Origin of the sequence: Caballeronia cordobensis, assembly GCF_001544575.2 — a bacterium.
Classification (GTDB): domain Bacteria; phylum Pseudomonadota; class Gammaproteobacteria; order Burkholderiales; family Burkholderiaceae; genus Caballeronia; species Caballeronia cordobensis.
Genome location: NZ_FCNY02000035.1, coordinates 1 through 52,539, shown reverse-complemented (window position 1 = coordinate 52,539; position 52,539 = coordinate 1). Strand labels below are relative to the sequence as shown.

The following is a 52,539-nucleotide window of genomic DNA, read 5'->3' as shown; positions in this document are numbered from 1 at the left end:
ATGTCGCCGGGCGACACGATCTGGTATTTCTGGCCGTCGTTCGGAGTGACCGTGAGATTGCGGCCCTGAACGGTGACATTCTTGACTTTGCCGTTCTTCGCGTCGTCCATGAACTGCGAATAGGACCCCCCTTCCTGGACGCGGGGCTTATCGAACTGCTTGAACACCGTAAACATCACCAGTGCGATCACGAGCCACACAGCCGCCTTGGCGAACACATTTTTGTTCAAAGCACCACTCCTCACTTGTAGACGGGCGCCTAATGAAGCCGCGTCTTAAATGTATTCTAGTCCGGACGCTCATAGCGTGGGAGAGGCTGTTCGGCCCCGATAGCGACAGGCGGAATGGCACGATCTGGGTGAGATGATGGGCCGTTGTTGTCCTCTTGTCGAACCGACGCACAGATGTTCCGAACGGCCGGGGTTGCGCATGGCGAGTCAGCGAATGATCGAAGCTTTAAGGTTGCCCTCAACTCCGGAAATCACGTGATCAGCCGCATTCCCTCAGTCTTCGTCGCAGCTTGGTCGAAAATGGCCATGTGTGTTCGCTCCATCTCATGGTGGGAGCTCGGGGCGGCGGTGCTGATGTGCTGGCATTCGACTCCGCTGCTGGGGCAATCTATGTGGCGGGTTCTCGCAGGTCTTCTCCACGAGATATCGCTAATGCTAGAAGCTGGCGCCAACCTGCAAGACGCATCGGAACATCTAAGGTAGGAGCGCTCGCCGGCCACACTACCGGCTTCTTTGGTACCTCCTCCTGACATCATCAGCCTGATAAGTGACGACTCTCCGGCTGCAGCAGGATCTTCTCGATGACGTAATGAACTGGCACGCCGCTCGGCGGAAGGCACGTGATGACTTGTCCGCAACGCGCACCCAACAGTGCGATGCCCGTCGGCGAGAGAACCGACAGTCGCCCACGCTGATAGTCGGCCTCGCGCGGGTAGACCAGCGTCCATTCATGCGTAACGGTGCCGTCGCTGGTCGTACATTCGACCGTTGTATTCATCGTGACGACGTCCGGTGGCATCGCAGCGGAATCGACAAACAGGGCTGTCGCTTCCACGGCGTCCAGAAATGCGCGCTCTGGCGACGACACGGTCAGCAGACGCGCACATTCCCGAAGTCGTTCCATGTCGGATTCGGACACGACCGGCTGGCCTTCCAAGTGGCCGGTCATGACCGCGACTGAATTGTTCTTGGCAGACAACATGTGTGCCTCCGGCTGGAATACAGATTACAGATATCCGCGCAATCGCGGTCATTCCATACGTCGAGCCACGAACCGTCCAGGAAAATGAGTCGATCGATGGTTCCGAACTGCCGTATTTCGAGCAACGCGCTGCGGTTGACGAACGCACCGGGTCGATCGTCGGGAAAGACCACCTGCATCAGGGGACCCAAGCGCTCGACTATCTCGGTGACGCTCGCATCACCGGACGGCTCGGTCACGCCAAGCCAGTAGACAAGCGCTGCTGTTGGGCTTCCTGCCTTCCGAGCAACAAAACGGAGTGTCTTTTCGCCCGAGAATTCATTCATGGTTACCAACCCAGTCAGCACGTTCCCCTTTCAAAGGTGGTTCGGCGCAGCTTGCCGAGCTTGCCGACCCGCCGCGCTCCGCGGCGACCTTCGTAGGCCTGTGGTCAACCCATATCCGTCCCCATCGGATGGCGTAGCGCAAAGCCTGTGCTGGGTCGTAGAAATAGTCCAGCGCGTGGAAGCAGCGCGGTGTCCGGCAGCCAGGCCCTTCGATCACAAGATGGGCCGCGTACAACGCACTCTTGACGGGTTCTGCACGAGCCGTCAAACGATAGCCCTGATCTTCGGCCTGATCGCTCAAAGCGGCGATGCGCCTGCCTTGCGAAACGTTCCACTGCGAGGCCAAGTCGTTCTCGCCACTGATTGTGACGATGCATTCCTGCCTGACCTTCGGCATCTCGTTCTGACGTTTTGTTTGCGTTCTCATGGCTTCTCGATCCCTCGAAGACGATCCCATCCCGCCGCTGTGCTGTCGCGCGGCTAAAACGCTGCGCTGGGCAGCGCAACGGATGGCGAGTTCGTTCGGCACGCGAGCAGACGCCCATCACGCAAGTCGTGATGGAGTACAGTCGGTGGTCGACAGAAAGATGGTGAGCCCGGCTCTCGCTTTACTGACTCTAGGCTTATGCGAAGAACCGGGCAGAAGAAAGTGCTGCCTTATCCGCGCGGCTGGCGCGGTTTAGCGTGCGCTTCAAGGCATCGGCTTTTCGATGCCCGCGGGTACCCGCCCCCGCTTGTGCAGGAATGCTGAAAAAGGCAAGGCGGGAACTCTTGACGAAAAACACTACGATGACCTCGCGTCAGTGACCAATGGGTGATCTAAGGAAGGCATGCCCATTAGAGCGCATCTGTTAGCATTTTGCAAGGTTGGCGGGTGCCGTTGCCGCGCTTCAAACGATGACCTCGTTTTCATAACGCAAATCAAGCCACGCTGCGAGCTTCGTCCAATCTGGATGCTGGGTACCCGTGCGCGCAGACCAATTGGAAGACCGCTCGAGAATTCGACCGTTCCCGCGATCGCGAACAAGCACGCTTCCCAACCCGCTCGAACTGTTTGTCTGTGACTCAATCAGATAACGTGGCAGGATCCTGAGCTCGGCATTCTTGGCCCATCCGAACAAGCCGCGGACTACGCCGGACGGATCTCGCAACTCGCTGGGGCCACTTACTGGGCGAATCGCCGTCCAGCCTTCCGGAAACTCGGGGACAACCTCGTCTTTGCCCTCCCTCACCCACTTCACGCGCAGAGCCCGCGTCATCGCTTCGCGCATACGCGACACCGAGTCATAGCCTTTGGGCAACTCGATTGCCACCGGGAGCGTGATCAGGTTGTCTTTCCAGAGCGCGGATTCGTCTTCGACGCGCTTGACGACGTCGGACACTTCTGGCCCGAAAGGATTCTCGGGACGGCTAGATACCCTCGCGGTTGGTCCCGCAGGCAGGCCCTCGAAAAGGCGCTCAGCGTCTTGACGGGTTAGTTTCGTCTTTGCCTTACTCATCGTCTCGTACGGTCTTTAGCTGAAAACGAACGCGGCTGGAACGCAGCGAAGCCACCCTTTAATGCGACGTACTTCGAGATGCACCAGGAACCACTGCGCCCGTGGAAACGTCGTAGCTGCCTATTTTGCGTGAGAACGATTTGTGAAGTCGCGCGATCCGCTCGCCCGGCTGTTCGACCGAACGGCCGGACCCGTATCTTCGCCGATCGTCGAGATCGAGTGCTTGAAGATCATCTGGGATCCCGTGGTCGAATTGAGATAAAGCATGTACGCATCAAATGACTGGATGTGTCCAACCAATCTGATTCCGTTGACTAGATATATCGCCACGCGCTTTCGTTCCTTCCTCATCGCATTGAGAAAGTCGCCTTGTATACCGGGTTGGTTCTGCGCCATTTCAGTTTTGTCTTTAAGATTTGATGGGATCAAGCGCATTCGATCGTGTCCGAGCTGCAAGCCACGGAAGCGAAAGATGGCACAGATGTGGGTTGATAGCCTGAATGGCATGGTAGGACGCAATGACCTGCGGTTGCTGACCCTTCTGCCTTGGAAGCCCTACCTTGGCCGCTTCTCCCGCCTGACAGGTGAGGGCCGACAATGGTGTCCGCTTTGCCTTGAAGAGGATCTTCAGTCGCGGACACCGGTCTACGAGCGCCTCATCTGGTCAATGCGCTGGGTCGGACACTGCCCGCGCCATCGTTGCAGGCTCGCAGAGCGCTGCCCTGAATGTGACTATCAGCAAGCGGGTGAGCTATCACCACTGCAGTCATGCGGCTTCTGCTCCAGGTGCCAGGGATGGCTTGGCACGGAGCATCCGGATCCAGTGTTCGATCGCCAGACTGCTGACGGGGATTACGAAGTGTGGGCGGCACAAAGCCTTGCGGATCTTGTCGCACATCCACCCGCGTCGACCTTGCCTCGAACAGGCAATCCTGCTTCCAGGGTCATCGATCGGGGTATCGCCCGCTTCTTCGACGGAAATGCAGCCGCTTTCTGTGAGCACATCGGCATATCGAAGACATGTCCAACCTACTGGCGATGTGCGGGGGCACCCAACGCGGCAGTGCTCATGGCCATCTCATATTGCCTGCAGATTTCTGTGCGTGATCTTCTGACGGGAAAAGACGTCTTCAGCGGCAGTTGTCTCCCTCCCCTGCCCCCAATCCTTTTACGTACTAATCTGCGCCCTGTTGCCCGCAGAAGGAACTGGAACGACGTTCGGCAGTTCCTGACGGAGGTTGCGAACGGCACCCGCTACTACGGTAGCCTTACATCCGCCGCAGAATCAATACATCTGTCGCCCAGTCAGGCGTATGCCCGGTTTGCAGACCTGTGTCGCCAGATAGCGGAAGCACTGCGGGAAACACGCCGGGAAGTTGTCAGGACCGCCCGCGAGCAGCGGAAAGACCGGCTTGATAAAGCGATCCGGATCGAAGCGGCCCGCATGATCTCGACGGGCCAGTACCCAAGCGTCGACCGGCTGATCACGTACGCGAAACAGCATGGTCTGGGCGCGGACAAACCTGCGGACCGCTCGTGCATCCGGCATGCACAGCTCGGCGCACTTGCGGGCGCACCCGGCAGCGGCCGCAGACGCAGGAACAACGCTGCGCCGGACGGATGAGTCGCGGCAGCCTCACTGACCAATGCAACAGAACCATGAACCATCGCAACTGCGTCCAGTCGGCGCGACGACTAGAAACTGACGACGCGCGAATACCGTGCGACTCGAACTGGCGTCGCCCGACCATCTCCGTCACTGCATAGCGCATTGTGGTCTGAAGGGCTTTGGCGTCTGTCATGTGTTACATCCTGCGGCACGGAAAACACCATATCGCTTCCAAACGGAAGTCTTATGGTTTCTCCCACAAGAACGTACGCTTCTTCAACTGCGCCCATCATGGCGGAAGGCAGCCAGAGTCGAACTGACCAGAGAGTGTCTGACACCCCCTACCGGGTTTGAAGCCCGGCCGCACCACCGGATACGGATGCCTTCCTTCGTCATGCCTCATGCCCGTCCCGAACGCGAAAAACGCGCGGGCGTCCGATTATAACGACGCATCCTCAACCGCCGCCATCGCGCGAATGTGAACCCGAACGCGCGCGCGGCTCGCGCCGACGCGTCAATCGATAAGCGCAATACAGCAAAGCCAGCGCCGCAAGCAGATCGACCACCGTCGCGCCATGCGATTCCAGCGCCATCACCGCCAGATGCAGTTGCCGCTCGAACAGCGCGCCGCCCAGCGTCCAGAACGACGCCCACGCGACGATGCCCGCCGTATCCCAAAGGAAGAACGCCACCACGGCGATCCGCGTCGTGCCCATCAGCGGCGGCGTGACGAGGCCGAGCCCCGGCACGAACTTGGACAACGCGACGATCGGCGCGCCGTGCCGCTCGAAGAGTTCGCCCGCCGTGCGCATGCCGGAATCGACCGCGTACGATCTGCGCGACAGCGCCGCGACGAGCCGCCGGCCGTACAGACGCCCCGCCGCGAACCACACGCCGTCGCCGAGCAGCGCACCGCACAACGCCGCGAACAGGACGTGCGCGAAGGACAGCCGTCCGGTCGCCACGACCGAGCCCGCGAACACGAGCAGCGGCGCGGACGGAAGCGGCACGCCCAGGCGCGTCAGCAGCACGTTCGCGAACACGGCCGCGCCGCCCCACTGCACGATCGCCGACGGTGGAATCTGGATCAAGCGGCACCTCTCGTTCGCTGGCTTCGATACGTCATTCGGCCCTCGATTCGACGAGTATCACCGGCACGTCGCCACATCCCGCGCTGCTCGCAATTTCGATGCCGCGCCACGGCGAACGCTCGCCACGGTCGATGACCATCGGATCGACGCGCCGGTCCGGCCGCAACACGTTGAAGGGCCACGACGGCCGCCGCAAGCGCTCGTGCACGACCGAGCCGAGCCAGATCGGCGCAGGCGGCGCGCCCGCGCGTTCGCGCACCGCGTAATGCGTCGGCCAGAAGCGCAGCACGTCGCGCTCGTCCGCGCCGTGAACCGAGCGCGCGAACACCAGCGTCGACGGCTCGCCGTTGTTCAGGCGCGGCAGCGCGGGCAGCTCGATGGCGGGCGCATTCGGCGAGACCACCGACATCACGCTTTTCAGGCTCACGCGCGAAACCTCGGTCCAGCCGCGCGCGCTCAGTTGCGCGCGAATCTGCGCGGGCGTCGCGGCCCATTGCACGGTGATCGGCTCGCGCCGGTCGCCCTCCATGCTCGCGCGGTAGCAGGAAAACGTGCGCCATACCGAATCCGTCCACTGGATCGGCGAGATGACGGTGGTCGACGGCACCGCGCTATGCGCCTCCGTTTCATCGCTCAGTTGCAGCGCGACGCTCGCGCCGATCACGGCAAGCACGGCAATCGGCATCAAAGGCCGCGGCTTCGGCTTGACCGGATTACGCCAGACGGCAGTGAGCGCGATCAGGAAGACCCATACGGCGGCGAGCGCGGCGCTGCCGAGCGCGTCGGAGATGGTGAAGCGCCCGAAATACAGTCCCGCGATGCCGACCGCCGCGACGATCGCCGATGTCGCCGTCGCGACGAACACGCCCGTCAGCATGCCCACGCGCCGCAGCAGGATGAAGGCGAGAAAGCCGTAGATCACGACCGTCGCCGCGACGTGGCTGCTCGGGAACTCGTGCTCGGTCGGCGCGAAGGAGACGAGGAGCGGCTTGTGCGCCGTGAAGCGGATCGCCAGCACGAGCAGTTGCGAGAACGCGATCGCCGCGAGCCAGTACGCGACCGTGCGCCAGCGCCGCTCGAAGCTCATCCACACGATCACCATGACGCCGAGCGCGAGCAGCGTCTGCGTGCTGCCGAGCGTCGCGGCGGCATCGAGAATCGAATCGGTCCAGGTCGAGCGGAACGATTGCAGAAGCCGGTAGATCGATACGTCGACCTGCACGATCGACGCGCCGCGCGCCACGTTCGCGAGCACCGAAAAAAACAGGATCGCCGACGCGAGCAGCAGCACCGAAATGACGACGATGAGACCCGTCGCCGGATTGCCCGGATCGAGCGCGCGCGACACGAGCCGCGCGGGCAGGCCGCGGCCCCGCTGCGCCCACGCGAGCAGCGTTTCGCGCGACGCGACGGTCCAGCGCATCGCGTGCGAGACGATCACGCGCGCGAGATTGAACACGACCCAGCCGATCGCGGTGACGAGGATCAGGATCACGACGAGACGGATGGACACCGCGCCCGCCAGCTCGATCGACGCGCCGAACACCACGCCCGGCAGGATGTGCGCCGGCGCCCAGATGAGCGCGCTCAGGATGTTGACGAAGAGAAAGCGCGCGGGCGCCATGCCGGTGACGCCCGCGACGACCGGCACGACCGCGCGCATCGGCCCCACGAAACGCGCGAGCACGACGCTCTTCGCGCCGTGCTTGTCGAAATATTTCTTGCCCGCGACGAGCGCGCCGGGATGCGCGCGAAACGGCCACATCTGCGCGATCCGGTCCGCGTAGTGCTGGCCGAACCAGAAGCTCACGGCATCGCCGGCAATGGCCCCCACGATCGCGCAGACGAGCACCCAGCCGAGATTCAGCGCGCCTGCGCCGACGAGCGCGCCCGCGATGAACATGGCCGTGCTGCCCGGCACGAACGTGCCGACGAACGCGAGGGATTCGAGAAACGACGCGAGCAGCACGACCGCGAGCGTCCACTCCGGGTGGCCCGACAGGACGTGCAGCAGCTTGTAGTAGATATGCTCCATCGTGATCGGCGGTCGACGGCGCGCATCGAGCCCGGGCAAACGTCAGACGGACTCGTGCCAGCGGCTATCGGCGCGCAATAGATGCAAATCGCGGTGGAAACGAGTGTACCCAACGCGGTCGAAGAACTCCAAAATCTGTATCGCGCGTTTGCGGCCGAGCGCGCTGGCGTCACGAAAAGCGGCCGCGCCGATCGCCCCGCCCTGCGCGCTCGCGGTTTGCGCGACGAGTTGCGCAAGCGCGCCGATCGATGCGCGCGCGTAAAACAGATCGCGTACGACCTGAAACACCTCGCCGCGCCGCGCGAGCTTCTTCAGCAGCCTGCGCATCTCGTCCTCGCCGACGCCGTGCGCGCTCGCCAGATCGCGCACCCACGGCGGATCGAAGCGCCCCGCGTCCAGCGCGGCGAGCACGGCGCGGGCGAGCGCGGCTTCGTTGTCGTCGAGCGTCACCGCATGCGACGGCGCATGCAGCCACGGCCCGCTCTTCGCGATCGCGCCGCTCGCCACCGCTTCATCGACGAGCGCGCGCCACAACGCATCCGGCGCGAGCGGCGCGGCCATGCGGCGCAGGCGCGCGACGTCGGGGCCCTGTTCGTCGGGGAAACGTTCGTGGAAGGCGGCGAGCGCATCCATCAGGCGCGTTTTCAGCGCATCCCAGTGACGCACTGCAATATAGAGCGTGTCGTCGTGCGCGGGCACCGCGCGCAAGTCCTCGGGCGAGATCGCGTGCCCGCATAGATGCTCGATCAGCGAGCGCGGCAGGCCATGCGGCGCCTGCTCGAAGAGCGCGTCGGCGCGGCCCGTGTCGAGCCGGTGCGCGAGCGCATCGAGCCATGCGCGGCGCTGCGGCGTGCGGCGGCGTCGAGCCGGCGCGAACGGATCGAGCACGCGCCCGCCGCCGACGGTTCTGCTTGCCTGCGCATTGCGCACGATGAAGCGGTCGCCGGGCAGCGCGCAAACGGGTTGATCGAACACCAGTTGCACGCGAGCACTGTGTCCGGCGTCGAGCGTATCGGCTTCGAGCAGCGCGACATGCGCCACGCGATGCGTCGTGCCCAGATGCACATGCAAGGGCGCCCAGTGCGTGAGCGCGAGTTGCGCATCCTCCAGCAGCGTCAGTTCGACGTCGAGCCTTTCGGACGCGCGCGCCAGCCGCGCATCGACGATCCAGTCGCCGCGCGCGAGCGCGTCTTTGTCGATGCCCGCGAGATTGAGTGCGCAGCGCTCGCCCGCGCGGCCCGTTTGCGCCGCGCGATTCTGCGCGTGAATGCCGCGCACGCGCACCGGCTCGCCGCCCGCGCCGCGCGGCGCGAGCATGAGCGTGTCGCCAACGTTCGCGCGCCCCGCGAACACAGTGCCGGTCGCGATCGTGCCCTGCCCCGTCAGCGTGAACACGCGATCGACCGCGAGCCGGAAAAAGCCGTCGTCGCGGCGCGTGCGCCAGTGCGCGGCGGCATCGTGCAGATGCGCGTTCAGTGCGACGACGCCGGGGTCGTCGGCTTGCGTGGCATCGGTATCGAAGCGGGGCGCGTCGCGCAACGCTGTTTCAGCGAGCAGCGCGGCGATGTCCGCGTGGACCTCGCGCACGCGGGCGGCGTCCACACGATCGCATTTCGTCACCGCGACCGCGCCTCGTGCGACGCCGAGCAGGTCGAGTATCGCGAGATGCTCGCGCGTTTGCGGCATCACGCCATCGTCGGCGGCGATCACGACGAGCGCGAAGTCGATGCCGCATGCGCCGGCCGCCATCGTATGCACGAGCTTTTCGTGGCCCGGCACGTCGATGAAGCCGAGCACGCCGCCGTCCTTCAACGGCACGTAGGCGTAGCCAAGCTCGATCGAAATGCCGCGCGCCTTCTCTTCCTTCAGGCGGTCGGTGTCCACGCCCGAGAGCGCGCGCACGAGCGTCGTCTTGCCGTGATCGATGTGACCCGCCGTGCCGACGATCATTCGCGTGCGTCCAGTTGCGCGATGAACGCGGCTTCGTCGGCTTCTTCGAGGCAGCGCAGATCGAGCCGCAATGCGCCATCCGCGATGCGCCCGAGCACGGGCCGCGGCAAATCGCGCAGCCGCTTCTCGACGCGGTTCAATTGTCCGCCCGCGCGCTTGCCGCCCGCGGCGCGCACGGCGAGTCCGTAGCTCGGCAGGACATCCACGGGCAACGCGCCGCTGCCGATCTGGCTGAACATCGGTTCGGCGCTCACGGCGAAGGCATCGCCGACCATGCGTTGCAAGGCGGGCTCGATGCGCTCGGCGGCGAGGCGCATCGCGTCGGCGGGACGCGTGAGCAGGCGCAAGGTCGTCAGCCGTTCGACCAGCGTTTCGGGCGTGCGATAGAGCCGCAGCACCGCTTCGAGCGCCGCGAGCGTGAGCTTGCCGACGCGCAGCGCGCGCTTCAACGGATGCTTCTTGATCTTCGCGATGAGATCCTTTCGTCCGACGATCAACCCCGCTTGCGGCCCGCCCAGCAGCTTGTCGCCGCTGAAGGTGACGAGATCCGCGCCCGCCGCGACCGTCTCGCGCACCGTCGCTTCGCGCGGCAGGCCCCATTGCGCAAGATCGACGAGCGTGCCGCTGCCGAGATCCACGGCGACAGGCAGGCCGCGCGTCCTCGCGAGCAACGCCAGTTCGGGAAGCGTCACTTCCTTCGTGAAGCCGGTCACCGCATAGTTGCTGCAATGGACTTTCATCAGCAGCGCGGTTTTCGGGCCGATCGCTTCGTCGAAATCTTTCAGATGCGTGCGGTTGGTCGTGCCGACTTCGCGCAGCTTCGCGCCCGCGCGGCTCATGATGTCGGGAATGCGGAACGCCCCGCCGATCTCGACCAGCTCGCCGCGCGAGACGATCACTTCGCGGCGCGAAGCAAGCGCCGACAGCGTGAGCAAGACCGCCGCCGCGTTGTTGTTCACGACGGTCGCGGCCTGCGCGCCGGTGAGTTCGCAGATCAGGTCGTTGATGAGATCGTCGCGGTCGCCGCGCGCGCCGGTGTCGAGGTCGAATTCGAGATTCGCGGGGCGCGTGAGCATTTCCGCGACCGCGCGCACGGCTTCGTCGGGCAGCAGCGCGCGGCCGAGATTCGTATGCAGCACCGTGCCCGTGAGATTGAAGACACTGCGCACGTTGCTCTGCGCGCGTTTGACAAGCCGTGCGCCGACCGATTGCGCGAGCCGCGCATCGCTCAATGCCTCGACGGAGGCGCGGCCCGCTTGCGCATCGGCGCGCCAGGCATCGAGCGCCGTGCGCAATGCGGCGAGCGTCTGCGTGCGTCCGTAGGCGGCGATCACCGGCTCGAATTCCGCCGATGTCAGCACGCGCTCGACGGACGGCACGCGCGCCATCAAGGCGCGCAGCGCGCCGCCGTCGTTTCCTGCGACGTCGCTCATCGATCTTCTTCCGTTTGTTCGGGCCACAGCCACGGATTGGGCGCCGCGCGCCGGTAGCCCGCATCGCCCATCAGGAGATCGAGCGTGAGACTCGCGAGATCGTCGGCGTAGGGTTCGAAATCGTAGGCCTTGTCCTGATAGCCGATCTTGCGGTACGTGCCGCATTCGTCGCACGACTCCGCTTTCAACGGCGCGCTTTTCGCCTTCGCGGCCTTCTCTTCCTCGCTTTCGTCGCCGCTGCCCATCGCATGATAGGCGACGCCTTTGGTCGAATCGCAGTTGGTGCACTTCGCGCGGACGACGTGCAGTTCCGTCGCGCACAGCCCGCATTGCGCGTAACGGTAGCCGTCATACGCGCCGCCCACTCGCACGATGCTCGCGACCGGCACCGAGCCGCACACGGGACATACGCCCGGCGCATCGAGATACGGCACGTCTTTCGCGTCGATACGGCTCGCGAGATCGGTCCACACGACCTGCAGCGCGGCCGCGATGAAGGGCGCGGCGGCCGGATCGATTTCGGCGAAGCGCAGCGCGAGGACCGCGTCGGCCTGATTGTCGAGCGTGTGCGCGTCCAGTGCGCGAAGGCGGGCGACGAGTTGCACGAGCGCGGGCGTCAGTGCGCCCGCGGCCTCGATGCTGTCGAGCAGCATGAAGAGCACGTCGCGCCACGCGGGGCCGCGCGAATCCGTGAGCGCGGGCACGATCGGCATCGAATGACGCTGATTCAGCTCGATGGATTCGCGCGAGGGCATGGGCGCCGTGAACTGGGCAAGCACGCGCTGCTGGGCATCGGCGAGCGCGGCCATCAGGCGCAGATAACCGGCGATGGGATTGCTCGCGTCGGCGAGTTGCAGAAGGCGTGCGGCGCGCGCGGCGAATACGGTGGCGCGCTCCGGCATGCGCAGACGCGGAATCGCCGATGGATCGAGCGATTCGATTCGCGCGGCTTCGACTATGCGTTGGACCACGGGGGTTCCTCGCGGGGGGTGAATTGTGGACTGGCATGCACTGAGCCAAGGATAGCAGCTTACGTGCGATGGAACAGGACCGCTTCCAGGCTTTAAAATGCGTTCGGTTTAAGAGTTTTCGTATCTACATTGAAGACACATCAAAGTTGACTTTCATTTTCATATGTAGCTACAATGACTCTACATTCCGGAGGAAAAACATGGAACTCGCTATTCAGAAGTGGGGCAACAGCGCGGCAGTTCGCCTGCCTGCCGCCTTGCTCGATCAGGTTCACCTTGCATTGGGCGACAAGCTGACCGTGGAAGTGCGGCCTGAGGGCATCATGCTTGCTCCGGCGCGTCCGCGGTATTCGTTGGAGGAACTGATCGCGCAATGCGACCTAAAGGCGCCGGCGCCTGCTGATCTGGCTGACTGGGGCGATGTCAAACCGGTGGGACGCGAAGTATGGTGAGACGTGTCAAGTTCGAACGCGGCGACATTGTGCGCGTGAATCTGAATCCTGCGACGGGCCATGAACAACAAGGCGACTTTCGCCCCGCGCTCGTGCTCTCGCCCGCCGCGTTCAACGCCATGGGCGTCGCGCTGGTCGCACCGATCACGCAAGGCGGCAACTTCGCGCGTTTTGCGGGGTTTGCCGTACCCCTTTCAGGTTCCGGCACGGAAACTCAAGGCGTTGCATTGGTCAACATGATTCGCACGCTCGATCTCGAAGCGCGCGGCGCGCGCAAGATCGAACGCGCGCCGATCGAAGTCATCAATGACGCGTTGGCCCGGCTTCAGGCCATCCTCGACTGAGTCTGCGCCGCCCTACTTCCCAATCACATCCCTGAACCACCGCGGATGATGCTTCCTCGCCCATCCGTACGTGACCGTGCCGCGCACCATCGCGCCGATCGAGCCTTTCACCCACAGTCCCGCGTAGACATGGATGATGATCGTCAGGATCAGCACGAACGCCGTCGCCGCATGCACCACCGATGCAATGCGAATCACGGTGACGGGAAAGTAGAACGCGAAGTACGCGCGCCACATCACGATGCCGCTCAGCAACAGCAAAATGAGGCTCGCGAACATCACGAAGAAGACGAGCTTCTGCCCCGCGTTGTACTTGCCGATCGCCGGCAAGCGTTCCTCGCGGTTGGCGAGCACGTCGTTCACCTGCTTCATCCACTGAACGTCGCTCTGGTCCAGATAGTTGTGATGCCAGAAGCGCAGCGCGAGGATCATGAACGAGATGAACATCACGCAGCCGACGAACGGATGCAGAATGCGCGTCCACTGCCCGCCGCCGAAAATCGCGTAAAGCCATGACATCGACGGATGAAACATCGCGAGACCGGAGAGCGCAAGCAGCACGAAGGTGATCGCCGTGATCCAGTGATTCGTGCGCTCGTTCGGCGTATAGCGCACGATCAGACGATGACCCCTCACATCACGCAGTTCGTTATCGTGTTTCATCGATACGCTCCTGTCCGCCTTCCCGGCGACGCCGCACCTCTTCCGCCTCGCGGTGCGCTTCCACTTCGTCTTCCTCGCTGACTTCGTTCGGGCCGATGCGCGTGTAATGGAAGAAGCCCGCGAGCGCCGCGATGCCCAGGCCGATCATCGCGAGCGGTTTTGTCACGCCTTTCCAGACCGACACGAGCGGGCTGATATGCGGATCTTTCGCGAGACCGTGATACAGCTCGGGCTGATCCGCGTGATGCAGCACGTACATGACGTGCGTGCCGCCTACGCCCGGCGGATCGTACAGGCCGGCGTTGGCGAAGCCGCGCTCCTTCAGATCGACCACGCGCTCGGCGGCCTGATGCTGCATATCGACCTTGGTGCCGAACATGATCGCGCCGGTCGGGCACGTTTTCACGCATGCGGGCTCCTGCCCGACCGCGACGCGATCCGAACAGAGCGTGCACTTGTACACGCGATGATCTTCCTTCGACAGGCGCGGAATGTTGAACGGGCAGCCGGTGATGCAGTATCCGCAGCCGATGCAGTTCTCCTCGTGAAAATCCACGATGCCGTTCGTGTACTGCACGATCGCGCCCGGCGACGGGCACGCCTTCAGGCATCCCGGATCCTCGCAATGCATGCAGCCGTCCTTGCGGATCAGCCATTCGAGGTCGCCCTTCGGATTCTCGTATTCGGTGAAGCGCATCACCGTCCACGAATGCTCGGTCAGGTCGCGGGGATTGTCATACACGCCGGTCGTATGACCGATATCGTCGCGCAGATCGTTCCACTCCATGCACGCCGTCTGACACGCCTTGCAGCCGATGCACTTCGACACGTCGATAAGCTTCGCCACCGTGCCCGTCACGGGCTCGCGCACCTGCGTCTGCGGCGTGGTGGTCGCCGAAACGCGCTTGATATCGAGCGATTGCAGAGCCATCTCGTCCCCCTATGCCTTCTCGACCTTCACCAGGAACGACTTGAACTCGGGTGTCTGCGAGTTCCCGTCGCCCACGGAAGGCGTGAGTGTGTTGACGAGATAGCCCGGTTGCGCGAGGCCCTTGAAGCCCCAGTGCAGCGGCAGGCCGACGGTGTGCACTTTCTTGCCCTCGATGGTCAATGGTTTGATGCGCTTGGTCACGAGCGCCACCGCGACGATATGCCCGCGATTGCTCGACACCTTCACGCGATCGCCCGCGACGACGCCCACTTCCTTCGCGTGTTCCTCGCCGATCTCCACGAACTGCTGCGGCTGCACGATCGCATTCAGGCGCGCGTGCTTGGTCCAGTAATGGAAGTGCTCGGTGAGGCGGTACGTGGTCGCCGTGTCCGGGAACTTGTCGGCGGTGCCGAACGCGGCGCGGTCGTCCGGGAACACGCGCGCGGCCGGATTGCTCGTCGCCACCTTGTTGTCGGGGAAGAACGGGTTATGACCGAGCGGCGTCTCGAAGGGCTCGTAGTGCGTCGGGAACGGCCCTTCGTTCATGCCGTCGCGCGCGAAGAAACGCGCGACGCCCTCCGGGTTCATGATGAACGGGCTCATGCCCTTGTCCGGCGCTTCGTCCACCTTGAAGTCGGGAACATCCGGGCCCGTCCATGCGCGGCCGTTCCACGCGACCAGCTTTCTCGACGGATCGAACGGCTTGCCGTTGACATCGCACGATGCGCGGTTGTACAGCACGCGCCGATTCGCCGGCCACGCCCACGCCCAGTTCAGCGTCTGGCCGATGCCCGTCGGGTCGGAGTTGTCGCGCCTGCCCATCTGATTGCCGTTCTGCGTCCACGAGCCGCAGAAGATCCAGCAGCCGCTCGCGGTCGATCCATCGTCGCGAAGTTGCGCGAAGCTCGACAACTGATCGCCCCGTTTGGCGAGCACCTTGGTCTGATCCGCCGGATCGGTGACGTCGGCAAGCGCGCGGCCGTTGAATTCCATCGCGATCTCTTCGGGCGTCGGGCTTTCGGGGTCCGCATAAGGCCACGTCATCTTCAGGATCGGATCGGGATACTTGCCGCCCTTCTCCTGATACGCGCGCCGCATGCGCAGCCATAGACCCGACATGATCTCGAGGTCGCTCCTCGCCGCGCCCGGCGCCGCCGCGCCCTGCCAGTGCCATTGCAGCACGCGCGACGAACTCACGAGCGAGCCGCGTTCTTCCGCGAAACAGGTCGTCGGCAGGCGGAAGACTTCGGTCTGGATCTTCGATGCATCGACGTCGTTGAACTCGCCGTGGTTCTTCCAGAATTCGGACGTCTCGGTCGCGAGCGGGTCCATGATGACGAGCCATTTCAGCTTCGACAAACCCAGCCCGATCTTCGCCTTGTTCGGCGCGGCCGCGAGCGGATTGAAGCCCTGGCAGATGTAGCCGTTCATCTTGCCCGCGGCCATCAGTTCGAACACCTGCAGCATGTCGTAGGACTTGTCGAGCTTGGGCAGATAGTCGTAGCCGAAATTGTTCTCGGCGGTCGCGTTGTCGCCCCACCACGACTTCATGAAGCTCACATAGAACGCGCGATAGTTCTTCCAGTAGCTCAACTGATTCTGCCGCAGCGGCTGCGACGCGCGCTTCTTGATGTACTCGTCGTACTCCTGCTCGCCTTCCATCGGCAGGGTCATGTAGCCGGTCAACAGGTTCGACATCAGGCCGAGGTCCGTCAGACCCTGGATGTTCGAATGCCCGCGCAGCGCATTCATGCCGCCGCCCGCAATGCCGATATTGCCGAGCAGAAGCTGCACCATCGCGCCCGTGCGGATCATCTGCGCGCCGACGGAGTGATGCGTCCAGCCGAGCGCGTAGAGAATCGTGCCCGCGCGATTCGGCGTGGCCGTCGATGCGAGCATCTCGCAGACCTTCAGGAACTTGTCGGTCGGCGTGCCGCAGACCTTCGTCACCATCTCCGGCGTGTAGGCCGCGTAATGCTGCTTGAGCAGGTTGTAGACGCAGCGCGGGTCCTGCAGCGTGGGATCGGTCCTGACGTAACCATCTTCGCCGCGCGCGTAGTCCCAGCTCGACTTGTCGTACTTGCGGTGCTCGGCGTCATAGCCCGAGAACACGCCGTCCTTGAACGCGAAATCCTCGCGCACGATGAACGACAGGTCCGTGTAATTCTTCACGTACTCGTGCTGGATCTTGTCGTTCGCCAGCAGATAGTTGATGACGCCGCCCAGGAACGCGATGTCCGTGCCGGTGCGTATCGGCGCGTAGAAATCGGCGACCGAAGCCGTGCGCGTGAAGCGCGGATCGACCACGATCAGCCGCGCGCTGCGATGCGCCTTCGCTTCCGTCACCCACTTGAAGCCGCACGGGTGCGCCTCGGCCGCATTGCCGCCCATCACCAGAATCACGTCCGCGTTCTTGATGTCGACCCAATGGTTCGTCATCGCGCCACGGCCAAACGTCGGGGCAAGACCTGCCACCGTCGGGCCATGTCAGACACGCGCCTGATTGTCGAATGCGAGCATCCCGAGACTGCGAACCGTCTTGTGCGTCAGATAGCCGACTTCGTTGCTGCTCGCCGACGCCGCCAGAAAGCCCGTGGTCAGCCAGCGATTGACCTTCTTGCCTTCCGGCGTGCTTTCGACGAAGTTCGCGTCGCGGTCCTCTTTCATCAGCACGGCGATGCGATCGAGCGCGTCGTTCCACGAAATCTGCTTCCACTCGTTCGACCCCGGCGCGCGATATTCCGGATACAGCAGCCGGCTCGGGCTATGAATGAAGTCGATGAGCGAAGCGCCTTTCGGGCAGAGCGTGCCGCGATTGACCGGATGGTCCGGATCGCCTTCGATATGAATGATGCTCGCCTTGGCGTTCTTCGAATTGTCGCCGAGGCCGTACATCAGGATGCCGCACCCGACCGAGCAGTACGGGCAGGTGTTACGCGTTTCCGTGGTGCGCGACAGTTTGTATTGCCGGACTTCGGCGAGCGCCGGTGCCGGAGAGAAGCCCATTGCCGCCAGGCTCGATCCGGCGAGCGTGCTCGCGGAAACCTTGAGGAACTGTCGCCGTGACATTTGGAGCATGGTTGCCCTCGGCGCGTCGTTTGTGGGTGATTCAAGTATATGGTGCACGATGAAATGCGGCAGTAAGTTTGCTACCGGATTTGCACCAATGCGCCCGCTTCTTCATGTCCTTCATCAAAAGCAGACGATTTCGTCACTGCGCAAGACGCGCGCCCGGTCACGTCCGTTCTGGAATGGAACGTGCTCGACCGCATGAACGTCGCCGGGCATCCGCGCTCCATTCATCGAACCGAGAGGCCGTCATGAGTACCGTGTCAACGCAGAAGATCGAAGCCGTCGTCAAGAAAGACGCTTCGTGGGCGCTCGGCGCGCTCAAGCAATTCTCGGAAAACCGCTGCGCCGCCATGGCCGCGAGCATCGCGTTCTATTCGGCGTTCTCGCTCGCGCCGACGCTCGTCATGGTGATCGCCGTCGCGGGCTGGATTTTCGGGCCGGAAGCCGCGCGCGGGCAGTTATTTCATCAGGTGAACGGACTCATCGGCGATCAGGCGGCCTCGGGCGTGCAGAGCATCGTCGAAAACGCGCATCGCAGCAGCGGCACGGGCATCGCGGCGATCATTTCCTTCGTGCTGCTGGCGGTCGGCGCGTCGGCGACGTTTTCATCGCTCAATACGGCGCTCAACATCGTCTGGCCGATGGCCGGCGACGCGCGCTCCAGCATCATGACGATGGTGCGCGTGCGGCTCGTCTCGTTCGGGCTCGTGCTCGGCGTCGCGTTCCTGCTGATCGTCTCGCTCGTGCTCGACACCGCGATTCAGGCCGTCGGCATGTGGCTGTGGGCGAATTCGCCGTTCGTGATCGTCGGCGATATCGTGCAGCTCGTGGCCGGACTCGCGATTCTCACGGTCGCGTTCGGCGCGCTGCTGAAATTTCTGCCCGATGCGCCCGTGCAATGGCGCGACGCGCTCGTGGGCGGACTGGTCGCCGCGCTGCTGTTCTCGGCCGGCAAGAAGCTTTTCGCGCTGTACCTGACGCACGCGGGCACCGCGAGCGCGTTCGGCGCGGCGGGCTCGCTCGCGGTGCTGCTCATGTGGCTGTATTTCTCCGCCGCCGTGCTGCTGCTCGGCGCGGAATTCTCGGCGGCGCGCGCGCGGCTGCACGATCCGCGCGGCGCGTGGGGCCAGCAGAACAACGGCCGCGTGCCGCCGGGCAGCCGCGCGAAGATCGGCTCGCTGCTGGCGGCATCGACCCGCACCGCGGTGCCGGTCGCGGCCGCGGAGGCCGCGGCGATGACGCCGGTCGCGCGCCCCGATGCGCCCGTCAGCGCGAGCGCGCGCCGGACGATCGGCGGCCGTGCCCAGCGCGCGCAGCAGTTGACGGGGCAGGCGCGCAAGAAAGTGTCGGCGGTGGCGCGGGCGCTGGAGTTGTCGCGCAAGCTCGCGCGGGCGGAATCGACCGCCACGCGCGTCACCGCCCTTGCGATGGTAGGCGCGGGCCGCAAGGCGTCGCACGCCAATGCCGTGGTGCGGCGGCATCCGTGGCGCGCAGTGCTGGTCGCGGCGAGCGCGGGCATGGCGGTCGCGCTGCTGTCGCGGCGCGAGGCCGCGCGGCGCAACGATCCGGCATCGTGAAATTGCGAGCGACCGGCGCCGCTATCCGGTCAATCCGAAAAATCCGACGCCATTAAAGCGCTTTGTTATTTGGATCGACGGTAATCCGATTAGCGCGGCAGGCGAGGATAATCGGATTAGCCGCCGCGACCCGCCTTCTTAAAATCCCGCGACGGCGCGGAACTTTTCCACACCGCGTCTGTCTCCCAAAATTCGCTCCAACGATCGCCTCGGACCCTTGACCAGCGGGCATCTGACCCGAGTGTGTGTTTTTCGAGACAGTCTTTATTTTCCATTTCTAAACTTACGAAACGTTGCGTTATTCTCTGCGCCGGCAACAACGATTTTAATCATTCGCGTGGAGAATTCGATGAAACGATTCGCACTGACGTCCCTCTCGCTGGCTATGCTCGGCGCAGCTGGCGCGGCACAGGCACAAACGAGCGTGACGCTGTATGGCGTGATCGACGCAGGTATCGGCTACGTGAGCCATGCCAACGCAAACGGCGACAAGCTGGTCGGCATGATCAACGGCAACCTGTCCGGCGACCGCTGGGGCTTGAAGGGTCAGGAAGACCTGGGCGGCGGTCTGAAGGCGATCTTCCAGTTGGAAAACGGCTTTGACGTCGGCACCGGCCGTCTCGGCCAGGGCGGCCGCGAATTCGGCCGTCAAGCGTTCGTCGGTCTGTCGGGCAACCAGTGGGGCACGGTCACGCTGGGCCGTCAGTACGACCCGCTCGTCGACATGGTCCAGGGCATCACGGCTGATAACTACTGGGGCGCGATGTTCGCGACGCCGGGCGATATCGACAACTACGACAACTCGCTGCGTACGTCGAACGCCGTCAAGTATGTTTCGCCGAACTTCGCCGGCTTCCAGGTCGAAGGCCTGTATGGCTTCAGCAACCTGGCTGGCGCGACCGGCCAAGGCCAGACGTGGTCGGCAGCCGCAACGTACAACAACGGCCCGTTGGCTGTTGCTGGCGGCTACTTCTACGCGAACAACCCGACGGCTGGCCGCGTGGCCAACGGCTGGGGCAGCCCGTCGTCGGACTCGCTGTTCAACAGCCCGGTCAACGCAGCTTACGCAACGGCTCACGCGATCGGCATCGCCCGCGGCGCGATCCAGTACTCGATCGGCGCATTCACGGTCGGCGGTTCGTACAGCAACGCGCAATACAAGGCAGACGGCTCGTCGCTCCAGGGCTCGCAGCACTTCAACGTCGGCAACGGCTTCGTGAACTTCCAGGTCACGCCGGCTCTGTTGACGGGTCTGGGCTACACGTACACGAAGGCAAGCGGCGACGCTTCCGCGACGTACCACCAGGTCAGCCTGGGCGCCGACTACTCGCTGTCGAAGCGCACCGATTTCTACGCTGTCGCTGCTTACCAGCACGCCAGCGGCGATCAGCGCAACGCGGATGGCTCGCTCAGCTCGGCGCAAGCTACGGTTGGCTCGTACGGCTTCGAAAGCGGCCGCAGCCACCAGGAAATCGTGATCGTGGGCGTGCGCCACAAGTTCTAAGAACAACCGGCTGGCGCGGCACGCAAGTGCCGTGTCTTTCGGACAGCAGCATCCTGAAACAGCCATCGGCTTTGCCGGTGGCTGTTTTTTTATGCGCGCCGCCAACGCGGCAAGGCGCAACAAATTGTTGAATCAACCGCTCGCGTGCACGGTGCGGGCATGACGGGAAGCAGAATCACCGGGTTACGAACGTCCGGAGATTCACGCCATGCCATTACGCTCGACGCTGCTGCGGTCTTTCGCACTCGCCGTGTGCCTCGCGAGCGCGGGCTGCGGAGGCCGCGCCGTATCGCCCTCCCGTGCCGACGAATCGCCGCGCCTGCCGATAATCGTCGCGCATCGCGCCGGCGCAGCCGATTATCCCGAGAACACGCTGACCGCCATCGAAGGCGCACTGCAACATCGCGCCGATGCGATCTGGCTCACGGTGCAGCTCACGCGCGACGGCGTGCCCGTGCTCTATCGCCCGGCGAATCTCTCCACGAACACCGACGGCCAGGGCGCCGTCGCGAGCCTGGACTTCGCCGCGCTGGAGCGTCTGAACGCTGGCTGGAACTTCGCGCGCACCGACGCGAGCGGCGCAAAGCGCTATCCGTATCGCGATGAACCCGTGCGCATCCCGTCGCTAGCGCAGGCGTTGCGCGCGATCCCGCCGGCCGTGGCCGTGATGCTCGACATGAAAGCACTCCCCGCCGAGCCGCAGGCGGCGGCCGTCGCGCGCGTGCTGGACGAAGAAAACGCGTGGCAGCGCGTGCTGATTTACTCGACCGAGGCCGCGTATCAGAAGGCGTTCGCGGCGTATCCGCGGGCGCGCCTTTTCGAATCGCGCGATGCGACGCGCGCCCGCCTCGCCGCCGTGGCGCTATCGCAGACGTGCGAAAACCCGCCGCCGCCCGGCACATGGAGCGCATTCGAGTACGCCAGAAAGATGGAGCTGGTCGAGACGTTCACGCTCGGCGAGGCGCGCTCGCACGTGACGGCCACGCTCTGGACGCCCGCGGCAGTGAAATGCTTCCGCACGAACGGTCCGGTCCACATGCTCGCGATCGGCATCAGCGACGACGCCGACTATCGCGCGGCCGCTTGCCTGGGCCTCGACGCCGTGCTCGCCGATTCTCCGCGCACGATGCACGCGATCAGAACGAACATGCAAACGCCGCCGCAATGCCCGGCGTCCGTGCGCTGAAGCGCGGCTATTGCTGCGGCGCGTTACCCGTCGGATTCATGTTTTCCGCGAGCGTCTGCGCGGGCGCGTCGGGGCACGGCAAGTCGCCGATGACGAGGCGCGGCACGGTGCTGCGGGTATCGCGCGGGCGCAGCGGCACGTTGTCGAGATCGGTCCACGACGGGTTCGGAATCTCGCCGAACAGTTGCCGCAACCGCTCGCCCCAGGTCTTGTTGATCATCTGGTAGTACGCGCTGTTGTTGTCGATCGTGGCGAAACGCGTCACGCGCAGCGAGTCCTTTTCGTAGACCAGCAGATCGAGCGGCAGGCCCACCGAGAGATTCGAGCGCAGCGTCGAATCCATCGAGATGAGCGCGCATTTGGCGGCTTCGTCGAGCGGCGAGGCCGGCGTGATCACGCGGTCGATGATCGGCTTGCCGTACTTCGATTCGCCGATCTGAAAATACGGCGACACACGCGTCGATTCGATGAAATTGCCCGCCGCGTAGATCATGAACATGCGCGGCGGCTGGCCGCAGATCTGTCCGCCGAGAATGAAGCTGCAATTGAAGTCGACGCTGAATTCCGCCAGCGACAAGGCATCGCGGCGATGCACCTCACGCACCGCATCGCCGACGATGCGCGCGGCTTCGGCCATCGTCGGGACGCTGTAGAGCGTGGGCGCGTGGGGATCGGAGGGCTCCGCGAGCAGATGCATCACCGCCTGCGTCAGCGCCAGATTGCCCGCCGCGAGCAGAACGATCACGCGCTCGCCCGGCTGTTCGAAAACAACCATCTTGCGCGCGGCGCTCACGTGGTCCACGCCGGCGTTGGTGCGCGTGTCGGACAGGAACACGAGGCCCTCGTCCACGCACATGCCCACGCAATAAGTCATGTCGGTCCATCCTGAAGCAAACAAACCCTCATTGTACTGAGCGCGTCCGTGTGTCGCATGCACGGTGTGTCATTGATCGGCCCGGGCGTCGATGTCGATGCGCACATCCAGCGTCGCTTCCTTGCCGCCCACGCGCGCGCCGCGCACTGGCGCCGCCGCCTCGTAGTCCCGCGCCACCGCAAGACGGCAGTGGCGTTCGTTCGCAAACGCGGCCTCGGTCGCGTCCACCGACACCCAGCCGTGTTCGATCCACACATCGGCCCATGCATGCGCGTGCGTGCCCAGATAGCCGCTGACGCAGCGCGCGGGCACGCCGCGCGCACGGCAGCACGCGAGCATCAGATGCGCGAAATCGCGCGCGTCGCCGCAGCCGTTTGCCAGCGCCTGCGCCGCCGTCCCCGCCGGCTCGTTGCGATAGCGCACGCGTTCCGCGATGCGCTCCATCAGCGCGAAAAGCGCCGCGGCCGTGTCGAGCGCGGGAACACGGTCGGCGAGTTCGCGGATAGCCGCATCGGGCGTCGTCAGCGGCGTCGCGCACGTGAAATGTTCGAGCGGAATGGGACCGGCTTCGTCGAAGAGACGGCCATCGGCGAGCGCTTCGGTTTCGACTTCGCCCGCCACGCTCACATGCATCTCGCTGTGCGGCTTCGTCAACACGAGCGTATGCAGCGCGTTGCCGTAGGCGTCGCGCGTCGCATCGAGCTTGCCCGGCGCCTCCACATGCCAGTGCCGCACGAGCTGCGACGAACCGCTCGCCGGACTCACGCGAAACTGCTGGATCGAATACGTGACCGGCGCGGCGTAGCTGAAGCGGATGTCGTGGCGAATGATGAGCAGCATGATTCACGCGATCGGCAGCATGAGGAAGGTATGCATCACGCGCAGCCCGAGCTCGTCCACGCGCTTCAGAAACTGCGTGAGCCACGCGTGAACGCCCGTCTCCAGAATCTGGCGGATGTCGGCATAGAGCACGTCGGCGCGCAGCTTGCCCGCGAAGCGCTCGCAGTCCTTCGATGCATCCGTGCGCAGCTTCGCGAGCGTATCGCAGACGCCATCGAGCGATGCGATCAGCGAGCGCGGCATCTGCTCGTTGAGGATCAGCAACTCGACGACGCGCGTGGGCGTCACCACGTCGCGATACACCTTGCGATAGATCTCCAGCGCCGAGACCGAACTCAGGATCGACGTCCAGTAATAGAAGTCTTCGAGCTGGCGCGCGGCCTCGCGCGAATTGGGCGTGGCGTCGGCGAAGCGCACGTCGAGAATGCGCGCCGTGTTGTCCGCGCGTTCCAGATACGCGCCGAGCTGCATGAAGAAGAACGCGTCGTCGCGCAACGCGGTGCCCTGCATCACGCCGCGGCACAGATTCGCGCGATACTTGACCCATTCGAAGAGCGCATCCGGACTCGTTTCGAGCTCCCTGTTCGCGAGCCGCTGATTGAATTCGAGCCAGGTGAAGTTGATGGTTTCCCAGCCGTCGGTCGTGAGCGTGCCGCGCACCGCGCGCGCGTTTTCGCGCGTCGCCTGCAGGCACGACAGCATGCTCGACGGATTGCGCGCGTCCGCGGCCATGAAATGCAGCATGTCCTCGCGCGAGCGCGAGCCGGGATGACGCGCGTCGAACATGTCTTCCAGTTCGGAAATCTTCAGCACCGAGCGTTGCGCGCGCGCTTCCTGTTCGGGCGTTTGAGGCAGCAACGCGCCTTGCATGTCGATGTCGAGCATGCGGGCGGTGTTCTCCGCGCGCTCCATGTAGCGCGCCATCCAGAACAGGTGATCGGCTGTGCGGCTCAGCATGTCATTCGACCATCCATGTATCTTTCGTGCCGCCGCCCTGCGACGAATTGACGACCAGCGATCCCTCGCGCAGCGCGACACGCGTGAGGCCGCCCGCGCACATCGACACTTCGCGGCCGGAAAGCACGAACGGCCGCAAGTCGATGTGCCGCGGCGCGATGCCCGCATCGACGAAGGTCGGGCAGGCGGACAGCGCGAGCGTCGGCTGAGCGATATAGCCTTCGGGCTTCGACACGAGCCGCGCGCGAAAGGCTTCGATTTCGTCATGCGTCGATGCCGGCCCGACGAGCATCCCGTAACCGCCCGCGCCGTGCACTTCCTTCACGACGAGTTCCGGCAGATGCGCGAGCGTGTAGGCGAGATCGTCCGGCTTGCGGCATTGAAACGTGGGCACGTTGTTCAGTATCGGCGTCTCGCCGAGATAGAATTCGATCATGTCGGGGACGAACGGGTAGATCGATTTGTCGTCGGCGATGCCGGTGCCCATCGCGTTCGCGAGCGTCACGCGTCCCGCACGATACGAGGTCAGCAAGCCCGCCACGCCCAGCGCCGAATCCGCACGAAAGGCGAGCGGATCGAGAAAGTCGTCGTCGACGCGGCGATAGATCACATCCACGCGGCGCGGCCCGTGCGTCGTGCGCATGAAGACATAGTTGTCGTCGACGAAGAGATCCTTGCCTTCGACGAGCTCCACGCCCATTTGCTGCGCGAGGAAGGTGTGCTCGAAATACGCGGCGTTGTACATGCCCGGCGTCAGCACGACGACGGCCGGATCGTCCACGCCTTCGGGCGCGATCGAGCGCAGCGTTTCGAGCAGCAGATCCGGATAATGCGCGACCGGCGCGACGCGGTTCTGCACGAAAAGCTCGGGAAAGAGCCGCATCATCATCTTGCGGTTTTCGAGCATGTACGAGACGCCCGAAGGCACGCGCAGATTGTCTTCGAGCACGTAGAACTCACCCGCTTCGCCCGCGCGCACGACGTCGATGCCGGCGATATGCGCATAGACGTCGAGCGGCACATCGACGCCCTGCATCTCCGGCCGATACTGCGCATTCGTGTAGACCTGCTGCGCGGGAATGCGTCCGGCGAACACGATATCGCCCTTGTGATAGATATCGTGCAGAAAGAGATTGAGCGCCTGCACGCGCTGGCGCAGGCCTGCTTCGAGCACGCGCCATTCGTCGCCGGGAATGATGCGCGGAATCATGTCGAAGGGAATGAGCCGCTCGGTGCCGGACGAATCGCCGTTCACGCCGCTCACCGCGAAAGTGATGCCCACGCGCCGGAACAGAACGTCGGCCTCGGCGCGTTTGCGCGCGATGGTGTCGGCGCTTTGCATCGTGAGCCAGCGGGAAAACCGCGCGTAGTGATTGCGCACGGTGTCGTCCTGACGCATTTCGTCGTAGATCCGCATGATTGCGTCCTTCGTTTGCGGCGCGTTTCATTGCAGTATCGGACGAAAGTGCGGGATGTGCGCTGTTTTTTCGCGCGCGATCGTGGTGCTCGCGCTAGACTTGCCGCTTGCATTCAGCGTTTCATCATGTCCGAAGCCTTCCAAGACGAAGCCGATTCGTTTTCCGACTCGTGTTCCGACGCCTTAGCCGACGCCCTGCTCGCAGGACTCGCGCGGCCGATCGTGTTCGTCGATCTGGAAACCACCGGCTCGAACGCGACCGAGGATCGCATCACCGAAATCGGCGTCGTGGAAGCGAGCACGGCGGGCATCGAGCGCTGGAGCGTGCTGGTCGATCCGGGCGTGCCGGTGCCGCCGTTCATCTCGCGCCTGACCGGTATCGAAGATTCGATGCTGCGCGGCCAGCCCACCTTCGAAACACTCGCGCCGGCGCTGGCCGAACGGCTGCATGGCAAGCTCTTCGTCGCGCACAACGCGCGCTTCGACTACGGCTTTCTGAAGAACGCCTTTCGCCGCGCGGGCATCGCGTTTCGCGCGGATACGCTGTGCACGGTGCGGCTGTCGCGCGCGCTCTTTCCATCGGTCGAACGTCACGGGCTCGATGCGCTGATCGCGCGTCTGAATCTCGCGCCCGAAGGCCGTCATCGCGCGCTCGCCGACGCCGATCTGCTCTGGCAGTTCTGGCAGAAGATTCACGCGCTGTATTCGCAGGATCTCGTCGATGCCGCGATCAGGACGCTCGTGAGGCGCGCGAGCCTGCCCGCCGCGCTGCCCGAAGGCGCGCTCGATGCGTTGCCCGCGTCGCCCGGCGTCTATCTCTTCTACGGCGACGACGACGTGCCGCTCTATATCGGCAAGAGCATCCATCTGAAACAGCGCGTGGCGGCGCATTTTTCGGGCGATCACAGGCTTCAGAAGGACTTGTCGATCTCGCAGGCCATTCGCCGCATCGAAACGCGCGAGACGGCCGGAGAACTCGGCGCGCTGCTGCTCGAAGCGAAGCTCGTAAAGGAATTGAAGCCGACGCACAATCGCCTGTTGAAAGGCGCGTCGAGCGCATGCGCGTGGCAATGGCTGCCGGGCGCGAGCGCGCCGGCGCTCGTGAAGGCGAACCGGCGCGATCTCTCGCGCGAGGAACATCTGTTCGGCGTGTTCGCCTCGCGCGCGAAGGCGCATGCGTTCATGCGTCATTTCGCCGACGAAAATAAGCTCTGTCACGCGACGCTCGGCCTCGAAAAGGCGCCGCTCTCGCGTGGCCGCGGCTGCTTCGGCTATCAGGTGAAACGCTGCCTCGGATCGTGCGCGGGCATGGAAACGCTCGCGGATCACGCGGCGCGCGCGCTCGATGCGCTGGAAAGCTTGCGCGTCGCGAGATGGCCGCACGAAGGACCGATCGCGATCTTCGAGCGCGACGAAACGGCAGGCCGCGAAGCGTGGCATGTCATCGATCGATGGTGCTACATCGGCACATGTGCGACACGCGACGACATCGCGGCGCTCATCGCCGACGCGCCCGACCTGCGCCCTTTCGATTCCGATGTCTACGGCCTGATCGCGAAGCGCCTCGCAGCGGGCCAACTGACATGGATCCCGTGCGATGCGCGGCCTTCGTTTCATCTCGTCGTACAAGATGCGCCCGCGCGCGCCGCCCTCGTCACGCAACCGATAAAGCGCGCGGTCAGACACCGCGCGATCGCACCGGATCAGTTCGCGCTGTCTTTCTAGTCCTCGCTTACGCGACGCCGCCGTTCGCGCGCAACACCTGCCCGTTCACCCAGCCCGCGTCCGGTCCGACGAGAAACGCAACGACCGCCGCAATATCGTCAGGCTGACCGAGGCGCTCCAGCGGCGGCATCTTGGAGAACGCGGCGATCTGCTCGTCGGTCTTGCCGTCGAGAAACAGCGACGTCGCAACCGGTCCCGGCGCAACCGCGTTCACCGTGATGCCGCGCCCGCGCAACTCCTTCGCGAACACATGCGTGAACGATTCGACGGCCGCCTTCGTCGCGTTATAGATCGCATAGCCGGGCATGTTGAGCGCGAGCGTCGTGCTCGAAAAATTCACGATGCGCCCGCCGCCGTTCATGCGCGCCGCCGCTTCGCGCAACGTGTTGAAGGTGCCGCGCACGTTGATATCGAAAGTCTGATCGTAGAGCGCGTCGCTCGTGTCGGCGAGCGGCACGGTCTTCAGCACACCCGCGTTGTTGACGAGCGCATCGACCTTGCCGAGTTCGGCTTCGACGGTGTCGAACATGCGGCGCACGTCGTCCGCGTTCGCGACGTCCGCTTTCACGGCGAGCGCCGCGCCGCCCGTTTCACGCAATTCGGCGACGAGCGCGTCCGCTTCCTTCGCGCTTGCCGCATAGTTCACGGCGACGGCGAAGCCGTCCTGCGCGAGACGCCGCGCGATCTGAGCGCCGATGCCGCGCGATGCACCCGTGACGATCGCAACGCGTTTCGGGTTCGATTGAGTCTGACTCATGATGTGCTCCTCAAAGTGGGCTGTTCGATGAGAAGCATGATGAATCATTCCGTTTCCGCGATCATCGCGTCTGGCTTAGTATCATCGTTCCAGTTGCTTCAACAATCGAAAAGCTCATCGCCATGGATCGATTCCAGGAAATGCAGGTGTTCGTGCGCATCGCCGAGCGGCGCAGCTTCACGCAGGCCGCCGACGATCTGCAGATACCGCGCGCCACCGTCACCAATCTGATGAAGCGTCTTGAGGAACGGCTCGGCGCGCGCCTGCTCGAACGCACGACGCGCTCCGTGCGCCTCACGCACGACGGCGAAGCGCACTACCGGCGATGCGTGCGTCTGATCGCGGATCTGGAGGAAGCGGAAGGCTCGTTCAGGCATGCCGAGCCGAAAGGTCTGTTGCGCGTGAATCTACAAGGCACGCTCGCGCGGCACTTCATCATGCCGGGGCTGCCCGCGTTCATGGAACGCCATGCGCAGATCGAGCTGCATATCGGCGAGGACGACAGGCTCGTCGATCTCGTGCGTGAAGGCGTGGATTGCGTGCTGCGCGCGGGCACGCTGCAAGACTCGTCGATGATCGGCCGGCGTGTCGCGCTGCTCGAACAGGTGACGGTGGCGAGCCCGGCTTACCTTGCGCTCGAAGGCGTGCCGGACGATCTCGAAGCGCTGGCCTCGCATCGTGCGGTGAATTATCTGTCGAGCGCGACGGGCCGCGTGCTGCCGCTCGAATTCACGGTGGGCGATCGCATCGAAAGCATCGAACTACGCGCGACGGTTTCGGTGACGGGCGTCGAACTCTATACGCAGGCCGCGCTCGCGGGGCTCGGTATCGTTCAGGTGCCGCGCTATCACGTCGACGACTCGCTCGCCGATGGCCGCCTGCACAGCGTGCTGCCCGACCTGCCGCCGCCGCCCATGCCCATCTCCGTGCTCTATCCGCACAACCGTCAGCTCTCGGCGCGCGTGCGGGTATTTGCGGATTGGCTCACCGAGATCTTCGCCCGGCACAACGGGCGCTGATAACGAACGTCAAGCGGCAAAGCAAAAGAGGCCAGCTTCCCTTCACCGGGAAGCTGGCCTCTTTTTCAACGCTGGCGGAACGACTTAAGCCGCTGCGTCCTTCAGCTTCTTCAGCGCGCGCGCCTTGATGCGAACGCTTGCCGGCTTGGCCGGGAACCAGCGCTCTTCACCCGTGAACGGGTCCTTGCCGAAGCGCTTCTTCTTCGCCGGCACGGCTTGCGACGAGATCTTCAGCAGGCCCGACAGCGTGAATTCGCCAGCGCCCTTCTTGTGGATCGAGCCCAGGATCGTGTCTTCCAGCGCGACCAGCACGGCCTTCACCGCCTTCAGGTCGACAGCGGCGCGTTCCGACAGATGCGTCGCGAGCGATGCCTTGGTGAACGTGTCCTTGACCGGCGAGGGAGCGCCCGTGGTCTTCTTCGCGGCTACCTTCTTTGCGGCAACCTTCGGTGCTGCTGCTTTCTTCGCCGGTGCGGCGGCGGTCTTCGCCGTGGCCTTCTTGGCCGGGGCTTTCTTGGCAGCGGTTTTAGCGGAAGTCGACATGTTTCTCCTACCTGTTTTTTGGTCAGTGATGTACGAATACGTCCGCACCGATGCGTTCGTATCACGCCGGATTCTACATAGCCCAAGCGAGTTCGTGCGAGTCTTTTACGCTTTTATATCGTTTTTACAGGGGTTTTTCGTGGCGTCGCGCTGACACGCGATGTTCTTCGATGCTAAAGCTGCGAAGACGCGATGCGTTTTAGCCCTGCACGGAAGACGTAAACCTGCGACGCGCGATGTGAGCGATCAACGGATAGTGATCGGATGCGATGCGCGAAAGCCGCGTGCGATGCACATCGACACGCATGAGACGCTCGCCCGGATGCACCCAGATGCGGTCGAGCGCGAAGAGCGGATAGCGCGTCGGAAAGGTGCGCAACGCGCTCGCGCGATGAAAGTGTGTGACGAGCCGCCGCAGCGTGCGGCCATACACGAACCACTCGTTGAGATCGCCGAGCAGGATGACGGGCAGCGCGGGCGTATCAAAATTTTGCAGCACCTGCTCCACTTGCGCGCGCCTCTCGCTCGATGCGAGGCCGAGATGCGTCGCGACCACGCGCCATACTTCGCCGCCGCAATCGATGTCGGCATCGAGCGCGCCGCGCGGCTCGCGGCTTCTGAACGACAGGTCGAGCGTGCGCACCGCCCGCACCGGATAGCGCGTGAGCACTGCGTTGCCGTAACGCCGCTCGGGCGTATCGAGCGTCGGGCCCGGCACCGCGTGCAGGTTCGTCATGCGTTGCAGTGTGTCGAGCACATCGGGCGAACCGCTGCCGCCGAGCGGCACCTCCTGCAGCGCGAAGATGTCGGCGTCGATCTCCGCAAGCACTTCACCGATGCGTTGCGGCGCGAACTTGCCATCCACGCCTACCGCGCCATGCAGGTTGTAAGTCGCGATGCGCAGCTCCTTCGCGTGCGCTGAATGGATGATGTCCTGCTCGATGACCGCTTCGTGCATCGACGTCATGAATTGACCTCGTCAGGGCGCGCGTTTTTCGATTCGCGCGGCATCGTGCCGTTCTCGCGCAACTCGCTCGCGCGTTTTGCCTCGTCGCTCGCGCGCGGCTTGTCGGCATCGCTCGGTGCGCCTTCGTGCGCGTCATGATGCTCCGCGCGGCCGAGAAAGCGCTGCAGCAGCAGCGATACGCCGATCAGCACCGCACCAATGCCGATCAGCACGGCGAACGAGCCGACCGTCGGCCGATGCAGCGAAGCGATCAGCTGATGCGCGAACGCGACCGTCAGGATGATGCCGGGGCCCATGCCGAGCATCGTTCCGATCATGAAGTCGCGCATGCGGATATGCGACGCCCCCGCGACCATATTGACGATCGCAAACGGCGCGACCGGCAGCAGCCGCAACACCACGACCGCGACGATCCCGCGCTTCGCCACGCGCTCGGACAGCCGGTTGACGCGCGCGCCCGCGAGCTTGCGCACGGCGTCGCGGCCGAGCCAGTTGCCGAGCGAATACGACACGGCGGCCGCGATCGTCGTGCCGGCGAGCGCATAGACGCCGCCCCACGACGCGCCGAAGACGACGCCCGTCGTCGCGATGAGCAGCGTGATCGGCACAGCAATCACGGCCGCGGTCACATAGGCGAGCACGATCCAGAGCGGCGCGAGCGGCAACGCATCGATGCGGCGCGTCGCGCCGGTGAGCGACTTCAGGTTGACGTAGTCGGCGAGCGGCGTCCAGTGCCACAGCCCCGCGACGACCACGACCATCAGCGCGAGCATGCCGAGCAGCGCGAAGCGTCCGATGAGCGGGCGCGTCTTTTCCGCGGGCACGAACTGATCGACGAGTTCATCGGCGGCGATCGGCGTTTCGGGATCGATGAGCGCTTCGGGCGGAATCAGCTGATCGAGCTCGCGCGACACTTGCGGATCGAGCGGCACCAGCGTGCGCTGCGTTTCGCGATCGCGCAGCAGCGCCTGAATCGCCGCGTTCATGCCGCCGCGCGCGTGACGCTCGCGCACCACGTCGTCGATCTCGCAGCCGAGATGCTCCGCGAGCAACGTATCGCGCATCGTCGCGATGGCGCGGCGGATACGCGCGTCGGCGCCCGCATCGATCGACACGTTGCACTCGCTGTCGAGCACCATCGAACGATTGTTCAGGTTGGCCGAGCCGACGATCAGCAATTCGTCATCGACGATCATCAGTTTGCTGTGCACGTTGACGATCTCGTCGCCGAGCTTCGGCACGATCGGGCACATGAGCCGATAACGTCCGTGCGTGTCCGCGTGCTTCAGCAGATCGTGCAGGCGCGCGCGCAGCACGCCCATCGTCACTTCCTGCAGCCAGCCGCTCTGATTGCGCGGCACGACGATGGCGAGATCGGGGCCGTCCTCGCGCGCGAGCGAATCGGCGAGCGCGGCCCCGACGGTGCCCGACGTGAAGTACTGATTCTCGATGTAGATGCTGCGCCGCGCCCGCGCGATGGCGTCGAGATATTGCGTGCGAATCTGCTGCACGGATTCGCGTCCGAGATAAGCGGGCTCGGTGAGCGAGATGGCGATCTGCGCGGCTTCGAGATCGACGCGCCGCGAGGGCGGCCACGGGTCCTGCTGAAGCTTCGCGCGATGCGCGCGGATCGCGAGCCGCTTGCCGCATGCGCGCGCCCAGCGTTCGCGCGCGAGCGCGCCGATCTCGCGCGCGGCGTCGCCGTCGAACATCGTGTGGACGTCGTGGAACGGCTGGTACGGCGCGCCGTTGGCATCGCGGCGCAGCGGCTCGTCAGGCGCATGCGCGGTCGTGTCCCAGCGCGAGCGCGTGAGATCGAGACCGCCGACGAACGCAAGGCGATCGTCGATCACGACGAGCTTCTGATGCTGCGAGCCGCCCAGCGGATGCTTGCCGTCCATCTGGAACGCGATGCGCCGGTTCGTGCGCCAGCCCATCTTGTAGACCGGCAGCCATTCGCGCTCGAAGGCGTAAAGCATGGCGAAATCCCACGCGAGAATATAGATGCGCAGGCGGCGCTTGTCGGCGGTCACTGCATGCAGGAAGTCGCCGAGCGCGTCCGGATAGCCGTCGTCCGCGCCTTCGGGCGTGAGCTTCATGCGGCTGTCGATATCCCATCCGAGGATGAACACGGTGCGTTCCGCGCGGGTGATCGCCTCGCGCAGCACGCGGAAATAATCCGCGCCATCGATGAGAAGACTGAAGCGGTCCGCATGGCGCACGCTCGCGCAATTGCGTCCCGGCTGAAAAAACGGCTCGTCGTCGTGTGCGTTGCTCATGTGCCTTCCAGCACTCGTCGGCCAAATGACTTTCGTTTTGCAAGCAACATGCCCGCCGGAACGCGTGATGCTACGCTCTCATGCACATGCCGATCCCGGAGCGACATGCGCGATGAACGATAACGAAGTCACCGAAGTGAACATCGAGAACGACGAGCGCGCAGGGCTCGTGCCGCTGGCGGCGGCATCGGTCGTCGTGGGCGCCGTGACGGGCGCGCTCGGCGTGCTGTTCCGCTTCGCCCTCGAACGCGCGGATACGTGGCGCAATGCGTTCGTCGCGTGGGCGCATGCCGGGCACGACGCCGCCGTCATCCTCGTCGTGCTCGCGGCTGCTTCGGCGGCGGGGCTCGCCGCATGGCTCGTCGCGCGCTTCGCGCCGATGGCGAGCGGCAGCGGCATCCCGCATGCCGAAGCGGTCTTGCATGGCAGGCTGCCGCCCGCGCCGCTCATCCTGATCCCGATCAAGTTCGTCGGCGGCGTGCTGGCCATCGGCGCGGGGCTCGCGCTCGGCCGCGAAGGTCCGACGGTGCAGATGGGCGCATCGATCGCGCATGCGCTCGGCGCGTTCTTCAGACGCAACGCTATCGATTGCCGCGTGCTGCTCGCGGCGGGCGCGGGCGCGGGGCTCGCGACCGCGTTCAACGCGCCGATCTCGGGCGCGGTGTTCGTGCTCGAAGAACTGATGCGCCGTTTCGATACGCGCACCGCCGTGGCGGCGCTCGGCGCATCGGCGAGCGCGATCGCGATGGCGCGGCTGCTGCACGGCGATCTGCCCGACTTCCATGTGCCCGCGCAGCCGTTTCCCGGCTTCGCGATGACCGGCGCGCATCTCGTGCTGGGCGCCCTGCTGGGCCTGCTCGGCGCGCTCTACAGCCGCCTGATCGTCTGGACGCTCGATGCCGCCGACGCCCTCGCGTCGCCCCGGTCCGTCACGCATGCGACCGTTCGCGCGGCGGCGATCGGCGCGGCCATCGGCCTGCTCGCGTGGTTCGCGCCCCATCTCGCGGGCGGCGGCGATGCGCTCACCGAGCAGGCGCTGCTCGGCCGCGGCACGCTTCTCGGCGTGACGGCGATGTTCGCGCTGCGCTTCGTCGTCGGTCCGCTTTCGTATGCGGCGGGCACGCCCGGCGGCATCTTCGCGCCGATGCTCGCGCTCGGCGCGCAAACGGGTCTCGTGTTCGGCCGTGTGTGTCTCGAGTGGTTCCCCGGCATGGCGCCCGCCACCGGCGACACGAGCACCTTCGCGGTGGTCGGCATGGCAGCGTTTTTCGTCGCCGTGGTGCGTGCGCCGGTCACGGGCATCGTGCTCGTCACGGAGATGACCGCGAGCTTCTCGTTGCTGCTGCCGATGCTCACCGCCTGCTTCACCGCGATGATCGTGCCGATGCTGCTGCGCGTGCCGCCGATCTACGACACGCTCGGCGAGCGCGCGGCGAAACACCGCTGACGCACGGCGCTGCATGCAAGGAGCGGTTGCGGTAGTCTCGTCGATGGACCGACTTCATCCACGAGGACAAGCAATGGAATATCGACATCTCGGTGCTTCGGGCTTCAAGGTTCCCGTCCTGAGCTTCGGCACCGGCACTTTCGGCGGCAAGGGCGACTTCTTCCAGGCCTGGGGCGAGACCGACGTGAGCGAGGCGCGCAAGCTCGTCGACATCTGTCTCGAAGCGGGCGTCACGATGTTCGACACCGCCGACGTCTATTCGCACGGCACATCGGAATCGATACTCGGCGAGGCGCTCAAGGGCCGGCGCGACAAGGTCATCGTTTCGACCAAGGCCACCTTTCGCTTCGATCCGGACGACCCCAACGCGGTCGGCTCGTCGCGCTTTCATCTCGTTCGCACCGTGAACCAGGCGCTCGAACGTTTGCAGACGGATTACATCGACGTGTTCCAGTTGCACGGCTTCGACGCGAAAACGCCTGTCGAAGAGACGCTTTCCACGCTCGACGATCTCGTGCGCGCGGGCAAGATCCGCTACACGGGCGTGTCGAATTTTTCCGGCTGGCAGTTGCAGAAATCGCTCGACGTGGCGAACCGCTACGGTTACCCGCGCCATGTCGCAAATCAGACGTACTACTCGCTCATCGGCCGCGATTACGAATGGGAACTGATGCCGCTCGGCCTCGATCAGGGTGTCGGCGCGGTCGTGTGGAGTCCGCTCGGATGGGGGCGTCTTACGGGCAAGATTCGTCGCGGCGCGCCGCTGCCCGAGACGAGCCGGCTGCATAAAACGGCCGACATGGGGCCGCCGGTGCCGGAGGAGTATCTGTACCGCGTCGTCGATGCGCTCGACGCCATCGCGGAGGAAACCGGCAAGACGGTGCCGCAGATCGCGCTCAACTGGCTGCTGCAGCGTCCGACCGTGGCGACGGTGCTGATCGGCGCACGCAATGAAGCGCAGTTGCGGCAGAACCTCGGCGCGGTCGGCTGGAATCTGACGCCCGAGCAAGTGAAAAGGCTCGACGAGGCGAGCGCGGTGCGGCCGGCGTATCCGTACTGGCATCAGCAGGGATTCGCGGAACGCAATCCGTTCCCGGTCTGAAGCGCTGAATCGAAACGCGTCGGGGAGGCCGCCTCCCCGACACCGTACCGGAAACCTTTCCTCAATCTGTACCGGTACTGTATCGGACAGCTCCCGTACACTTGGCGCTCATCGAGTGTTCATTCATCGGAGCGCGCCATGCCCATCGACCTGCTCAACGCCCTGCCCGCCGCCGCGCTCTTCGCGCTGGTGACGACGATCACGCCCGGTCCCAACAACACGATGCTGCTCGCCTCGGGCGTGAACTTCGGCCTGAAGCGCACCGTGCCGCACGTGCTCGGCATCAGCGCGGGCATGGCGATTCTGATGATCGCGGTCGGCCTCGGGCTTTCGCAGGCTTTCGAGCGTCTGCCGTGGCTTTACACCGCGCTGGAGGCCGCGAGCGTCGCGTATCTGCTGTATCTGGCGTGGAAAATCGGCACGTCCTCGTCCGTGCAGATGCGCGACGGCCAGAGCCGCCCGATGCGCTTTCACGAAGCGATCGCGTTCCAGTGGATCAATCCCAAAGCGTGGATGATGGTGCTGACCGCTGCGACGACCATCCATCTGCATGCGAGCCTTTCGCTCAATGCAGCGCTGATGGCGCTCGTGCTGGTCGTGATCGGGCTGCCGTGCATCACGATGTGGGCGGCGTTCGGCATGTCGCTGCGGCGCTTTCTCGCGAATCCGCGTTACCTGCGCATCTTCAATATCACGATGGCCGCGTTGCTCGTGCTGTCGCTGTATCCGATCGTCGCCCATTTCTTTGCCTGACTCTTTGCGTGACGCTTTGTCTGACGCGCGCCGCGGCAATGACCGCGCGCCGGATGGAAAAGCGCGCGCCCTCTTTGCCTCGACGCCCGACCGGTGCATACTGATCTTTCGCGCCGGCACGCAAAATCTGCCGTCCCGCTTGCAAGATTGGGACTGCGTTTCTTCTTTTATCAGCGATGTCCGTCCGCCTGGCCGCCCCGAAGGTCCTTGAGCGATCCTTAAGCGATCCTTTAAGGCGGCGTTTCAGCCCGGCGCGTATATGCCTTGCTAGTCCGTTGGTTCGCGCCGAATTGTCGGCGCGGCTTTGAAATCTGTTCAAGGAGTACGCCATGTCTGGAGCCAATCGCCCATCCGGTCCCGCCACGCGCAAATCCCTCGACCTAGCCGATCAGATCGAACGCGATGAACTGGAGAACAACCTGCCGGATGCGCTCAACAACGTCGACGACGAAGACGACGATGAAACCGACTCCGATCGCACACTAGGCCGCTAGCCTCGACAGCCGGGCCCATCGCGCCATTGGAGGCGCGATCCGCAACGCCGCAATGCCTCCGGGCTTGCGGCGTTTTTGCATCGTGGCGCGTGGGCGATGCTTTGGGCACAACCGTTGCTTTAAGCGAATGCCGCGCGGCGCACCGGCCAGAAGCGCACAATGGTCGCGGCGAGCACCTGATGAGCGAAGCGGCGGCCGCATCAGTCCGCGTGCGAATCAATCGATCAACCGTTCCCCACGGGAGGGCTTCATGCTTCGTTACGCTGTCATCTTCTTCATCATCGCGATCATCGCGGCCTTCTTCGGCTTCGGCGGCATCGCAACGGGCGCGGCGGAAATCGCCAAGATCCTGTTCTTCATCTTCATCGTGATCTTTCTCGCGACGCTGCTGCTCGGGGTGTTCAGGCGATGACGCCACGCATGCGTTGCGCGCTGTAAGAAAAACGCGCGGGCTTCGTCGAAGTCCGCGCGTTTTTGCATGCGCTCAGATATGTCCACGTACCTTCAGGTAATGATCACCCGATTCTTGCCGTCCCGCTTGGCGCGGTAGAGCGCGAGATCCGCCGCTTCCACGAGTTGCTTCGACCCATCGTCGTGCAGCGCCGTTTGCGTCGCGCCGCCGATGCTGATCGTCACGCGCCCGCTCGCCGATCCGGTATGCGGCACGTTGAGCGACTCGACCGCGATGCGAATCTTCTCTCCGAGCAGCCGCAGCCCCGGCGCCGACGTCGATGGCAGCACCACCGCGAATTCCTCGCCGCCGAAGCGCGCCGCGAGATCGGTGGGACTCGCGAGGCTCGTTTCGATCGTATGCGCGATGAGCTTCAGCACGTCGTCGCCCGCAACGTGACCATAGGTATCGTTGTACGACTTGAAGTTATCGACATCGATCATCAGAAAGCCGATGGCCGCATGCTCGCGCGCGGCGCGGCGCCATTCCGCGTTCAGATAGTCGTCCAGACGGCGGCGGTTCGACAAACCCGTCAGCCCGTCCGAATGCGTCAGGCGCTGCAATTCCAGATTGGTTTCGAGCAATTTCTGCTGCGACTGACGCAACGCGCGATACGCTTCGTCGCGCTGCAGCAGGTTCTGATACGAGCGCGAGTGATAGCGCACGCGCGCGACGAGCTCGATCGTATCGGGCAGCTTCACAAGGTAATCGTTCGCGCCCGCCGCGAACGCCGCGCTCTTGATGCGCGGCTCTTCCTTCGTCGAGAGCACGATGATCGGGATATCGCGTGTCGCCGGATGCTCGCGATACTTGCGCACGAGCGTAAGGCCATCGACGCCGGGCATCACGAGATCCTGCAGGATCACCGTGGGGCGCGTTTCCTGCGCGGTGCGCAGCGCCTCTTCCGGATTCGCGCAGTAATGCAGATCGACGTTCGCCTCTTCCGCGAGCGCACGGCGCAACGCCTCGGCGATGATCGCCTGATCGTCCACGAGCAGCACCATCACCGGCAGCTCGGCGGCCGGCGGCGCATTCAGCGCGGCGGCGAGCAGGTCGGACACGGCGCGCTCGTCGGCCATCGCACGCGTGCCCGCGCGTTCGATGCTCGCTGCCGCCGCAGCCGCGGCCCGTTTCGCGCGCTCGGCGAGCGGGTCGGGATGAGGAAATTCCATGAGCGTGTCCTTGGTCGAATGATGTTGCGATGATGTCAGTCGAATGCCGTGGCGATCGCGCCGGCGATGCGCGGCAGCGGCAGGATCGAAACCGCCGCATCGAGCGCGGCCGCGGCCTTCGGCATGCCGTAGACCGCGCTCGTCGCCTCGTCCTGCGCAATCGTGTGATACCCCTTCGCGCGCATCGACTTCAGCCCGATCGCGCCGTCGCGGCCCATGCCGGTCAAAAGCACGCCGAGCGCGCGTCCCGTCCAGCGCTCGGTCACGCTCTGAAAGAACACGTCGACCGAAGGCCGGTAAGGCAATTGCTCGGGATGCGCGGTATAGCCGAGGCGGCCGGCCGAAGCAAAATGCAGATGGTCGTTGGTCGCGGCGAGCAGCACGACGCCCGGCGCCGGCCTGTCGCCTTCGCGCGCGATGCGCACCGGCAGCGCCGATTGCGCATCGAGCCATTGCGCCATGCCTTCCGCGAAGGCGCGATCCACGTGCTGCACGATGACGATGGCCGCCGCGAAATGCTTCGGCAATGCGCCGAGCAGCGTCGCGAGCGCGGAAGGCCCGCCCGCCGATGCGCCGATCGCAACGAGCCGCTCGCTGCTCTTCGAGGCGATCGCGACGCTGGACGAAGCGAGCCGCGCGCCGATCTGATCGATCTTGCCGATCAGCGCCGCCGCGCCGCGACGCGCATCGCTGCCAGCGAGCGCGGGCGTATCGACGGCATCGAGCGCGCCTGCGCCCATCGCTTCATAGACGCGCCACGCGTTCGCGCCGACATCGACGGTGACGACGAGAATCGCGCACGGCGAACGCGCCATGATGGTCCGCGAGGCCTGCACGCCATCGACTTTCGGCATTACGAGATCCATCAGCACGACATCGGGCGTGTGTGCCGCGCAATAGTCGATGGCCTGCTGGCCGTCGTGCGCGATCCAGGCGATCTCGAAGTCGGGCCGCGAAGCGAGCGCGCGCCGGAGCGCTTCCACGGCGAGCGGGACGTCGTTGACGATGCCGATCTTCATGACCTGGCCTCTCCGATCAGATCGCGCACGGCGTCGATGAGCGCCTGATCGTGGAAGCTGCCCTTGGCGAGGTAATAGTCCGCGCCCGCATCGAGGCCGCGCTGTCGGTCTTCCGCGCGATCCTTGTACGACACGATCATCACGGGCATGGCGCTCAGGTGCGCATCGCGCTTGATGAGCGTGACGAGCTCGATGCCGTCGAGACGCGGCATGTCGATATCGGTGATGACGAGATCGAAATCCGCGCCGCGCACGGCGTTCCAGCCGTCCATGCCATCGACCGCGACGGATACGTCATACCCGCGCGACGCGAGCAGCTTGCGCTCGAGCTCGCGCACCGTCAGCGAATCGTCGACGACGAGCACGCGCTTCGCGCTCGCCACGCTCGCGTGCGCCGCGCCCGCGCCCACGCGCCCGAGTTCGCCGCTGCCGACGAGCGTTTCGACGGAACGCAGCCAGTCGTCCAGATCGGCGATGAGCAGCGGATCGCCGTTTTCCATCAGCGCGCCGGCGGCGATGTTGCGCACCTTGCCGAGACGCTTGTCGAGCGGCTGCACGACGAGCATGCGCTCGCCGAGAAAGCGATCGACCACGACGCCGTAACTCGCCGCGCCCTGTCCGATCACGACGACATTGAGCGCATCGCTCGCCGCTTCGAACGCGGCCGTCTGCAAAATCTGATGCGCGGTGACAAGGCCGACCCGCTTGCCGTCGAAGGAAAAATGTTGCTGGCCTTCGAGCGTATCGATGGCGCTCGCGGGCAAGACGAGCGTGCGCACGACATGCGCGAGCGGCAGGCCGTACGGCTCGCCCGCCACGTCGACGATCAGGCTGCGGATCACCGAAAGCGTGAGCGGCAGTTGCAAAGTGAAGCGCGTGCCGGCGTGCGCTTCCTGCGTCACGCGCACGCTGCCGCGCACTTGCCGCACGACGTCCTGCACCGCATCGAGGCCGACGCCGCGGCCCGATACGTCGGTGACGGCATCGCGCATCGTGAAGCCCGGCAGGAAGAGGAATTCGAGCAGTTCGGCTTCGGTGAGACGCGCAGCGGTGTCCTCGTTCGCGAGTTGCTTGCGCACGACCGCGCGGCGCAACGCATCGAGATCGACGCCCGCGCCGTCGTCGGACACGCTGATGAACAGCGACCCCGCGCTGTGACGCGCTTCGAGCGTGATCGTGCCGGTTTCGGGCTTGCCGAGCGCGCGCCGCAACGACGGCTCCTCGATGCCGTGATCGACCGCGTTGCGCAACAGATGGCCGAGCGGCGCATCGAGCAGATCGAGAATGTCGCGGTCCACTTGCGTCGTCTCGCCCGCGATGACGAGCCGCACGTCGCGGCCGAGTCCGCGTGCGACATCGCGCACCATGCGCGCGAAGCCGCCGGTTGCATCGACGAAAGGACGCATGCGGCACGCGAGCGCTTCGTCGTAGATCTGCTGCGCGAGATGCGTCGAGCGGCGATCGTAATTCTCCAGCTCCGCGAGACGCTCGCTCAATTGACGATGCGCCTCTGCCGTCAGACGGCGCACTTCGTCGAGCGCCGCGTGCGCGCGTGCATCGAGTTGCGCGGCGCGGGTGTCGGTCAGCGTTTCGTGCAGGCGTTCGAGCGCGCGGCTCGCATCGTGCTGAATGCGCTTCACGCGCAGCATCGATTGCGAGAACGGTTTCAGCCAGCGCGATTCGACGAGCGATTCGCCCGAGTGACTCAGCAAACGGTCGAGCGTGTCGGCGCGCATGCGCAGCATGCGGGCGTCGTTCGTGCGCGAAGGCGCTGCTTCGTGTTCGATGAGCGGCTGGGGTTGGTGTTGTGTGAGTTCCTGCGCTTCCTGACCTTCGAGCCGCGCATTGAGCGCCTCGACATAGGACTCCACGTCGCGTTCGAGCGCCGTTTGCGCGTCGATGTCGCGCGCCTCGCCGATCCGCACGATTAGATCGACGCCGCGCAACAGCATGTCGATATGACCCGCATCGAGCACGATGCGCCCGTCCTGCGCCGCGACGAAACAATCCTCCATCGCATGCGCGAGAGTCACGCCGACCGGCACGCCGACCACGCGCGCCGCGCCCTTCAGCGAGTGCGCCGCGCGCATGCTCGCTTCGAGCGTGACCGGATCGCGCGGCGCGCGTTCGAGCGCGATGAGGCCATCGGAGAGAATCTGCGCCTGGGCGCGCGCCTCTTCCTGAAAGAGGTCGAGCAGCGACGAGCGGCCGGGATCGATGCCCGTCATGCGAGACTCCGGTTCAGGCTGTCGATGAGACGCTCCGCGTCGAGCAGGCCGACGGATGCGTCCTTGAATGCGGCGACCGCATGCGCATGCGACGACAGGCGTTGCGCGAGCGTCGCGGGCACCGGTTGAAGTTGCGCGCGCGTGAAGCGATGCACGCCGTCCACCGCATCGACGGGAAACGCGATCGGCCCTTCGTGCTCGCCGTTGCCGCGCTGCATGACGACGAGCCGCCCGAGCTCGCGTGCATCGATCGACACGCTTTTTATGGCGCTTTCGCTCGTTTCGATACCGAAGAGCGCGGCGAGCGATGCGCAGACGATCAGCCGCCCGCGCACGTTCGCGACGCCCAGCACCGCGCGATGCCGCCGATGCGGCAACGAATGCACCGGCCGCAGTTGCGCCACTTGCGCGCAGAACGGTGTCGGCAAGCCGAGCCATTCGCCGCCGATGCGAAACACGAGGCACGAAAGCGTGTCCGCTTCGTCGTCGTTGCGACGCACAGGGGACGATGCGACCACGGACGTGCGCGCTTCCACGCGGTCGAGCATGCGCGAGGCGGCTTCCTCGTGCGTCGGGCAGTTGCGGCAATGCACGTAGCGTTCGAGCTTCGGGCACGACGCATCGCCACGCACGCCGATGCGGTTCCAGCAATCGTCGATATCGACGGCGATATTGATGTCGCGGGCGTTCATCGCGCGCTCCCGGTGACGCGTTCCGCACGCGCGCGCAAGAGGCGCGCGCCGCTTTCATCGCCATCGAGCGAAAGGCATGCGGCAAGATGCGTGAGCGCTTCGCGATGCGCGGGATCGAGATACAACGCGCGGCGATAATGCCCGCGCGATTCCTGCTGCGCGCCGCGCGCATCCGCGATCACGCCGAGCAGATAGTACGCATCCGCGTTCGATGGATTCGCGCCGAGATAGTGACGCGCAGCGAGTGCGGCGGCGTCGAGCTGGCCGGCATCGGCAAGCTCACGCGCCTGCGCGAGGTCGTTGTTTGCCGGTCGGGTTCGAACGGGCGCTTCGACGGCCACAGGTTTCGCGCGAGCGACGGGCGGCGCGCTCGCCCACGCGGGCAAGACGAACGGCGTTGGCGTCTTTATCGCGGGCACGCCCGGCCACGCGCCATTGAAAACGTTCGTGCTCGCGCGCTCCGGTCGATTGAACGCGAATGCGAGCGGAATGTTCGCGGAACTCATGCCCTCGCGCATCAGAAGCCCTGTTTCCGCCGGACCGACGAAGAGCGTGCCGCCTTGCGCGAGCAAGCCGTCGAGCACGCGCAGCACAGCGCATTGCGTGTCGCGATCGAAATAGATCAGCACGTTGCGGCACAGAATGAAATCGAAGCGCTCGAACGCGTGCGCGTCGAGTTGCAGCAGATTCGCCTGCGTGAAGCGCACGCCTTGCGCGATGGCCGGATCAAGCTGCCAGCCGCCTTCGGCCGCGCGGAAATGCCGGTCGCGATAGCCGAGCGCGCGTCCGCGAAACGCGTTACGCCCGTAATGCGCGCGCCGGGCGATGGCGAGCGCGCGCTCGCTCACGTCGATCGCATCGATGGCGAAGCGCTCGGCGGGAATGCCCGCTTCGATCAGCGACATCGCGACCGTATAGGCTTCCTCGCCCGTCGAGCACGGCGCGCTCAGCACACGTATGGGTCTCGCGGGACGTTCGTGAAGACGCACGCGTGCAAGACGCGCGAGCGCGGCGAAGGCTTCGGGATCGCGAAAGAACCACGTTTCGGGCACGACCACCGCTTCGATCAGTTCCTGCATGCAAGACGGGTCCTGCGTGACCGCGCGATAGTAGTCGTCGAGCGTGCCGCCTTCCCGGTCGCGCCACAGGCTGTAGCGCTCCCGCACCGCGCGCGAAACCGAATTCGCCCCGATCGACTCGGCGTCGAGCCCGATTGTCCGGTGCAACAGGTCGATGAAACCACCGATGCCGGACGGTTCGTCGAAGGCGTTCGGCCGCGCGCTCATGCCGCGCTCCCGGCGAAGAGCAGCGCCTGCACGTCGTCGGGCAGCAGATGCTCGATGCGCACCCACTGGAGCAGCCCCGCCTCGTCGCGCGTGAGCGGGCCGAGATAGCGCGCGTGCGGCGTGTCGATGCCCGCATCGATGAACGAAGCGGCGTCGAACGTCACCGTGCGCGTCGCCTGTTCGAGCAGCAGGCCGAGCCGGTGAGGCGTCGTCACGCCATGTTCATCGCGGCGCGGATACGTGACGAGCGCGAGCCGCGTCGACAGTCTTTCGTGCGATGCACGCGCAAGCGCGAGTGCCGCGAGGTCGATCACGGGCACGCTCGCGCCTTCGTAATCGAGCACGCCGGCCACCCATGCGGGCGCGCCCGGCAGCGTCTTGAGCGGCGCGAGCGGCAACATGCGCTCGATCTGCGCGCTGTCGAGCAGATAGCGGTCGGAGCCGAGCGTGAACTGGACGAAGAGCATCGCGGCGCGCCCTGCTTTAAGCAGCCACCTTGAAACGCGATACGCCCGTGCGCAAGCCGTTGGCGACGTGCGTGAGGTCGTCGATCGCCTGCGTGGATTGACGCAACGATTCGGCCGTCTGCTGCGCCGCCTCCGACAATTGCGACAGCGCCTGCGAAATCTGATCCGCACCGGTGGCCTGCGTCTGCATGCCTTCGTTGATCATCGAGACGCGCGGCGCGAGCGTCTGCACCTGATGGATGATCTGCGAAAGCTGTCCGCCCACTTGCTGCACGTCGAGCATGCCGCGGCGCACTTCCTCGGAGAACTTGTCCATGCCCATCACGCCCGCCGCGACGGCCGACTGGATCTCCTTCACCATCTGCTCGATATCGAACGTGGCGACGGCCGTTTGATCCGCGAGACGGCGAATCTCCGTGGCGACGACCGCGAAGCCGCGCCCGTATTCGCCGGCCTTTTCCGCTTCGATCGCCGCGTTCAGCGAAAGCAGATTCGTTTGATCCGCGACTTTCGTGATGGTCGCGACGACCTGATTGATATTGCCCGCCTTCTCGTTCAGGATCGCGAGCTTGCCGTTCACCGAACCCGCCGCTTCCATCACGAGGCGCATGGTTTCTTCCATGCGCGTGAGTCCCGCCTGACCGGTGCCCGCGAGCGCCGCCGACTGTTCCGCGACGCCCGACACTTCGTTCATCGTGCGCACCAGATCGCGCGCGGTCGCGAAGATTTCACGCGACGTCGCGCCGATTTCCGTCGTGGTCGCGGCCGTTTCGCTCGCGGTGGCCTGCTGCTCGCGCGCGGTCGCGGCGATCTCCGACACGGAAGTCGTCACCTGCACGGCCGATTTCTGCGCCTGGCTGACGAGGCCCGTGAGCTCGTCCGTCATGCGGTTGAAGCCCGCTTCGAGCGTGCCGAATTCGTCGCGGCGCGCGAGCGCGAGCCGCTGCGTGAAGTCGCCCGTGCGCATCTTGTCGACGACATCGACCATGCGCAGCATCGGCACGGTCAGCGCTTTCATCAGCATCAGGCCGAGCACGGCTGCCGCGGCAATCGCAATCAGCATGATGACGATGAGCGTGACCTCCGACTTCTGCACGGAGGCGCGAATACTCTCGATCGACTTCGCATTGAACGTCTCGTTGTGATCGACGAGCGCGCGCGTTGCGCTCTGTCCCGCTTCCCATGCCGGCGTGAGGCGCGTGTTGAACGTCTCGACAGCCGCTTCTTTCGAGCTCGCGAGCGCGCGCAGCGTCTCGTCCTGAATCGGGGCGTAAAGCTCGCGCTGGCGCTTGAAAGCGTTGAAGAGGCGCCGATCGTCTTCTTCGAAGATGGTGGGCACGTAGGTGTCCATCAGCTTGTCGAGCGTCGCGCGCGTTTCGGCGAGGCGCTGCGTGTCGCGGCGCGTCTGCTCCGCGTCCTTGTCGATGAAGACGAGCCGTTGCGTGATCGTGTAAGTCTCGAACCACGCGGCGCGCAGATCGTTGGATAGCGTAACGCCGACCATCGAATCGTCTTCGAGGCTTTTGGCTTCCCGGTCGATGCCGCCGAGCAGCGTGTACGACAGTGCGGCCATGACGAGCATCAGCGAAAGAACGATGCCGAAGCTGGCCAGAATGCGGTGGCGAATAGACAGTTGCTTCACGCGATGAGCCCTGGCAGTGGATGAAGTCGCTGGCGCAACGCGCAAGCGCGAACACGCCCCGGCAACGAGGCTTTTCAATTGTAGGATGAATTCCGGCGCATCGAAGCCGCGCGGTCAGAGCGTGTGTCTGACGTGTTAACGGCCGATTGTGGCCGTGCTTGAATCCGCCGTGTGGAGACGAATCATTTCACCGTGTTTCAGCACGGTGAACGCGTCGGCGGGCAGGCCGGCGTGGCGCGCGGCCTCGGCGAGACGGCGCGGCGGCTCGTCGAGCGGCTCGTCGGTGAGTTCGAACGAACCCCAGTGAATGCCGACTGCCTTTTTCGCATGCACATCCTCGAAGATGCGCACGGCTTCTTCCGGATCGACGTGCTGCGCATGCATGAACCAGCGCGGATCGTAAGCGCCGATCGGAATCAGCGCGAGATCGAAGCCGCCGAAACGCGCGCCGATATCGCGGAAATCCGGCGAATAACCGGTGTCGCCCGCGAACCAGAACGAGTACGGACGCGCCGCGCCCGCCGGCGTCTTCACGACCCAGCTGCCCCACAGCGTTTCCGCGCGGTCGAAGAGCGTGCGCGCGGACCAGTGCTGAGCCGGCACGAACCAGATGTCGAGTCCCGAAGCGTGCGTTTCGTCGCTCCAGTCGAGTTCCTGCACGTTGGTCACGCCGATGTCGTTCATCCATCGCTTGATGCCGAGCGGCACCAGAAAGCGCGGCGGGCCGCCTGCCTGCCGGTTGAGCGCCTCGATGCTCGGCTTGTCGAGATGATCGTAGTGATTGTGCGAGATCAACACGATATCGATGTGCGGCAGTTCATCGATCGTGAGGCCGGGCGGTGTCTTGCGCTTCGGGCCCGCGAATGAAAGCGGCGAGGCGCGCTCGGAGAACACCGGGTCCGTAAGGATGTTCACGCCGTCGAGCTGCACGAGCGCGCTCGCGTGACCGATCCACGTGAGCGTATCGACGGAGCGGTTCGCCTTGAGCCACGCGACATCGGGATGCGCCATCGGAAAGTGATAGCCGTTCGCGGGCGGCTTCGGCAAGCCCTGCGTGAAGCGCTCCCAGCGCCACTTCAGAAACGATTCGCGTGGCAAGTGGCCGTAGTTGTTTTCGAAGCCCGCCGCGGTGTGCTTCGCGTGATGCAACGGCTCAGGCTGCGGTTGTTGCGCTTGCGCCGCGGGAATGGCCTCTTCGCTTCGCGCGGGCGTGCCCGACGAGCAGCCCGCCAGCAGCGCAAGCGCGCATAACGCGGCGCGGGAACGTCGCAGGATCACGCTGGCCGAAAAAGATGACAAAACATGCATGTTTTGAGCGAAGGCATGCCGAAGCGGGCATTCGATTGTACGAAATGCACGCGAAGACGTCTTTACGCGATTTTTCCGCCGATCGTCCGAAAGCGGCTCGACCGCGCCGCATAAGGTTAAGCGCGCGCTGCATGGCAAACCGGCCCGCTTCTTGCGTTATCTCGCCCCGGCACTGAAAAATCAGTGCTTCGAAAATCAATTGCGGCGCGCGCTCTTATTGATGCGATCATTGCATCCAGCGCGTAGCACGGCAGCGTCGGACACGGGGGCGTCATGAGCGGCAGTCAAAGAAGAAACGCGATCAACACATTCAACCCGCAACTGCATACGATGCACGCGATGCTGGTGTCGCGTTCCGCATCACACGTGGCGAGCGCGATGCGGCCGGAGGGCCGCGACGACGCGCTCGCGGAAGGCATCGCCGATGTCATCGCGCACTGCGGGCATGCAGGGCTAGGCCTTTTTCTCGCGGCGGTCTGGCACTGGCTCGACGAACGCGACTATCACGAAGCCGCGGATGGCGTGCAACATCACATCGAAAGCGGCACGATGCCGACGCTTGCGCCCACGCTCAAGATGGCGCGCCGGCGCGATGCGCGCGTAACGTAACGCATGCAGTCACGCGTGAAGCCGTAGCGTTACGCGCCGAACCACCCCGCGTCGACGTAATAGTCGCGCGCGGTGCAGCGCGCTGCGTCGTCGGAAGCGAGGAACAGCACCATGCGCGCGACATGCTCGGGGTCGATGCGTTCGTGCAGGCATTGCTGCGCGATGAGCTTCGCCTCGCTGTCCGGCGACTGCCACAGCTTCATCTGACGCGGCGTGCGCACGGCGCCGGGAATCACCGTGTTCACGCGGATGCCATGTTCGCCGAGTTCGCGCGCGAGCCCGCGCGTGAGACCTTCGATCGCGGCCTTCGCGGTCATGTAGAGCGTGAGCTCGGGCAGCGCGAGATGCCATGAAATCGAGCCCATGTTGACGATCGCGCCATGCTTCGCCACGCGCATGCGCTTCGCCGCGGCCTGCGCGCAGAAGAACTGATGCCGCAGGTTCACGGCCATGCGCTCGTCCCAGTACGCGGCGCTCACGTTGTCCCAGTGATGACGATCGTCGTTCGCGGCATTGTTGACGAGCACGTCGATGGAACCGGCCATGTTGGCGATATCGTCGAACGCGCGTTCGATGGCGGCGGCATCGCGCAGATCGCAATGCAGGAACGTCGGCGCATGCGGCTCGCCCGCGAGCGTCTGTTCGAGCCGGCGCGAATCGGCCTCGGCGACATCGATGAAAAACACGCGCGCGCCCTGCTTCGCGAATGCCTCGACGATCGCCGCGCCAATGCCGCTGCCGCCGCCCGTCACGACGACACGCTTGTCCACGAGACTCGGATAGATGGCGTAGGACATGGCGGCTCGCTCAATGTGAATGGCGCGGATTGCCGCGCTCTTCGATCACCTTCAGATACAGCGTCGCGGGTTCGAGGCATCCGCCGGTGGACAGTTGCCCCACGGTTTGCCGATACAACTCCTGCCACGGCGTCTGCGCCACGGGCACGGCGAATGCGGACTGCGCGCGACGGCTTTCGAGTTCGGCCTCATCGAGCAGCACGTTCACGCTGCGCGCGTTCAGGTCGACGCGAATTTTGTCGTTCGTGCGCAGGAGCGCGAGGCCGCCGCCGACTGCCGCTTCCGGCGACATATTCAGAATCGACGGGCTCGCGGACGTGCCGCTCTGCCTTCCGTCGCCCATGCAGGGCAGCGAATCGATGCCGCGCTTGATCAGCTCGGCGGGCGGCGCCATGTTCACGACTTCGGCGCTGCCCGGATAACCGACGGTGCCGCAGCCGCGAATCACGAGAATGCAATGCTCGTCGATGGCGAGCGCGGGATCGTTGATGCGCGCGTGATAGTCCTCGGGGCCGTCGAATACGATCGCGCGCGCTTCGAACGTGTTTTCGGCGCCCGGCTCGCTCAGATAGGTCTTCGTGAACGCCTCGCCGACGACCGACATCTTCATGATCGCGCTATCGAAGAAATTGCCCGACAGCACCATGAAGCCCGCGCCGTGTTTCAAGGGATCGTCCGCGGTGCGGATGACGTCGTTGTCGGCGGCGGGCGCATCGCTCGCGATCGCGCCGATCGTGCGGCCCGATACGGTCAGGCAATCGCGTTCGATGAGTCCTGCTGCATCGAGTTGCCTGATGACCGCCGGCACCCCGCCCGCGCGATGGAAGCTCTCGCCGAGATATTCGCCCGCGGGCATGCAGTTCACGATGAGCGGCACTTGTTCGCCATGACGCTGCCAGTCTTCGAGACTCAGCTCGATGCCCATATGCCGCGCAATGGCGATCAAATGCGGCGGGCAATTCGTCGATGCGCCGAGCGCGGACGCCACGACGATTGCGTTGATGAACGCTTCGCGCGTCATGATCTTCGACGGCTTCAAGTCTTCGCGCACCATGTCGACGATGCGCTTGCCCGTCACATACGCCATCTGCCCGCGCTCGCGATACGCGGCCGGAATGCTTGCGCAGGTCGGCAGCGACATGCCGAGCGCTTCGGCGAGACTGTTCATCGAGAGCGCGGTGCCCATCGTGTTGCAATGACCGATCGAGGGCGACGAAGCGGTCGTCAGCCGCATGAAGCCTTCGTAATCGATCTCGCCCGCCGCGAGCAGATTGCGCGCATGCCAGATGACCGTGCCCGAGCCGACGCGCTTGCCTTCGTACCAGCCGTCGAGCATCGGGCCGCCGGAGAGCACGATCGCGGGCATATCCACGGTGGCTGCCGCCATCAGACATGCTGGCGTGGTCTTGTCGCAACCGGTCGTGAGCACGACGCCGTCGAGCGGAAAGCCATGCAGGATTTCGACGAGCCCCAGATACGCGAGATTGCGATCGAGCGCGGCGGTCGGACGGCGGCTCTGCTCCGCGAGCGGGTGGACCGGGAACTCCATCGGGATGCCGCCTGCATCGCGGATGCCGGCTTTCGTGCGGGCGGCGAGTTCGATGTGATGGCGATTGCACGGCGCGAGATCGCTGCCCGTCTGCGCAATGCCGATGATCGGACGGCCCGATTGCAGCTCTTCGCGCGTGAGGCCGTAGTTCATGAAGCGCTCGACATAGAGCGCGGTCATGTCGGCGTGGGATGGATCGTCGAACCATTCCTGGCTGCGCAGACGCTTCGGATTCGATTGGGGCATGGGGTGTCTCTCCGATTTCTCGCAGTCGTTCGACATTCGACGCTGCGTTTATAGATTCGTTACCGGTAACATCGAAATCAATGTTAGCACGCAATCGCCATGTTGCTTGGGCTCAGGCGCTTTCGCGCGGTATGACCGAATAGGTTACGCGCAGGCGCTTGCCGGACGGCCCGGTGATGCCCTGGTCGCGCGCTTCGAGCGCCGCAAGCAGGGTTTCGCCGGTGCGCAAACCGATGCCGTAGGCGTCGACGGAGACTGTCGTGATCGACGGCGTGCAGCACGCGGCGACTTCGAAATTGCCGAAGCCCGCCACGGCGATATCGTCAGGCACCGCGAGGCCGCGCCGGTGGCATTCCATTATCGCGCCGAACGCGGACATGTCGCTCACGCACATCACCGCTTGCGTGTCGGGCCAGGTGTCCAGGAGCGCGGTGATCGCCGGGCCGCCGTGGCTCATCGTGATGGGCGAATCGCCGAGACGCACGATGCGTTCGTGATCCAGGCCGAGCGCCTTCATCTGTGCGCGGAAACCCTTCAGGCGATCCAGTCCGCGTCGATCCAGTTCGCTCGCCCCGCCGATAAAGCCGATCCGCTCATAGCCGCGATCGGCAAGATAGCGCACCATCTCGCGCGCGGCGCTGACGTTCGAGAAGCCGACGGCAGCATCGATCGGATCGGCGGGCGCATCCCACATCTCCACGACGGGCACGCCCGAGCGGCGCAGCAACGTGCGCGTCGCTTCCGTATGACGTGAGCCGGTCAGCGCGATGCAGCGCGGCTGATGACGCAGCATCGAGCGCACGAGCCGCTCCTCGCGATCCAGATGGTAGTCCGTGTCGCCGATCAGCAATTGCAGGCCGTGCGGTTCGAGCGACGCGGAAAGGCCGCGCACGGTGTCGGAGAAGTTGGAACTGGCGAGCGACGGCACCAGCACGGCGACGAATTCCGAGCGCCCGGACGATAGCGCGCCCGCGGCGGCATCGGCGACATAGCCGAGATCGTCGATCGCCTTCTGCACGCGCTCGCGCGTCGCCAGCGCGACGCTGTGACCGGCGAGCACTCGCGATACGGTCATCTTCGAGACGCCGGCGAGACGCGCGACGTCGGACATGCGCGGCGGGCCGGCGGAGGGATCAAAGGGGGAGATCGGCATGCGTCGGCGTTCAGTCCACTCGCACCCAGCCGTCTTCCCGCTGTTCGAGGATGAGGTGGAGTTTCGTTTCGCCGGCTTCGCGGTCGGCGGCAGTCACTTCGGGGAAGGCGCGCTTGATGTCGCGATCATCGGCCCACGGGGCGACGTTTTCGAGCTTGTAAGTGTAGGTGACGTCCGAGCGATGCGCAGTCGGATCAGGCTCGGTCCAGGCGACAACCTTGCCGAGTTTGACGTGCGCGTAGCAAAGCATCCACGCGCGTGGATCGCTCGTTGCGTTGGGGTCGCCTGCGGGCCGTGTCGTTTCCACCGCGTACTTCTGCCCTTCGCCGGTCAAACTGTACGCGATGCCATTCTGTTTGGTGTTGGTGGTTGCCGGAGCCGCGGCCGCACGCGCGATCAGACCGCTTTTTTCGAGCGCTGCGAGTTGTTCGCGCAGCGCTGCGGCCGAGTACTCGTTGAGATCCCGGTTCCCGTACACCGATGGGAATGCGTACGGGCCGCGGCCGCTCCGATTCAGGCATAGCAAGCCGCGGTTGGTTTTCATGTCGGCGGAAATGGCGTCGCCCAGGCTGGACTCGCTCGCGTCGTTCTTTTTGCCGCAAGCCACGACAAGCAACGCGGCGCTCACGGCAGCAATCAACAGGCTCGTTCTCATATGCGCTCCGGGAAGGTCGGCATGATGGGTACAACCTTTCGATGCCATTCTACCGACAGAAGTCGGGTGTTCGAAGAAGGCATCGTGATGGAACGAACTCTCGTGATGCAAACGGCGCGCCCAACGCAAAAACCCCACCTTTTTGGGGTGGGGTTTTTGTTTGCGGCATGAGGAGCCTGACGATTACCTACTTTCACACGGGTGATCCGCACTATCATCGGCGTGGAGTCGTTTCA

48 protein-coding genes, 1 tRNA gene and 1 pseudogene are annotated in these 52,539 nt (G+C 64.8%); 14 read left to right on the top strand and 36 right to left on the bottom strand.

Annotation, left to right across the window (positions count from 1 at the left end; all coding sequences use genetic code 11):
* The 6 genes from AWB70_RS36255 to hfq form a co-directional block, all read right to left on the bottom strand.
* On the bottom strand, window positions 1–230 hold a 230-nt coding region (locus AWB70_RS36255), incomplete at its 3' end, for an ATP-dependent metallopeptidase FtsH/Yme1/Tma family protein (RefSeq protein WP_200826462.1).
* 535 nt (window positions 231–765) lie between these two features.
* Window positions 766–1,212, bottom strand: coding sequence for a GreA/GreB family elongation factor (locus AWB70_RS36245; protein WP_235024423.1), 447 nt, complete (start codon window positions 1,210–1,212; stop codon window positions 766–768).
* The gene (locus tag AWB70_RS39470) at window positions 1,176–1,538 is read right to left on the bottom strand and encodes a hypothetical protein (protein WP_235024422.1); all 363 of its coding nucleotides are present in this window, start codon (window positions 1,536–1,538) and stop codon (window positions 1,176–1,178) included. The genes AWB70_RS36245 and AWB70_RS39470 overlap by 37 nt, the downstream gene beginning before the upstream one ends.
* Window positions 1,531–1,965, bottom strand: a complete 435-nt coding sequence (locus tag AWB70_RS39465; protein WP_063786682.1) for a hypothetical protein — start codon at window positions 1,963–1,965, stop codon at window positions 1,531–1,533. The genes AWB70_RS39470 and AWB70_RS39465 overlap by 8 nt, the downstream gene beginning before the upstream one ends.
* A gap of 463 nt (window positions 1,966–2,428) precedes the next feature.
* Window positions 2,429–3,037, bottom strand: a complete 609-nt coding sequence (locus AWB70_RS36235) for a hypothetical protein (RefSeq protein WP_053568514.1) — start codon at window positions 3,035–3,037, stop codon at window positions 2,429–2,431.
* A 120-nt stretch (window positions 3,038–3,157) separates the two neighbouring features.
* Entirely contained in the window at window positions 3,158–3,433 is a 276-nt protein-coding gene (gene hfq / locus AWB70_RS36230) for an RNA chaperone Hfq (protein WP_075644232.1), read from the bottom strand.
* Here hfq and AWB70_RS39760 point away from each other — a divergent pair.
* Window positions 3,324–3,734: pseudogene (locus tag AWB70_RS39760) on the top strand (TniQ family protein); the annotation flags it as partial. The gene hfq and the pseudogene AWB70_RS39760 sit on opposite strands and share 110 nt — an antisense overlap.
* Before the next feature lie 588 nt (window positions 3,735–4,322).
* On the opposite strand, the gene AWB70_RS39460 reads toward AWB70_RS39760, so the two are convergent.
* The 7 genes from AWB70_RS39460 to fdhE form a co-directional block, all read right to left on the bottom strand.
* Window positions 4,323–4,586 (bottom strand): hypothetical protein, encoded by a 264-nt coding sequence (locus AWB70_RS39460; protein ID WP_235024421.1) that lies wholly within the window; start codon window positions 4,584–4,586, stop codon window positions 4,323–4,325.
* Window positions 4,587–4,938: 352 nt separating this feature from the next.
* Window positions 4,939–5,034, bottom strand: a tRNA-Sec gene (locus AWB70_RS36220).
* Between the two features lie 67 nt (window positions 5,035–5,101).
* The gene (locus AWB70_RS36215; protein WP_053568516.1) at window positions 5,102–5,737 is read right to left on the bottom strand and encodes a DedA family protein; all 636 of its coding nucleotides are present in this window, start codon (window positions 5,735–5,737) and stop codon (window positions 5,102–5,104) included.
* Between the two features lie 31 nt (window positions 5,738–5,768).
* Entirely contained in the window at window positions 5,769–7,772 is a 2,004-nt protein-coding gene (locus AWB70_RS36210; protein WP_014250285.1) for a bifunctional DedA family/phosphatase PAP2 family protein, read from the bottom strand.
* Window positions 7,773–7,814: 42 nt separating this feature from the next.
* Window positions 7,815–9,722 carry a selenocysteine-specific translation elongation factor gene (gene selB, locus AWB70_RS36205; RefSeq protein ID WP_053568517.1) on the bottom strand — a complete coding sequence of 636 codons (1,908 nt, stop codon included), beginning with the start codon at window positions 9,720–9,722 and terminating at the stop codon, window positions 7,815–7,817.
* A complete protein-coding gene (selA, locus tag AWB70_RS36200) occupies window positions 9,719–11,155 on the bottom strand; it encodes an L-seryl-tRNA(Sec) selenium transferase (RefSeq protein WP_053568518.1) in 1,437 nt (478 codons plus the stop codon). The genes selB and selA overlap by 4 nt, the downstream gene beginning before the upstream one ends.
* On the bottom strand, window positions 11,152–12,126 hold the full coding sequence (gene fdhE, locus AWB70_RS36195; RefSeq protein WP_053568519.1) for a formate dehydrogenase accessory protein FdhE: 975 nt from the start codon (window positions 12,124–12,126) through the stop codon (window positions 11,152–11,154). The genes selA and fdhE overlap by 4 nt, the downstream gene beginning before the upstream one ends.
* A 200-nt stretch (window positions 12,127–12,326) precedes the next feature.
* Between fdhE and AWB70_RS36190 the strand changes: the two genes are divergently transcribed.
* Both AWB70_RS36190 and AWB70_RS36185 read left to right on the top strand, forming a co-directional pair.
* Window positions 12,327–12,578, top strand: coding sequence for an AbrB/MazE/SpoVT family DNA-binding domain-containing protein (locus AWB70_RS36190; RefSeq protein WP_014250281.1), 252 nt, complete (start codon window positions 12,327–12,329; stop codon window positions 12,576–12,578).
* Entirely contained in the window at window positions 12,572–12,922 is a 351-nt protein-coding gene (locus AWB70_RS36185) for a type II toxin-antitoxin system ChpB family toxin (protein WP_014250280.1), read from the top strand. Before AWB70_RS36190 ends, AWB70_RS36185 begins: the two co-directional genes overlap by 7 nt.
* A 12-nt stretch (window positions 12,923–12,934) precedes the next feature.
* On the opposite strand, the gene AWB70_RS36180 is transcribed toward AWB70_RS36185, so the two are convergent.
* From AWB70_RS36180 to fdnG, 3 genes are read right to left on the bottom strand one after another with little or no spacing between them, the layout of a single operon-like run.
* Complete coding sequence (locus AWB70_RS36180) at window positions 12,935–13,585, bottom strand: formate dehydrogenase subunit gamma (protein ID WP_053568520.1); 651 nt, start codon at window positions 13,583–13,585, stop codon at window positions 12,935–12,937.
* On the bottom strand, window positions 13,572–14,516 hold the full coding sequence (gene fdxH / locus AWB70_RS36175) for a formate dehydrogenase subunit beta (RefSeq protein WP_014250278.1): 945 nt from the start codon (window positions 14,514–14,516) through the stop codon (window positions 13,572–13,574). The genes AWB70_RS36180 and fdxH overlap by 14 nt, the downstream gene beginning before the upstream one ends.
* Window positions 14,517–14,525: 9 nt before the next feature.
* Window positions 14,526–17,594, bottom strand: a complete 3,069-nt coding sequence (gene fdnG / locus AWB70_RS36170) for a formate dehydrogenase-N subunit alpha (RefSeq protein WP_082378065.1) — start codon at window positions 17,592–17,594, stop codon at window positions 14,526–14,528.
* A 242-nt stretch (window positions 17,595–17,836) separates the two neighbouring features.
* Between fdnG and AWB70_RS36160 the strand changes: the two genes are divergently transcribed.
* The 3 genes from AWB70_RS36160 to AWB70_RS36150 all read left to right on the top strand — a co-directional run bounded on the left by AWB70_RS36160 (window position 17,837) and on the right by AWB70_RS36150 (window position 21,855).
* Complete coding sequence (locus tag AWB70_RS36160) at window positions 17,837–19,165, top strand: YihY/virulence factor BrkB family protein (protein WP_053568523.1); 1,329 nt, start codon at window positions 17,837–17,839, stop codon at window positions 19,163–19,165.
* Window positions 19,166–19,514: 349 nt separating this feature from the next.
* Window positions 19,515–20,669, top strand: a complete 1,155-nt coding sequence (locus AWB70_RS36155) for a porin (RefSeq protein ID WP_014250274.1) — start codon at window positions 19,515–19,517, stop codon at window positions 20,667–20,669.
* A gap of 208 nt (window positions 20,670–20,877) precedes the next feature.
* Window positions 20,878–21,855, top strand: a complete 978-nt coding sequence (locus tag AWB70_RS36150; protein WP_053568524.1) for a glycerophosphodiester phosphodiesterase family protein — start codon at window positions 20,878–20,880, stop codon at window positions 21,853–21,855.
* A 7-nt stretch (window positions 21,856–21,862) separates the two neighbouring features.
* Here the strand turns inward: AWB70_RS36150 and AWB70_RS36145 are convergent, their stop codons facing one another.
* From AWB70_RS36145 to AWB70_RS36130, 4 genes are all read right to left on the bottom strand, one after another.
* Window positions 21,863–22,729 carry a proteasome-type protease gene (locus AWB70_RS36145; protein WP_053568525.1) on the bottom strand — a complete coding sequence of 289 codons (867 nt, stop codon included), beginning with the start codon at window positions 22,727–22,729 and terminating at the stop codon, window positions 21,863–21,865.
* A 69-nt stretch (window positions 22,730–22,798) separates the two neighbouring features.
* Window positions 22,799–23,569, bottom strand: a complete 771-nt coding sequence (locus AWB70_RS36140; protein WP_053568526.1) for a transglutaminase family protein — start codon at window positions 23,567–23,569, stop codon at window positions 22,799–22,801.
* Between the two features lie 3 nt (window positions 23,570–23,572).
* Window positions 23,573–24,526 carry an alpha-E domain-containing protein gene (locus AWB70_RS36135; RefSeq protein WP_014250270.1) on the bottom strand — a complete coding sequence of 318 codons (954 nt, stop codon included), beginning with the start codon at window positions 24,524–24,526 and terminating at the stop codon, window positions 23,573–23,575.
* A 1-nt stretch (window position 24,527) separates the two neighbouring features.
* Window positions 24,528–25,943, bottom strand: a complete 1,416-nt coding sequence (locus AWB70_RS36130; RefSeq protein WP_053568527.1) for a circularly permuted type 2 ATP-grasp protein — start codon at window positions 25,941–25,943, stop codon at window positions 24,528–24,530.
* A 126-nt stretch (window positions 25,944–26,069) separates the two neighbouring features.
* Between AWB70_RS36130 and AWB70_RS36125 the strand changes: the two genes are divergently transcribed.
* On the top strand, window positions 26,070–27,668 hold the full coding sequence (locus tag AWB70_RS36125) for a 3'-5' exonuclease family protein (RefSeq protein WP_053568528.1): 1,599 nt from the start codon (window positions 26,070–26,072) through the stop codon (window positions 27,666–27,668).
* A 7-nt stretch (window positions 27,669–27,675) separates the two neighbouring features.
* On the opposite strand, the gene AWB70_RS36120 is transcribed toward AWB70_RS36125, so the two are convergent.
* Entirely contained in the window at window positions 27,676–28,425 is a 750-nt protein-coding gene (locus AWB70_RS36120) for an SDR family oxidoreductase (protein WP_053568529.1), read from the bottom strand.
* A 122-nt stretch (window positions 28,426–28,547) separates the two neighbouring features.
* Between AWB70_RS36120 and AWB70_RS36115 the strand changes: the two genes are divergently transcribed.
* Complete coding sequence (locus AWB70_RS36115; RefSeq protein ID WP_053568530.1) at window positions 28,548–29,444, top strand: LysR family transcriptional regulator; 897 nt, start codon at window positions 28,548–28,550, stop codon at window positions 29,442–29,444.
* Window positions 29,445–29,528: 84 nt separating this feature from the next.
* On the opposite strand, the gene AWB70_RS36110 is transcribed toward AWB70_RS36115, so the two are convergent.
* The 3 genes from AWB70_RS36110 to AWB70_RS36100 form a co-directional block, all read right to left on the bottom strand.
* Window positions 29,529–29,987 (bottom strand): HU family DNA-binding protein, encoded by a 459-nt coding sequence (locus AWB70_RS36110; protein ID WP_014250265.1) that lies wholly within the window; start codon window positions 29,985–29,987, stop codon window positions 29,529–29,531.
* Window positions 29,988–30,186: 199 nt separating this feature from the next.
* A complete protein-coding gene (locus AWB70_RS36105) occupies window positions 30,187–30,954 on the bottom strand; it encodes an endonuclease/exonuclease/phosphatase family protein (RefSeq protein ID WP_045453008.1) in 768 nt (255 codons plus the stop codon).
* Entirely contained in the window at window positions 30,951–33,233 is a 2,283-nt protein-coding gene (locus tag AWB70_RS36100; RefSeq protein ID WP_053568531.1) for a VTT domain-containing protein, read from the bottom strand. Before AWB70_RS36100 ends, AWB70_RS36105 begins: the two co-directional genes overlap by 4 nt.
* 112 nt (window positions 33,234–33,345) lie before the next feature.
* On the opposite strand from AWB70_RS36100, the gene clcA reads away from it, so the two are divergent.
* The 5 genes from clcA (at window position 33,346) to AWB70_RS36080 (ending at window position 37,441) form a co-directional block, all read left to right on the top strand.
* Window positions 33,346–34,680: a H(+)/Cl(-) exchange transporter ClcA gene (clcA, locus tag AWB70_RS36095; RefSeq protein WP_045453004.1), complete on the top strand. Its 1,335-nt coding sequence runs from the start codon at window positions 33,346–33,348 to the stop codon at window positions 34,678–34,680.
* A gap of 73 nt (window positions 34,681–34,753) precedes the next feature.
* On the top strand, window positions 34,754–35,782 hold the full coding sequence (locus AWB70_RS36090; RefSeq protein ID WP_053568532.1) for an aldo/keto reductase: 1,029 nt from the start codon (window positions 34,754–34,756) through the stop codon (window positions 35,780–35,782).
* A gap of 138 nt (window positions 35,783–35,920) precedes the next feature.
* The gene (locus AWB70_RS36085) at window positions 35,921–36,535 is read left to right on the top strand and encodes a LysE family translocator (RefSeq protein WP_014250260.1); all 615 of its coding nucleotides are present in this window, start codon (window positions 35,921–35,923) and stop codon (window positions 36,533–36,535) included.
* 329 nt (window positions 36,536–36,864) lie between these two features.
* Window positions 36,865–37,029, top strand: a complete 165-nt coding sequence (locus AWB70_RS38915) for a hypothetical protein (protein WP_156903107.1) — start codon at window positions 36,865–36,867, stop codon at window positions 37,027–37,029.
* Between the two features lie 250 nt (window positions 37,030–37,279).
* Complete coding sequence (locus AWB70_RS36080; protein ID WP_035509367.1) at window positions 37,280–37,441, top strand: DUF1328 family protein; 162 nt, start codon at window positions 37,280–37,282, stop codon at window positions 37,439–37,441.
* A gap of 92 nt (window positions 37,442–37,533) precedes the next feature.
* Here AWB70_RS36080 and AWB70_RS36075 read toward each other — a convergent pair whose 3' ends face one another.
* The 8 genes from AWB70_RS36075 to AWB70_RS36040 form a co-directional block, all read right to left on the bottom strand.
* Complete coding sequence (locus AWB70_RS36075; protein WP_014250259.1) at window positions 37,534–38,652, bottom strand: diguanylate cyclase; 1,119 nt, start codon at window positions 38,650–38,652, stop codon at window positions 37,534–37,536.
* Window positions 38,653–38,687: 35 nt separating this feature from the next.
* Complete coding sequence (locus AWB70_RS36070; RefSeq protein ID WP_014250258.1) at window positions 38,688–39,671, bottom strand: chemotaxis response regulator protein-glutamate methylesterase; 984 nt, start codon at window positions 39,669–39,671, stop codon at window positions 38,688–38,690.
* On the bottom strand, window positions 39,668–41,899 hold the full coding sequence (locus tag AWB70_RS36065) for a hybrid sensor histidine kinase/response regulator (protein WP_053568533.1): 2,232 nt from the start codon (window positions 41,897–41,899) through the stop codon (window positions 39,668–39,670). Before AWB70_RS36065 ends, AWB70_RS36070 begins: the two co-directional genes overlap by 4 nt.
* On the bottom strand, window positions 41,896–42,591 hold the full coding sequence (locus tag AWB70_RS36060; RefSeq protein ID WP_053568534.1) for a chemotaxis protein CheW: 696 nt from the start codon (window positions 42,589–42,591) through the stop codon (window positions 41,896–41,898). The genes AWB70_RS36065 and AWB70_RS36060 overlap by 4 nt, the downstream gene beginning before the upstream one ends.
* Window positions 42,588–43,877 carry a CheR family methyltransferase gene (locus AWB70_RS36055; protein ID WP_053568535.1) on the bottom strand — a complete coding sequence of 430 codons (1,290 nt, stop codon included), beginning with the start codon at window positions 43,875–43,877 and terminating at the stop codon, window positions 42,588–42,590. Before AWB70_RS36055 ends, AWB70_RS36060 begins: the two co-directional genes overlap by 4 nt.
* Window positions 43,874–44,344, bottom strand: a complete 471-nt coding sequence (locus AWB70_RS36050; RefSeq protein ID WP_053568536.1) for a chemotaxis protein CheW — start codon at window positions 44,342–44,344, stop codon at window positions 43,874–43,876. The genes AWB70_RS36055 and AWB70_RS36050 overlap by 4 nt, the downstream gene beginning before the upstream one ends.
* Before the next feature lie 16 nt (window positions 44,345–44,360).
* The gene (locus AWB70_RS36045; RefSeq protein ID WP_053568537.1) at window positions 44,361–45,986 is read right to left on the bottom strand and encodes a methyl-accepting chemotaxis protein; all 1,626 of its coding nucleotides are present in this window, start codon (window positions 45,984–45,986) and stop codon (window positions 44,361–44,363) included.
* Between the two features lie 135 nt (window positions 45,987–46,121).
* A complete protein-coding gene (locus tag AWB70_RS36040) occupies window positions 46,122–47,294 on the bottom strand; it encodes an MBL fold metallo-hydrolase (protein WP_374730274.1) in 1,173 nt (390 codons plus the stop codon).
* Window positions 47,295–47,567: 273 nt separating this feature from the next.
* Here AWB70_RS36040 and AWB70_RS36035 point away from each other — a divergent pair, with 273 nt between their 5' ends.
* Window positions 47,568–47,903 carry a hypothetical protein gene (locus tag AWB70_RS36035; RefSeq protein WP_014250251.1) on the top strand — a complete coding sequence of 112 codons (336 nt, stop codon included), beginning with the start codon at window positions 47,568–47,570 and terminating at the stop codon, window positions 47,901–47,903.
* 29 nt (window positions 47,904–47,932) lie between these two features.
* Here the strand turns inward: AWB70_RS36035 and xylB are convergent, their stop codons facing one another.
* The 4 genes from xylB to AWB70_RS36015 all read right to left on the bottom strand — a co-directional run bounded on the left by xylB (window position 47,933) and on the right by AWB70_RS36015 (window position 52,303).
* Window positions 47,933–48,700: a D-xylose 1-dehydrogenase gene (xylB, locus tag AWB70_RS36030; RefSeq protein WP_053568538.1), complete on the bottom strand. Its 768-nt coding sequence runs from the start codon at window positions 48,698–48,700 to the stop codon at window positions 47,933–47,935.
* A gap of 10 nt (window positions 48,701–48,710) precedes the next feature.
* Window positions 48,711–50,495 (bottom strand): IlvD/Edd family dehydratase, encoded by a 1,785-nt coding sequence (locus tag AWB70_RS36025; protein WP_053568539.1) that lies wholly within the window; start codon window positions 50,493–50,495, stop codon window positions 48,711–48,713.
* A gap of 112 nt (window positions 50,496–50,607) precedes the next feature.
* Entirely contained in the window at window positions 50,608–51,606 is a 999-nt protein-coding gene (locus tag AWB70_RS36020; RefSeq protein ID WP_060854253.1) for a LacI family DNA-binding transcriptional regulator, read from the bottom strand.
* Window positions 51,607–51,658: 52 nt separating this feature from the next.
* Entirely contained in the window at window positions 51,659–52,303 is a 645-nt protein-coding gene (locus AWB70_RS36015; protein WP_053568541.1) for an SEN1982 family lipoprotein, read from the bottom strand.
* Window positions 52,304–52,539 lie beyond the last annotated feature (236 nt).

Bases quoted from the DNA above. Each gene is read 5' to 3' on its own strand.
- AWB70_RS36245 (WP_235024423.1), bottom strand. From the start codon at position 1,212: ATGTTGTCTGCCAAGAACAATTCAGTCGCGGTCATGACCGGCCACTTG.
- AWB70_RS39470 (WP_235024422.1), bottom strand. From the start codon at position 1,538: ATGAATGAATTCTCGGGCGAAAAGACACTCCGTTTTGTTGCTCGGAAG.
- AWB70_RS39465 (WP_063786682.1), bottom strand. From the start codon at position 1,965: ATGAGAACGCAAACAAAACGTCAGAACGAGATGCCGAAGGTCAGGCAG.
- AWB70_RS36235 (WP_053568514.1), bottom strand. From the start codon at position 3,037: ATGAGTAAGGCAAAGACGAAACTAACCCGTCAAGACGCTGAGCGCCTT.
- hfq (WP_075644232.1), bottom strand. From the start codon at position 3,433: ATGGCGCAGAACCAACCCGGTATACAAGGCGACTTTCTCAATGCGATG.
- AWB70_RS39460 (WP_235024421.1), bottom strand. From the start codon at position 4,586: ATGCCGGATGCACGAGCGGTCCGCAGGTTTGTCCGCGCCCAGACCATG.
- AWB70_RS36210 (WP_014250285.1), bottom strand. From the start codon at position 7,772: ATGGAGCATATCTACTACAAGCTGCTGCACGTCCTGTCGGGCCACCCG.
- selB (WP_053568517.1), bottom strand. From the start codon at position 9,722: ATGATCGTCGGCACGGCGGGTCACATCGATCACGGCAAGACGACGCTC.
- selA (WP_053568518.1), bottom strand. From the start codon at position 11,155: ATGAGCGACGTCGCAGGAAACGACGGCGGCGCGCTGCGCGCCTTGATG.
- AWB70_RS36190 (WP_014250281.1), top strand. From the start codon at position 12,327: ATGGAACTCGCTATTCAGAAGTGGGGCAACAGCGCGGCAGTTCGCCTG.
- AWB70_RS36185 (WP_014250280.1), top strand. From the start codon at position 12,572: ATGGTGAGACGTGTCAAGTTCGAACGCGGCGACATTGTGCGCGTGAAT.
- AWB70_RS36180 (WP_053568520.1), bottom strand. From the start codon at position 13,585: ATGAAACACGATAACGAACTGCGTGATGTGAGGGGTCATCGTCTGATC.
- fdxH (WP_014250278.1), bottom strand. From the start codon at position 14,516: ATGGCTCTGCAATCGCTCGATATCAAGCGCGTTTCGGCGACCACCACG.
- AWB70_RS36160 (WP_053568523.1), top strand. From the start codon at position 17,837: ATGAGTACCGTGTCAACGCAGAAGATCGAAGCCGTCGTCAAGAAAGAC.
- AWB70_RS36155 (WP_014250274.1), top strand. From the start codon at position 19,515: ATGAAACGATTCGCACTGACGTCCCTCTCGCTGGCTATGCTCGGCGCA.
- AWB70_RS36150 (WP_053568524.1), top strand. From the start codon at position 20,878: ATGCCATTACGCTCGACGCTGCTGCGGTCTTTCGCACTCGCCGTGTGC.
- AWB70_RS36145 (WP_053568525.1), bottom strand. From the start codon at position 22,729: ATGACTTATTGCGTGGGCATGTGCGTGGACGAGGGCCTCGTGTTCCTG.
- AWB70_RS36140 (WP_053568526.1), bottom strand. From the start codon at position 23,569: ATGCTGCTCATCATTCGCCACGACATCCGCTTCAGCTACGCCGCGCCG.
- AWB70_RS36135 (WP_014250270.1), bottom strand. From the start codon at position 24,526: ATGCTGAGCCGCACAGCCGATCACCTGTTCTGGATGGCGCGCTACATG.
- AWB70_RS36130 (WP_053568527.1), bottom strand. From the start codon at position 25,943: ATGCGGATCTACGACGAAATGCGTCAGGACGACACCGTGCGCAATCAC.
- AWB70_RS36125 (WP_053568528.1), top strand. From the start codon at position 26,070: ATGTCCGAAGCCTTCCAAGACGAAGCCGATTCGTTTTCCGACTCGTGT.
- AWB70_RS36120 (WP_053568529.1), bottom strand. From the start codon at position 28,425: ATGAGTCAGACTCAATCGAACCCGAAACGCGTTGCGATCGTCACGGGT.
- AWB70_RS36115 (WP_053568530.1), top strand. From the start codon at position 28,548: ATGGATCGATTCCAGGAAATGCAGGTGTTCGTGCGCATCGCCGAGCGG.
- AWB70_RS36110 (WP_014250265.1), bottom strand. From the start codon at position 29,987: ATGTCGACTTCCGCTAAAACCGCTGCCAAGAAAGCCCCGGCCAAGAAG.
- AWB70_RS36105 (WP_045453008.1), bottom strand. From the start codon at position 30,954: ATGACGTCGATGCACGAAGCGGTCATCGAGCAGGACATCATCCATTCA.
- AWB70_RS36100 (WP_053568531.1), bottom strand. From the start codon at position 33,233: ATGAGCAACGCACACGACGACGAGCCGTTTTTTCAGCCGGGACGCAAT.
- clcA (WP_045453004.1), top strand. From the start codon at position 33,346: ATGAACGATAACGAAGTCACCGAAGTGAACATCGAGAACGACGAGCGC.
- AWB70_RS36090 (WP_053568532.1), top strand. From the start codon at position 34,754: ATGGAATATCGACATCTCGGTGCTTCGGGCTTCAAGGTTCCCGTCCTG.
- AWB70_RS36085 (WP_014250260.1), top strand. From the start codon at position 35,921: ATGCCCATCGACCTGCTCAACGCCCTGCCCGCCGCCGCGCTCTTCGCG.
- AWB70_RS38915 (WP_156903107.1), top strand. From the start codon at position 36,865: ATGTCTGGAGCCAATCGCCCATCCGGTCCCGCCACGCGCAAATCCCTC.
- AWB70_RS36080 (WP_035509367.1), top strand. From the start codon at position 37,280: ATGCTTCGTTACGCTGTCATCTTCTTCATCATCGCGATCATCGCGGCC.
- AWB70_RS36075 (WP_014250259.1), bottom strand. From the start codon at position 38,652: ATGGAATTTCCTCATCCCGACCCGCTCGCCGAGCGCGCGAAACGGGCC.
- AWB70_RS36070 (WP_014250258.1), bottom strand. From the start codon at position 39,671: ATGAAGATCGGCATCGTCAACGACGTCCCGCTCGCCGTGGAAGCGCTC.
- AWB70_RS36065 (WP_053568533.1), bottom strand. From the start codon at position 41,899: ATGACGGGCATCGATCCCGGCCGCTCGTCGCTGCTCGACCTCTTTCAG.
- AWB70_RS36060 (WP_053568534.1), bottom strand. From the start codon at position 42,591: ATGAACGCCCGCGACATCAATATCGCCGTCGATATCGACGATTGCTGG.
- AWB70_RS36055 (WP_053568535.1), bottom strand. From the start codon at position 43,877: ATGAGCGCGCGGCCGAACGCCTTCGACGAACCGTCCGGCATCGGTGGT.
- AWB70_RS36050 (WP_053568536.1), bottom strand. From the start codon at position 44,344: ATGCTCTTCGTCCAGTTCACGCTCGGCTCCGACCGCTATCTGCTCGAC.
- AWB70_RS36040 (WP_374730274.1), bottom strand. From the start codon at position 47,294: ATGCATGTTTTGTCATCTTTTTCGGCCAGCGTGATCCTGCGACGTTCC.
- AWB70_RS36035 (WP_014250251.1), top strand. From the start codon at position 47,568: ATGAGCGGCAGTCAAAGAAGAAACGCGATCAACACATTCAACCCGCAA.
- xylB (WP_053568538.1), bottom strand. From the start codon at position 48,700: ATGTCCTACGCCATCTATCCGAGTCTCGTGGACAAGCGTGTCGTCGTG.
- AWB70_RS36025 (WP_053568539.1), bottom strand. From the start codon at position 50,495: ATGCCCCAATCGAATCCGAAGCGTCTGCGCAGCCAGGAATGGTTCGAC.
- AWB70_RS36020 (WP_060854253.1), bottom strand. From the start codon at position 51,606: ATGTCCGACGTCGCGCGTCTCGCCGGCGTCTCGAAGATGACCGTATCG.
- AWB70_RS36015 (WP_053568541.1), bottom strand. From the start codon at position 52,303: ATGAGAACGAGCCTGTTGATTGCTGCCGTGAGCGCCGCGTTGCTTGTC.